The sequence below is a fragment of the Devosia riboflavina genome (genome assembly GCF_000743575.1).
Taxonomy (GTDB): Bacteria; Pseudomonadota; Alphaproteobacteria; order Rhizobiales; family Devosiaceae; genus Devosia; species Devosia riboflavina.
On the sequence record NZ_JQGC01000011.1, the window covers coordinates 1 to 55991 of the forward strand.

Sequence of the window (55991 nt, forward strand, 5' to 3'; positions counted from 1 at the left end):
GACGATCAGGGCAGCCGCCAGCGCCAGGCCGCTCGCCGCAGTCTTGCGAGCCTGAAGGACCGCCTGCGCGCCGTCAGCGCCGGCCTGCCGCGACCGGCCGACCTCATCGCAACGCAGCGTCAGACCCTCGATATGGCAGGAACCCGGCTCGCGGGTGGCCTCCGCCATTTCGTGCAAGATCGGCGTCTGGCCTTCTCCCGCCTTGCCGGCGCCATCCATCCGCGCCTCGTGCGCCAGCGCCATGCGGAGCTCGCAAGCCGCATCGACAATCTCGATCACCGCGCTTTGGCCGGCCTGCACAAGACCACCGAACGCGCCCGCCTCACCTTCGACCCGCGAGCCATCCGGCTTGCGGGCGCGGTCGGTCAGGCCCTTGAGCGTAAGCGCACCCAGTTCGTGCGCGTCGCCCCCCGCCTCTCGCCCCAGCCGCTACGGGCCGAACTCCGCCAGTTGCAGGGGCAGCTCGCGCCTGTCGCGCAGCGCCTGACGCTGGTGCCCGATCGCATCACTGCCGAACGGCGGCAATCGCTGGCGCAACTGACAAAGCTGCTCGAGACCCTCAGCTATCGCAGCGTTCTCGCGCGTGGTTATGCCCTGGTTCAGGACGAAGCCGGCGACGTGGTCAGCAGCGCAGTCGGTCTCAAACCCGGCGACGCGCTAAAACTCACCTTTGCCGATGGCGAAGTCGGCGCCAATGTTGCCGGCGCCCCGCCGCAAAAGCGCAAAGCACCGCGTTCACCATCAGACGACGGGTCGCAGGAAAGTCTCTTTTGATTGTCCGATTTCCGCTCTATATCGGAATAATTCGGAAGGACACGGACGATGAATATCTTCGATAAGGGGTTTTCGCCCTCCGAAGCGACGGTACGCTACCTTGATGGTGACTATGTCGTGCTCAAGCAGGGGACCTTTGTGCGCTGCGCCATTTCAGGCAAGCCCATTCCTCTCGATGAACTCTTCTATTGGAGCGTCGACCGGCAGGAAGCCTATGCCGATGCCTCGACCGCCCACGAGGCCTTTATCCGCTACGGCCGAGGCAACTGAGCGTGATGGAGGCAGCGACGCGTCAGCGCTACCTCGTCATTTCCAATGGTCATGGGGAAGACGCCATCGGCGCGGCCCTGGTGCGGCAACTCACCACCGATGCCCATGTCGAAGCCTATCCCATGATCGGCAGCGGCAAGTCCTATGAGGGCGCCTGCCGTATTGTCGGCCCCCGCGCCACGCTCGCCTCGGAAGGCTGGCGCAACGTAAAAGGTTCGCTACGCCGCGACGTCGTCAGCGGCGGGTTACTCACGGTTCCGCCAGCTTTGCGCTTCCTGCGCTCGGTGCGCGGGCATTATGACAAGATCATCGTCATCGGCGACATGGTCGGCATTTTGGCCGCCCTCCCCACGGGCCTCCGCGATCTCATTTATCTCGATGTCTACAAGACCGGGGCTGCCCGCCTCTATTCGGCTGCCGAGGTCTGGGCCATCAAGCAGACCTGCCGCACTGTCTTCTGCCGCAGCGACAGCCTCAGCGACAAGCTGCGTGCCGCCGGAGTCGATGCGCGCTGTGTCGGCAATATCATGATGGATGCCATTCCCCACGGCGACTATGACGCCAGGGCCCGTCGCCGCGCGCCGCTTGCCGTCACCCTGCTGCCCGGCAGCCGAGCCCTCACGGCAGAAAGCTTCGCGCTGCAGATCGCCGCGCTGCGCCTGATCCCGGAAGAGGAGCGCCCTGACGTGTTCCTGGCCGTGGCCGGCAGCGTCAATGTCGAGGAACTCGCCAAGGCCGCAAGTCTCCGGCGCACAGCGCTGCTCAGCATCGAATCCGATGATCTCGGTGAATTGAGCGACGGCAATCTCACCGTGCACATGGCCCGCGGCGTCGCCATGGGCAATCTGGTAGAAGCCTCGGACGTGGTCCTCAGCCAAGCCGGCACCGCGACCATCCAGTCGCTCGGCCTCGGCCGTCCCGCCATTACTTTCGTCAATGCACGTGACCGGCGCTCGCGCTTTAGCGACGAGCAGAACCTTTTCGGAGAAGCGCGCACCGTCACCGAAGCCAGGGCGGCCGATGTGTCGGCAGCCCTTCATGGTCTTCTTACAAATATGTCCGAGCGCATGCGCCTTGCCGAAATCGGCCGCAACCGGATCGGTGGCCCCGGCGCCATGGAAGCGATCGTGGCCGAGATCACAGCCTCGGCCACGGCAGAAAATTAGGCGCCGGTCGCTTCCGGATCCAGCAGACGATGCAGGTGGACAATAAAGTAGCGCGTCTGCGCGCTATCGACGGTCAATTGCGCCTTCTGTCGCCAGGCAACGAGGGCCGAAGCATAGTTGGGATAGAGGCCAACGATATCGACCTTGTCGAGATCGGCGAAGGTGACATGCTCGATGCTCGAGAGCTCGCCGCCGATCACCAGGTGAAGAAGTTGCTTGTCAGTCTTGCTGTCAGCCATCGCTCAAGGGTCCACTGAGTTGGGAGGAGGAGGAAATCTCGGCCTCTGCCAAGGGCTCGGCCGGACAGCCATAGACCTTGATCAGTGCCGCATGGACGAGAGGTTTTAGGCTCATGTCGGAAAGCGCCGCAAGCGCCCCATGGCGCACATCTCGTCTGTTAAATTGTGGGAAGCCGGTGCAGACATCGGCAAGATCGAGCCCGGCTTCGCTGAGGATCACCGCCGCCGCCGCGATATCCCAATCCTGGCTGCCGCGCCGCGCCACGGCCGCGTCGAGTTTGCCGGTCGCCACCTGCAAGAGCCGATAGGCGAGCGAAGGATACATCGGCCCGCGCGTATAATGGAGGCCGCCTTCCTGCAATTCCTGATGCACCGCGCCCGGCGCTGGGATCAACGGCGGCGAACCGGCCCGGCGATGGCGCACCAAAGGCTCGCCATTAAGGCGCGCGCCGCCGCCCAGTGAAGCCTCATACATTTCATTGCGCGCCGGCGCGTAAACGACCCCGGCCACCGGCACACCCTTTTCGACGACCGCCAGACAGACCGTCCAGCAATCCTCGCCCTGGAGAAAGGCGCGGGTGCCGTCGATGGGGTCAACGATAAACACACGATCGCAATCGAGGCGGCTCGGATTATCCGCCGTTTCTTCGCTGAGCCAACCATAGGCCGGGCGCGCGGTAAGGAGACTCGCGGCAAGATAACGGTCGACAACGATATCGGCTTCGCTGACCGGGGAAGCATTACCCTTGGTCCAGCTCTTTATGTCGCGACGAAAATAGCCCGAGGCGATGATTCCCGCGGCCACGGCAGTGGCGCGAAGCAGTTCGAGATCGTCCTCATATGGCGGTGCAAAGGCTGGCATGGGCGGCTTTTATGCCTCGTACGACTTTTGGACAAGGCCCGCCCGGCGATGGCCCATTCTCGAACGGCGAAGTCCCCAAATATGGCAGGGTAAACGAGGTCACACCCGATTGGGTAAACTGCTCGTTGCACTGTGCAACACCCCGCTAACCACCCTCTGAAGACAAGATAAACTTAACCGAACCCATTAAGGCCCCAGGTAAGGGGACGCGCTAGATTGCCCTCACAAACGGAGCGCAAAAAACAGCTCTCGAAGTTACAGGAAGGCTAGAAAATGGTTCATGGCGTAGCGATGGAAGGGTCGTCAGTCGTCCTTGCTTTCGGTAAGCCCGCACTGGCGGAACGCCGCTTTGTTGCGGCGAACGACAATGGGCCGCGCGATCCGGTAAAGACCGTGACAGTGCGCAAGCAGCTCGAACAGAGCGGCGTTGCCATCAAGATCAAGGTACCGGTCACCGAATTCATCGGCGTGGCCGTTGCCACCCGCATTTCCGAAGAAGGCGTGCTCACAAGCGCCATCGAACTCGTCCATCCCGATGGCGAGCTCACCTACAAGGTCTTCGAGGAAGAGGGTAACCAGAACGTCGTGGCCGAATGGCAGAACTGGGGCAAAAAGCTCCGCCTGCCGCTCTTCATCAAGGCCGGCGACGGCTCCTATCTCCCCTATAGCCAGCAGGTTGATGGCGTGATGGTCGGCCAGACCGCACCCCGCCGCAAACTCGCTGCCGACGCAGCCCGCCGCCCCCGCTTCCTCAATCGACGGAAGCCCGGCGAGGCCGAAGTCAACTAAGAACCCCCCTCCAAGGGCACGTCGATGGGATCAGCTGGTGGTGCGGCTGGTCCCTTTGGCGTATTTGCAGTCATAGCATTTTTGCTATATATTGGGGCAATGGGCTGGACAGTTGAGTTTCTCGATGAGGACGTGCGCGCTGAATTGTACGCCATGCCAGCAGACATCCGAGCTAGCTTTTCGCGGATAGCGCAACTGATCAGCAATACCGGACTTTCGCGCGTTCACGAGCCCTATGTGAAGCACCTCGAAGGCTCCCTCTGGGAAATGCGCATGAAGGGAAAGGATGGCATAGCGCGAGCCGTCTATGTGACGGCGCACGCTCAACGGGTTGTCGTCGTGCACGTCTTCCAAAAGAAGACGCAAAAAACGCCTAGGCGCGAAATCGAGTTGGCACGCCAGCGTGCGAAGGAAGTGAAATGACCAAGAAGTTCATCCCCGTTGAGGCGGCCATCAATGACTGGATGAAAGATCCAGAATTTCGCGCCGCCTACGACGCCCTTGAGGAAGAGTTTTCCGTTGCAGAGGCAATCATCAAGGCGCGCGCAGAAGCAGATATGACGCAGGAAGAGGTCGCCGCAGCTATGGGCACGACGCAAACCGCAGTGGCCCGGATGGAAGGCGGACATTTGCCTTCGACCCGAACCTTGCAGCGGTTTGCCGATGCCACCGGAACGCGTCTGCGGATCAGCTTCGAACCCGTGCGTCGAAAGGCCTCTCGGTAATTACCAGGCCCACTCAGCCAGTAGCGCCAGCGTCAGCGCAATCCCCACATAGTGATTGTTCTTGAACCGCACCAAGGGGTTCTCGAAAATCTCGACATCGAGCGTATAAACCTGCCAGGCGAGCAGTGCCGCCGGCACCAGCATCAGCGCAACGGCAATGAAACTGCCGCCAGCCGCCAGCACCGCCATTAGCCAGAAAATCACCGCGCCGACATAAAGCGCCGAGACGGCCGGCTTCACATTGGTGCCGAAGAGTCGCGCCGTCGATTTAACGCCGACCAGCGCATCGTCCTCGATATCTTGCAGCGCATAGATCGTGTCGTAGCCGATCACCCACATGATCGTGCCGATATAGAGCAGGATCGGCGGCCAGGAGAGGCCACCGGTCTCAGCCGTCCAGCCGACCAGCGCGCCATAGGAAAATGCGAGGCCAAGGAAGAACTGCGGCCACCAGGTGATCCGCTTCATGAACGGATAGATCGCCACCAGCGCCAGCGAAGCGACGCCCGCCCAGACGGTAAAGCGATTAAACTGAAAGAGAATGATCGCCCCCAGCAATGCCTGCGCGATCAGAAAGGCCAGCGCCTGCTGCGAGGTCACCTGGCCCGAAGGGATCGGCCGTAGCCGCGTGCGCGCCACCTTCATGTCGATGTCCCGATCGACGATGTCGTTAAAGGTGCAACCTGCGCCGCGCATCAACACCGCGCCGATAAACATTAGAATGACGGCGATCCAACCAAAGCCGCGCTCGGGAATTTCCACCGCAGCCAGTGCCAGACCCCAGGCGCAGGGCCAGAACAGTAGCCAGAAGCCAATCGGCCGGTCCCAGCGCGCCAGTCGCGCATAGGGTTTCAGCCAATCGGGCGCATGGCGATCGACCCAATTGTCCCTCTGGGCGTCAGCAACGGGTGCGGAATGAATATCGGACATGATGCCATGACCTCGCGGTTCGACTCACCAGAGGTCTACTCCAATCGCTCAAGACAAAGTAGACCTGATCCCGAGCCCGTCGAAGAAGGAGGGCGCGGCACGCTGCCGCGTCCTAAGAAATATGCCTCGTAGCCATGCCAGCCTGCCTCGCCTTTTCGTTGATGCCGACCTCGCCAAAGGCGGCGAAGTCGCTCTCAACAAGGATCAGTCGCTTTATCTCGCCGCCGTGCTGCGCAAGAGCGTGGGCGATGAAGTGGTGCTCTTCAACGGCCGCGATGGCGCCTGGCTCTGCCGGCTCACGAGCGATTCGAAAAAATCCGTCACGCTGGCCGTCGCCGAAGAAGTCGCCGCTCAAACGGAAAAATCCGACCTCTGGTATGGCTTTGCCCCGCTCAAGAACGACCGTCTCGACTATGTGATCCAGAAGGCCGTGGAGATGGGCGCCGGCACCATCCAGCCGGTCATGACCCAATACACCCAGGTCCACCGCCTCAAGACCGAGCGCCTACACGCCAATGCCATCGAGGCCGCCGAGCAGTGCGAAGTGCTCTCGGTCCCGACAATTGCCGATGAAATCACCCTCGAACGCCTGCTATCCGACTGGCCAAATGAGCACGCGGATCGAAAACTGATCTTCGCCGACGAAGGCGAAGCCTCATCTTCTCCCGTCGAAGCGCTTTCCGCCCTCAAGGGCCAAAAAATTGGCCTCCTCATCGGCCCCGAGGGCGGCTTTTCGGATGCCGAGCGCGAAAAGCTGCGCTCCCTGCCCTTCGTCGTTCCCATCAGCCTCGGCCCACGGATCCTCCGTGCCGACACCGCGGCTGTCGCCGCAATGGCCGTCATTCAAGCAATCATCGGTGATTGGCGATAAAAGCCGATTGCATTCCGGCTTGCGCTCGCTATGGTGCCGGCCCAATTTAGACCTCATTGTTTAGACGAGGATCACATGGCCGGCGCCGACACTGCTTCGCCTCTGATTGAATCGCGCGCAGACCTGATCGAAGCAATGGAACGAGGCTCAAAGCCCGCTTCCGAATGGCGAATCGGCACCGAGCACGAGAAGCACGTCTTCCACACCAATCCGCTGCGCCCCGTTACCTATGAGGGTGAGAACGGCGTTCGCGCCCTCCTCGATGGCATCGAGAAGGAAACCGGTTGGCATCCGTTCTACGATGGCGAAAACCCCATTGGCCTCCGCAATAACGAAGTCGCCGGCGGCATTTCGCTTGAGCCCGGTGGTCAGTTCGAGCTGTCCGGCGCGCCCATGGAAACGCTCCATGGCACGGCCGATGAAATGGCCGAGCACATGCGCGTCGCCAAGAAAGTCGCCGCCCCGCTCGATATCCATTTCCTCGGTCTCGGCGTGACCCCGCTCTGGGCCGTCAAGGACATCCCGGCCATGCCCAAGTCGCGGTATGGCATCATGACGCCCTATATGGACAAGGTCGGCACCCTCGGCACCTCGATGATGTACCGCTCGTGCACGGTGCAGACCAATCTCGATTTCTCCAGCGAGGCCGACATGGTCAAGAAGCTGCGCGTCTCACTGGCGCTGCAGCCGATCGCCACGGCGCTCTTTGCCAATTCGCCCTTCGCCGATGGCCGTGACACCGGCTATCTCAGCTTCCGCAGCCATATCTGGCTCAATACCGACAATGCGCGCACCGGCATGCTGCCCTTCGCCTTCGAAGAAGGCTTTGGCTTCGAGCAATATGCCGACCACGCCCTCGACGTGCCGATGTATTTTGTCATCCGCAACGGCAAATACGTAAACGTCGCCGGCGAAAGTTTTCGCGCGTTCCTGAAGGGCGAGCTTCCCCAATTGCCCGGCGAAAAGCCCACGGTGAAAGATTGGGAAGATCACCTTTCCACCCTGTTCCCGGAAGTGCGCCTAAAACAGTTCCTCGAAATGCGCGGCGCCGATATGGGCGACGAAGCCCATGTCACCGGTCTTTCCGCCTTCTGGACCGGCCTTCTCTATGATGAAGTCTCGCTCGAAGCCGCGTGGGAATTGACGCGCAACTGGACGCAGGAAGATCGCGACTATCTTCGCCGCGAAGTCCCGCGCCTCGGCCTCACCACGCCCTTTGATCGCTCCAGCATCTTTGACGCTGCAGCCCAGGCCGTCGGCATTGCCGAAGCCGGCCTCGTGCGCCGCAATCGCCTCAATGCCAAGGGCCAGGACGAAACCATCCACCTCGCCTGCCTCGAAGAGACGGTGCGCACCGGCAAATCCCAGGCCGGCCGCTGGCTCGACAAGTTCCGCAATGAGTGGAACGGCGACGTGACGCCGATCTTCAAAGAAGCCGAGATGTAAGCTTCGCCCGCCAGCTTTCCCTTGCCCTTCCCTTCACTCTCGTGCATCACGCCCGCAACACGGCATGGAGGCACGAGATGCGGGTTCTGGTCATCGGTTCTGGTGGGCGCGAGCATGCCCTCGCGTGGAAAATCGCCCAGTCGCCAAAGCTGACCAAGCTCTTCGTCATGCCCGGCAACGGCGGCACCGAAGCCATTGCCGAAAACCTACCGGTCGACATCACTGACCACGCCGCTGTCATCGCAGCCGCCAAAGCGCAGAACATCGACTTCGTCGTCGTCGGCCCCGATGCGCAGGTCGTTGCCGGCCTCGGCGATGACGTCAGAGCTGCCGGCTTCACCTGCTTCTGCCCCTCCAAGGAAGCCGGCCAACTCGAAGGCTCGAAGAGTTTTACCAAAGCCCTCTGCGACGAATTCGATATCCCCACCGCCGGCTATGCCCGCTTCGAGGATGAAGCTTCGGCGCTCGGCTATATCTACACCCAGGGCGCGCCCATCGTGATCAAGGCCGATGGCCTTGCTGCCGGCAAGGGCGTCACCGTCGCCATGAGCGTCGAGGAAGCCGAAGAAGCAATCATCGACTGCTTCTCCGGTGCGTTTGGCGAATCCGGCGCCGCCGTCGTCATCGAAGAATTCATGGAAGGCGAGGAAGTCAGCCTTTTCGTCCTCTGCGATGGCGAAACCCTGCTTCCCCTCACCACCGCGCAAGACCACAAGCGGGCCTTCGACGGCGATACCGGCCCCAATACCGGCGGCATGGGCGCCTATTCCCCCGCCCCGGTCATGACAAGCGAACAGTACGAATTCGCGATGCAGCACATCGTCGAGCCCACCGCTCGCGGTCTCGCTAAGCGCGGCACGCCCTATCAGGGCGTTCTCTATGCCGGCCTCATGCTCACCGACCAGGGCCCAAAGCTCGTCGAGTACAATGCGCGCTTCGGCGATCCGGAAACGCAGGTGATGATGATGCGCATGGAAAGCGACCTGCTTCCTCTCCTCCACGCCACCGCCACTGGCACTCTCAAAGGTCACGATGTAATCTGGAAAGACGCCTATGCGTTGACAGTTATCATGGCGACCAAGGGCTATCCCGGCGACTATGGCAAAGGCAGCGAGATCAACGGCGCCGAAGGCCTCGATACGGATGATCTGACCGTGTTTCACGCCGGAACGAAGCGCGACGGGAGCCGTTTACTCGCCAATGGTGGGCGCGTGCTCAATGTCACGGCGCTTGGTAATTCGGTGAGAGAGGCACAGGACCGTGCTTATCGAGGCGTTGACGCAGTGGATTGGCCAGAAGGCTTCTCCCGAAGAGATATCGGCTGGCGTGAAATCGCCCGCGAGCGGACCTGAACCTTTCCTCAATCTTGCGGGCCTACACTCCCGGCGTACCGTCTTCGACGAGACGCCGCCGGAACGCAAGCTGACCCCGCTGCAAATGCGCGGCAAGGTGCTGGTCGACCGGTTGCGCTCCAAGGGAAGGGAGCGAAGCGGAATGAGCATTGCATCTGGTCCCAGGATCGGCGTTGCCCTCGGCGGCGGGTCCGCCCGTGGCCTCACCCATATCCCCTATATCGAGGCGATGGACGAGCTTGGCATCAAGCCCTCCGTGATCTCCGGCACTTCAATTGGTGCACTGATCGGCTCCGGCTGGGCGGCTGGCATGACCGGCAAGGAATTGCGCGAGCATTCCTTCGAGGTGCTCGGCACCCTGCGCACCATCGCCACCAAACTCTGGTCGACCCAGATCAAGGGCCTCGGCGGCCTGTTGCGCAACGGTATTTCCATGCAGCTCGACGCCATGCACATCGTCGATGCCTTCACCCCGCCGAGCTTCCCCAACAATTTCAGCGACCTGAAGATCCCGCTCTATGTGGTGGCGACCGATTTCCAGTCCTGGCATCAGGTCGTGTTCAATTCGGGGCCTCTCCGCCCGGCCATTGCTGGCTCCATCTCCATGCCGAGCATTTTCAAGCCGATCGTCCACAACAACCACATCCTCGTGGACGGTGCCGTGGTCAATCCGCTCCCCCTCGACCAGGCCGATATCGGCACCGACTTTCTCATCGGCATCGACGTCAATGGCGACCCCTCGGTCGGCATCAACAAGACCGATCACCGCCCGCTCGATATCTGGTTCGGCTCGGCGCAGATCATGATGCACTCATTGATCGCGCATTCCATGGCCGCCTATCCCCCGGACATCTACATCCGGCCCCATGTCGCCAATTTCGGCGCCATGGAATTCTGGCGGGTGCGCGAAATCATCACGCATGTGGAATCGGAAAAAGACCGCTTCAAGCACATCCTGACGCGCAAGATCGAAGACTATATCCAGAACAAGGTCGAGCCGATCGCGAGCAATCCGCGCTAGGGTTTTCTGGCGACCATGACATTGAGCCCGGTCCGCACGCGATATCCGAGCGACTCGTAAAGCCGCATCGCCCCCTGATTGGTCTCATAGCAGTGTAGGTACGGTTGCTCACCGCGCGCTTGAAGATCGGCCGTCACCCGCGTCGAAAGCACCCGCGCCAATCCCTTGCCTCGCTGATCGGGATGTACGCAGACCGCGCTCATTTCCGCCCAGCCGGGCTGACGCAACCGCTCGCCCGCCATGGCGACCAACCGCCCCTCTTCAAAAACGCCCCAGAACGTGCCCATGCGCATGGTGTTGCGCGCAAAGGGACCGGGCTTGGTGAGGGTTGCCAGCGCATGCGCTTCCTCGTCATTGGCCTCAGTCAAAGGCACGAGGCGGTCGTCGGCATCAACTGAAAGATCCTCGGTACCTACCATCTGCACGACGCGCGCTTCGGAAACGATCTCCAACTCGGCCGGCACGACAATCGGCGCACTCCGCACCATCACGATCGCCTCGCCTGGCGCCACCAGATCCGCAAGGCTCCGCAAAGTCGCGGGATCGTTGTTCTCGACTGCAGCAAAAGGACTGATCAACGGATCGTAGCGCCAGGCACCGCCGCCACCACGCGCAAAGTTCGCATGACTCGTGGTCAACGCAGCCAATATCGGCCGATCCAGAATGTGGTCCGTCATGATCTATCCTTAACCGGTCAGCCGATCGATCCGAAATCCCGATCAGCCGCAAGCGCCTTCTATTATGCCAATCGGCCTAGCCCCGCAGCTTCTTGAAAAAATCCACCAGCATGGCCTCGGCGCGCGAAGCAGACACCCCGCCGATCACCTCGGGCTTGTGGTGGCAAGTCGGCTGCTCGAAGAGCCGCACGCCATTTTCGACGGCCCCGGCCTTGGTGTCCTCAGCCGCAAAATAGACCCGGCGTAGCCGGGCATGGGCAATGGCCCCAGCACACATGGCGCAGGGTTCCAGCGTCACATAGAGATCGCAGCCATCGAGCCGCCCGGTGCCCCGCACCCTCAGCGCCTCGCGAATGGCCAGCATTTCGGCATGCGCTGTCGGATCGCCCAGCGCCTGCATCTGGTTGCGCATGGCCGAGAGCACGCGATCGCCCTCCACCACCACCGCGCCCACGGGGGCCTCTCCAAGCGCCGCCGCTTCTTCGGCAAGGCGCAGCGCAAGGTCCATGGGGGCGAGGGATTGGGTCATGCGCCGGATTTAGCGCGTGGCGTCGCGCGCGGCAAGAAAGCCGCGCTCATCGCTTTGGCGCAATACCGTCGAGCAGGAAATCGAGACCCCGACGAAAAGTGCCGTCCCAGTCGTCATCGAGCAGCAGGCGCGAGCGCCCGAGGAAGGGATAAAGCGACCCCAGTTCCGCCAGCCGCTCCTGCGAAACAGCACGGTCCGCGTCCGAAGGGCCAAAGCTCGCCCGCGTCACCGTCGCGCCCATCACATAGTTCCATAGCGACCAGATGGCGGCATTGACGTCGGCCTCCGCCACGCCGCCCGCCGAGAGACATGTACTCAAGCGTTCGAGACGAACGAGAATATTGGGACCAAGCACCCGCCGCGGCAGCAGCAGGGCCGACCAGGGATGGCGCAACATGGTGGCGCGCCAGTCATCGAGCACATGCACGATATCGCCACGCCAATCCTGCAAAGATGTGGGGGCGCTATATTCGAGCACGGTATCGAGCGCCAGATCGAACACCGCTTCCTTGTTCTCTACGTGCCAGTAAAGGCTCATCACCCCCGAGCCCATGGCCTCGGCCAGCCCCCGCATGGTCAGCCCATCGAGCCCTTTGGCATCGAGCATATTGACAGCCGTCGCCGCAATCCGCTCGCGCGTCAACGTCGGCTCATTCGGCTGCGCATCCTGCCCCTGCGGGCGCCTGCCGCGCTGACCACCTGCCTTGTCTGCCATCCCGTCCTCACTAGCGTTCAAGTTTGACCGCCGGAACCCCGTCTGTCCATCCCGGCAATTGACTCGTACAACGTACGATGCGATGAATTCGTACGTCGTACGAGTCTTGCCTAGAGACATCTGCAGTAAAGTTCAATCGTGTCGGAAACCGGCGACGCCGCGATCCGCCAAACGACGAGAGCACCATGCCAAACGCCATCACGCGTCTCATCACTGGAGGAACCATCATCATGACCGCAGCATTCGCAGCGCCAGCCAATGCAGCCGAGAACAAGCTGACCATCGTCAACCCGCCCAATCTCGGCGACCCCGCGCCCAATGGCTACAGCACGGCCGTGATCGTGCCGCCCAATGCCCGCATCGCCTACATTTCCGGCCTGGGCGGTCAGGACAGCACCGGCGGCCTCTCGCCCGATTTCGCCACCCAGGTGAAACAGGCCTATGCCAATCTCGGCACCGCGCTTGAAGGGATCGGCGCCCGCCCCGATCAGGTCGCCAAACTCACCGTCTATGTTGTCGATCACGACATGTCCAAGCTCGGCGTTCTAACCCAGAACGTTGTCGAAATGTTCGGCGCCAACCTGCCGGCGCAGACCCTGGTGCCTGTACCGAAGCTCGCCATCGACCCCATGCTGTTCGAGGTCGAAGCCGTGGTCGTCCTCGACTAGGTCGAGCAGTCTGGGCACAAATGCCATTCCGGGTCGGAAAGCGGCGCGCCCTCCCCTATATTGTGGGCAAGGAGAATCGCCTTGCCCATTCGCCAGCTACCCGAAGACCTGATCAACCGCATCGCCGCCGGCGAAGTGGTCGAGCGCCCCGCCAGCGTCGTCAAGGAACTGGTCGAAAATTCCATCGACGCCGGCGCGCGCCGCATCACCATCGCTACGGCCAATGGCGGCATGGATCTCATTCGCATCACCGATGACGGCCACGGCATGGACCGGGACGATCTGATGCTCTCGGTCGAGCGCCACGCCACCTCAAAGCTCAGCGAAGACGATCTCGACGATATCCGCACCCTCGGCTTTCGCGGCGAAGCTCTCGCTTCCATCGGCTCGGTCTCGCGCCTCTCGGTCGCCTCGCGACCCGCCGATGCCGAAACCGGCCTCGCCGTCGTCGTCGACAATGGCCGCCGTACCGGCCCCGTGCCGCAGGCGATGAACCGCGGCACCGTGATCGAGATGCGCGATCTCTTCGCGCAGGTCCCCGCCCGCCGCAAATTCCTAAAGAGCGCCCGCTCGGAAACAGCCGCGATCACGGATGTGGTCAAGCGCCTCGCCATGGCCAACCCGGAAATCCACTTCATCCTCGAAGGCTCGGACCGGATGATGTCGAACTGGCCGGCAATCACCGGCGAAGGCGCGCTCGCTGCCCGCCTCGGCCAGGTCATGGGCGCCGATTTCGTCGAAAACTCAGTCCCCCTCGCCATGGCGCGCCACGGCGTCGTCGTCGCGGGCATGGCTGGCCTCCCCACCTATACCCGCGCCAATTCCCTCAGCCAGTTCTACTTCGTCAACGGCCGCTCGGTGCGCGACAAGGTGCTGGTCGGTGCCATCCGCGCCGCTTATGCGGACTATGTCTTCCGCGATCGTTTCCCCGTCGTCGCCCTCTATATCGCCATCGATCCCGCCGAGGTCGACGTCAACGTCCACCCGGCCAAGGCCGAACTGCGCTTCCAGGATCAGGGCGCCATTCGCGGTGCCGTCATCCGCGCCATCGGCGTCGCCCTCGCCGCTGCCGGCTTCAAGGCCTCTAACAGCGTCGCCGAAGACATTCTCGGCGCCTTCACCGCCCCCGAAATGGCCCCAGCGCCAGAGCCGATCGGCTATACGCCCGCCTTGGCCCCGCCGCGCTCGATAAGCTACGGCTACGCGCCAAGCACAGCCCCGCTCAATCTCGACCGCTCTCCCGGCCGTTTCAGTGGCTTCACCGAGCCCAGCGCCCGCGTCGAAGTTCTGGAAACGCCCGAGATCGTCGACTATCCCCTCGGCACCGCCCGCGCCCAGATGTTCGACAACTACATCATCGCCCAGAGCGACAAGGGCCTGCTGCTGGTCGATCAGCACGCTGCCCATGAGCGTCTGGTCTACGAGCGCTTCAAGGCCCAGCTCGCCTCCGGCCCGGTCGCGAGCCAAGCCCAGCTCATCCCGATCATTGTCGAGCTGCCCGAGGAAGACTGCACCCTCCTTGAAGAGGCGGCGCCGGAACTCGAAAAATTCGGTCTCTATCTCGACCGCTTCGGCCCCCGCGCCGTCGCCGTGCGCGAAACCCCCGCAATCCTTGGCAATAGCGACGTCCACGGCCTCGTCCGCGATCTCGCCGATGGGCTCGCCGAATGGGAAAGTGCCGCCGCGCTGACCGACCGCATGGAGGCCATTATCGGCCGCATGGCCTGCCACGGCTCCGTCCGCTCCGGAAGGCGCCTGCGCGTCGACGAAATGAACGCCCTCCTCCGCGACATGGAATCGACCCCCCATTCCGGCCAGTGCATCCACGGCCGCCCCACCTATGTGGAATTGAAAAAGGGCGACATCGAGCGTCTTTTCGGGAGAAGCCGATGACCTCCGGCATCCACCACGTCACCCTCATCACCGGCGACGTGCAGGCCAATGTCGATTTCTATGTCGGCTTCCTCGGCCTGCGCCTCGTCAAGCGCACCGGCGGCTATGAAGACGCGCGCCAGCTTCATCTCTTCTATGGCGACTACGCCGCCAGCCCCGGCTCGCTCATCACCTTCCTCGTCTGGCAAGGCGGCTCATCGGGCCAGGCCGGCGCCGGCCAGGTCAGCGAACTCTCGCTCGCCATTCCCCAGGGCTCGATCGGCTACTGGCTCGAACGCGCCCTGACCCATCAGGTCAAGGTCGAGGGTACCGCCCAAGAATTCGGCGAAACCGTCCTCCGCCTCCGCGATCCCGATGGCGTGGTCCTGAAACTCGTCAGCGCCAACCTGCCCGCGCTGACCATGCCCGAAACCGACATTCCCGCTGAACACGCCATCCGGCGCATTCGCGGCGTTACCCTGCTCTCGGAAGTGCAGGAAGAAACCACCGCCTTCCTCACCCGCAATTTCGGCTTCCGCGCTGGCCCCGTCGAAGGCCCAATCCAGCGCCTCGTTTCCGACGTCGGCGACGTCCTCGACATCCGCGATGCCGCCGGCTTCTGGCCCGGCGTGCCCGGCACGGGCACGGCCGACCACGTCGCCGTCCGTGCCGCAAATGAAGCCGAGGTGGAAGCCGTCGAGCGCGAATTGCGAAAACTCAATTCGAGCCTGACCAATCTCCACGACCGCCAATATTTCACCTCGCTCTATGTGCGCGAACCCGGCAATGTTCTTATCGAGATGGCGAGCGACGGCCCCGGTTTCACCCTCGACGAGGCGGTGGAAAAGCTCGGCCACACCCTGTTCATGCCGCCCGATACGCCCGATCCCAAGGCCGTCAAGGTCATGCTGCCCCAGTTTGGCCTCCCCGGCGAAGAGCGCGTCGTCTATCGCGACCTCATCTACAAGCACCGCTTCTTCACGCCCGAAAGCCCCGACGGCACGACCATCGCCCTCCTCCACGGCACCGGCGGCAATGAAACCGACCTGATGCCGCTGGCCCACCGCGCCGCGCCAAACGCGACGCTCCTCGGCATGCGCGGCCGCAGCACCGAGAGCGGTGTGCAGCGCTGGTTCCGCAGTTTTGGCCCTTCGATCTTCGACCAAAAGGATATCCGCTTCGAATCCGGCGCCCTCGAAGCCTTCTTCGGCGAGATCGGCACCGCCTATCGCCCGGACCCGGAAAAGCTCGTCGCCCTCGGCTATTCCAACGGCGCCAATCTCCTCGCCGCCGCCATGCTCCTGCATCCCGGCTTCGTCCGCCGTGCCGTCCTGCTGCGCCCTGCCATGGTGCTCGACGAAGTGCCGCAAACCGACCTTTCCGGCACCAGCGTCCTCATCCTCCTGGGCGAAACCGACGCCTTCCGCAAGCAAGGCGAGGTTCTGGCCGACGCCCTCCGCAGCCGCGGCGCCGAGGTTTCGGTTGAAGTGCTCAATGCCGGTCACGGCCTCGGAGAAGGCGATGCGCCGACCATAGCTGCGTGGCTGGCCAGCGCATAGGTCAAAAGGTCAGGCGTTCCGCCCGGCCCATTCGATGGCATAGTCCGCCACCTCTTCCCAACCCGGTTCGTTGGCGAGGTAGTGCGAACGACCTGCGAACTCATGGAAATCGGTCCGAGCCTTCGAGCCCTTCTGGCGATTATAGGCCTGCCGGGCCAGGTTCGGCGTCACCGTCCTGTCCTTTTCGCCCACGACGATCAAGAGCGGCTGGGTGCGTTTCTTCGGGCTCACCCAGGTGCCGATATTGAGCGCGGCCTGGTAGAAGATGCGGCCGGGCGAGGGCACGACATATTGGCCATATTCCGCCTCGCGCTGTGGTGCGGGAGCGGTATTGGCAAAGCCCTTGTCAAAGGCGGCGCGGGTCAAAACGAAGGGCTTGTTCCAGCCATTCCAGCGCAGCACCACCGGCAGGGCCGCCATCAGCGGCACCGGTCCGGGAATAAGCCCGCCAATCGGAGCAGGGTCCAGCGCCACGCCAGCCGTGCCGAGGCCGCGATCGAGCAGGATCTGCGCAATCAGCCCTCCGAAAGAATGCCCAAGGATCAGCGGCTTTTCCGGCAAGGCCCGGATGATCGCCTCATAATGGTCGGCGATGGCACCCACGCTCAGCGCACCGAATTTCGGATCGGGATTGCGATTGAGCTCTTCAACCGGGCGGTCCATCAGCGGCCATGTCGGCGCGATGACGGTATAGCCGGCGGCTTCAAACCGGCTCTTGAAGCGATCCCAGCTTGCCGGAACCTGCCAGGCACCATGGATCAGAACAACTGTCTTGGTCATTTCAGTCTCCCATTGCTTGGTGCACGGCCCTTGGCCCCTCAGCACCGTCGATGGCAATTACATCGCATGCGATTAGATCGTATTAAAGTGCAAAATTTGCATGGCTGACGTGAAATTCGCCTCTTGCGATTCCATCGCATACGACTATATCAGCTTTTTTGACGTGGAGACGGATTATGAGCGTGAACAGTCTCAGCCCGGAAGAAATCGCCGAGCAGATGACGCTCGACCACATGATCTGCTTTGCTGCCTATTCGGCCAGCCAAGCCATGAACCGCTTCTATCGTCCCATTCTCGATGAAATGGGCCTCACCTATCCGCAGTTCATCGTCATGATGGTGCTGTGGGAGGAAGGCCAGACGACCATGAAGGCGCTCTCGGATCGGTTGATCCTCGAATCCAACACGCTGACGCCGTTGGTGAAAAAGCTCGAAGCCGCCGGTCTCGTCACCCGCGCCCGCAACAGGCAAGACGAACGCCTGCTCGACATCGCCGCAACCGAAAAGGGCATGGCGCTAAAGCGTCGCGGCTGCATGGCCCCGGTGGAACTGGCCGCCGCGACCGGCGAGACGCTGGAGGGTGTCATCGAACTCCAGCAGCGCCTCGCCAATCTGCGCAACAAGTTGAACGCGAAGGCGGGCTAAGCCGCCTTGGGCCCCACATAGCGCGATTGCGGGCGGATGAGCCGCCCGTTCGCCACCTGCTCATGGGCATGGGCGAGCCAACCGCCGACGCGGCCCGCGGCAAAGACGCCGGTAAAGGCATCGCGCGGAAAACCGAGCGCTTCGAGCAGCAATGCGGTGAAAAACTCGACATTGGTGTCGAGCGCCCGATCCGGCTTTTTGAGCCGCAGCAGCGCCAGGGCTTCGCGCTCCACCACTTCGGCCAGTTTCACCCGATCCGCATCCATGTCGCCCGCCGCACCCAGCCGCGTCAGCGCACCCTTCAGCGCATCCGCCCGCGGGTCGCGCACGCGATAGATGCGGTGTCCAAAGCCCATCAACCGTTCCCCGCGCGCCAGTTCGCCCGTGAGCCAGGAATTCGCCCGCTCCGGCGTGCCCACCGCATCGAGCATATCGAGCACCGGCCCCGGCGCCCCGCCATGCAGCGGTCCCTTCAGCGCGCCCAGCGCTGCCAAAACCGCCGAGGTGTATCCCGCCCGCGTCGACGCCACGACGCGCGCCGCAAAAGTCGAAGCGTTGAGCCCATGGTCGCTCACCGTCACGAGATAGATATCGAGCGCCTCAACCTCCGCCTTGCTCGGCGCCTTGCCCTTGAGCATGGCCAGCATATCGGCAGCATGGCCCAGCGCCGGATCGGGCGCAATCGCCGCCTGCCCCGCCTTGCGCCGCGCCAATGCTGGCACGAACACGGCCGGCGCCGCCACCAGCAACAGCGCCGTATCGGCATCCTCGCCATCCGGGAGCCGCGCCATCAGCGCCCGCAGCCCTTCGGTGATTGAGAGCGCCAGAATGGCCTCGTCGAGCCAGGCAACCTCGGCAAAGGCCCGCAGCCGCGCCATGCCCAGCCGCGTCTTGAGCGCCGCGCCGCGTGGCAGCACCTCGCCTGCGAGAAGCGCCAGAACCTCCTCATAGGATTTGGAGCCGGCCAGTTCGTCGAGCCGGTATCCGCAGATCACCAGCCGCCCATTGGCGCCGTCGACTTCGGACAGCATGGTTTCCGCGGCAATGACATCATCCAGTCCAGACATGTTGCGTCTCCTTCGTCTTTACCGCTAGATTGGCCACATCAAGATTGACGTCAATCTTGATGCAATTGATCAATGTGAGACGCCATGAGCTGGATATCCGCGGAAGCTGCCCTAGCCCTTCTCGGCACCAAGCCGCAGACGCTCTATGCCAATGTCAGCCGCGGCCGCATCGCCGCGCGCCCCGACCCGGAAGACCCCCGCCGCAGCCTCTATCGGCAAGACGATGTCGAGCGCCTCGCCGCCCGCCAGAAGGGCCGCCGCCCGGCGACGACAGTGGCAGCCGAAAGCATCGCCTGGGGCGAACCGGTTCTCTCCACCGCCATTTCCACCGTCGCCAATGGTCATTTCTACATCCGCGGCCAGGACGCAGCGGAGCTGGCTAAAACGGCGACACTTGAAGACATGGCCATGCTGCTCTGGAACACATCGGCCCCAGCCGATTTCGGCACCATGACGACCACAGGCGCCGATACCGGCCTCATCGCGGCCTATCGGCAGGTGGCCGAACTCGCCGCCACCCAGATGCCGCCCTCCGGCCGCGCCCGCAGCGTCCTCATCAAGGACTCTACCCTGGTCGTGTCGCTGGTCGCGTCAGCCATCACGGGGGCAAGAACCGGCCCCGTCCACGAGCGGCTCGCCGCGCATTGGCAACGCCCCGAAGCAGCCAACGCCCTGCGCTGCGCCCTCGTCCTCCTCGCCGAACACGAACTGAATGCCTCGACCTTCGCCGCTCGCGTCACCGCCTCAACCGGCGCCCCGCTCGCAGCAGCCGTGCTCGCGGGCCTTGCCGCGCTATCCGGTCCGCTCCATGGCACAGCCAGCCTCAGCATCGGCGCGCTGGTACGCGATGCGAAGCGTTACGGCGTCGAAACAGCTATTTCGGGTCTATTGCGCCAGGGCCGCCCCCTGCCCTGTTTCGGACACCGGCTCTATCCCGACCACGACGTGCGCGCGCCGGCCCTGATGGCGACGTTCACCGTCCCGGCGCTTTTTGCGGAATTGGCTGAAACCGGCGAAAAACTCAGCGGCGAAAAGCCCAATATCGACTTCGCGCTCTCTGCCCTTGTCGCCGCGCATGACCTGCCCGACGACGCGCCCTTGCAGATTTTCGCCCTCGCCCGCTGCGTCGGCTGGCTGGCGCATGCGCTTGAGCAGATCGAAACGGGCGCGCTGATCAGGCCACGGGCGCGGTATGTGGGAGAGTTGCCGGCCTAGCAACTGCCCACCCCCCTATCGTCATTGCCGGGCCTGTCCCGGCAATCCATCTCGCCACGAGCAATGGACCACCGGGACAAGCCCGGTGGTGACGACGGTGAGGAGCGTTGAGGCAGTTAGTTAAAAACGCTCGCCCCGCGATCCGCAACGCCCACGAGGCTCCTGAACCCGGCAAAGAGTTCGCGGCCCATGCCATGGTGCGACGGACGCAGATCTTCCGTGGCTGGCGTGCGCGAGAAGAATTCCTTCTCGTCGCCGAGGAAGGTCAGCGTGCCTTCATTGGCATCGAGCCGGATCATGTCGCCATCGCGGATCTTGCTGATCGGACCGCCATCATTGGCTTCCGGCGTCATATGGATCGCCGCCGGAACCTTGCCCGAAGCGCCCGACATGCGGCCGTCCGTAAGCAGCGCCACCTTGAAGCCGCGATCCTGCATGATGCCGAGCGAGGGCGTCAGCTTGTGCAGTTCCGGCATGCCGATGGCCTTGGGGCCGGAGAAGCGCACCACCGCGATGAAATCGCCGGTCAATTCGCCCGCCTTGAACGCCGCCTGCAACCCATCCTGGCTATGGAACACGCGCGCCGGCGCCTCCACCACCCGGTGCTCGGGCTTCACTGCCGAAACCTTTATGACCGACCGGCCGAGATTGCCCGTCAGCAGCTTCAACCCACCCGTCGTCTGGAACGGCGCCTTGGTGCTGGTCAGCACCTTGGGCAGCGCGCTTTCGGCCGGCGCCGGCTCGAAGGCCAGCTTGTCTTCGATCAGCTTGGCCTCAACCGTGTAATTATGAAGCCCATGCCCCCAGACGGTCTTCACATCGTCGTGGAGATAGCCATCGTCGAGCAGTTCGCGCATGAGGAAACCCATGCCGCCCGCCGCGTGGAAATGGTTCACATCGGCCACACCATTGGGATAGACGCGCGCCAGAAGCGGGGTCGCGTCCGAAAGATCGCTCATATCGTCCCAAGTCACCTGCAGGCCGGCAGCAGCGGCCATGGCGATCAGGTGCATGGTGTGATTGGTCGAGCCGCCCGTGGCGTGCAGGCCCACAAGCCCGTTCACGAAAGCCTTCTCGTCCATGATGTGGCCGATGGGCGTATAGTCATTGCCCTGCGCCGTCAGCGAGAGCGCGCGCTTGGTCGCTTCGCGGGTCAGGGCATCGCGCAGCGGCGTGCCGGGATTGACGAAGCTGGCGCCCGGCAGGTGCAGGCCCATGATTTCCATGAGCATCTGGTTGGAATTGGCCGTGCCGTAGAAGGTGCAGGTACCAGCCGAATGATAGGACTTGCTCTCGGCTTCAAGCAGTTCCGCGCGACCCACCTTGCCTTCGGCATAGAGTTGGCGAACCTTGCTCTTTTCGTCATTGGGCAGGCCCGAAGGCATCGGCCCTGCCGGAATGAACACCGCCGGAAGATGGCCAAAGCTCAGCGCACCGATGACGAGGCCGGGCACGATCTTGTCGCAAATCCCCAGAAACACCGCCGCGTCGAACATATTGTGCGACAGCGCAATAGCCGTCGCCATGGCGATCACATCGCGGGAGAACAGGGAAAGGTCCATGCCCGGCATGCCCTGGGTCACGCCATCGCACATAGCCGGCACGCCGCCCGCCACCTGGGCCGTCGCGCCGATTTCGCGCGCCGCTTCCTTGATGATGTCGGGATAGAATTGATACGGCTGATGGGCGCTCAGCATATCGTTATAGCTGGTGACGATGCCCAGATTGAGCGTCTTGTTGCCGGCCAAAGCCGCCTTTTCGGACGGCGTACAGGCGGCAAAGCCGTGGGCGAGATTGCCGCAGGAGAGGGTCGATCGATAGACGCCGGCCTCGCGGGCGGCATCAAGGCGGTTGAGATAGTCGCGGCGCGTGTCGCGGCTGCGGGCCGCAATGCGGTCGGTCACGTCCTGGATAGCCTGGCGGACGGTCATGGTTCTACGCTCCTATAGGGCAAGGACGCGCCAAAGGGGGGCCGCTGGCACGGTATTCCTTGCATCGATGACTGGTAGCGTTCAACGGCCGGAGCGGTCGATTGGGGACCGCTCCAGGGGTTTTACGGGCACCAGTAAATAGCTAGCGGCGCATTCGAGCGCAGCACGGCGCGAATGGGCATGTCGTCCACCGGACCATCGCCCAGCGCCTTGTCCAGCACCGCGGCCTTTTCGTCGCCTTCGATGTGGAGATAGAGGCCGTCGGTTTCGAGCAGACGCGGCAGCGTAAAGGTGATGCGCGGCTCGCCGGCGCCCGGGGCATGGATGGCGAGGGTCGGCCCCGGCGCCTTCAGCGCCTCATCGAGCGTATCGCCACCGGGGAAGAACGAGGCCGTGTGCCCGTCATTGCCCATGCCCAGGATCACCGCCGCAAAAGGCTTTGGCAGCGTTGAGACCAGCGCATTGGTCTTGGCCACCTGTTCCGCATTCGGTTCATCGCCGCCCGAATAGAGCGGGAAGAAGCGCGCCACGGCGGCCGGGCCTTGCAGCATCTTTTCATTGACCAGCAGCGCATTGGAGCGGTCGCTGGTTTCGTCGACCCAGCGCTCGTCGACAAGCGTGACAACGACCTTGGTCCAGTCGATATCCCGCATCTTGCCGAGCGCCGCAAAAAACTTGCCAGGCGTCGAACCGCCGCTCACCGCGATCGCCGCCTCGCCGCGTTCCGCAATGGCATTGCGGATGCGGTCGGCAATAGCCTCGGCCAATTCCTTGGCGAGGGTCGGCTTATCGGCAAAGCTGCGGCGATCGATGCTCACGAGAGGGGCCCCTCATACCAGGAGCGACCATCGCGCTCGATCAGGGCCACGGCGCCGCTCGGCCCCCAGGTGCCTGCAGTATAGCTCTGCGGCGGTTCGCTCGAACGGTCCCAGGCTTCGCGGATCGGATCGACCCAAGCCCATGCCGCTTCCAGCTCGTCGCGGCGCATGAACAGAGTCTGCTGGCCGCGGATCACGTCCATCAGCAGGCGTTCATAGGCTTCCGGCGTGCGCTCGGAGAAAGTCTCGGCAAAGGAGAGGTTGAGCGGCACTTCGCGCAGGCGCATGCCGCCCGGACCCGGGTCCTTGATCATCATCATGAGCTTGACGCCCTCATTGGGCTGCAGGCGCATGATCAGCTTGTTGGGGCGCGGCGCGCCTTCGGCATGGTCGAAGATCGAGTGCGGAATGGGCTTGAACTGGATGCAGATTTCCGAGACGCGCTCGGCCATGCGCTTGCCGGTGCGCAGGTAGAACGGCACGCCGGCCCAGCGCCAGTTGTCGATATTGGCCTTCATGGCCACAAAGGTCTCGGTGCGGCTGCCCTTCTTGTCCTCGGGCAGCTCGTCCTGATAGCCGGCCACCGAAACGGTTTCCGATTTCACGCCGCGATACTGGCCGCGCACCGTGTTCTTGGCCACTTCGCCATTGGTGATCGGACGCAAAGCGCGCAAAACCTTGAGCTTTTCGTCGCGCAGCGCGTTGGCTTCGTCCGATGCCGGCGGTTCCATGGCCACAAGGCAGAGGAGCTGCAGCATGTGGTTCTGGATCATGTCGCGCAGCGCGCCGGATTCGTCATAGTAGCCACGCGTACCGGCACCGACGCTTTCGGCCACGGTCAATTGCACGTGGTCGATATGGGCCGAGTTCCAGACGGGCTCGAAGAGCGTATTGGCAAAGCGCAGGGCGAGCAGATTCTGCACCGTCTCTTTGCCGAGATAATGGTCGATGCGATAGACCTGATCTTCCTGGAAGATCTTCGAGACGCCGTCATTGATCTCCTTGGACGATTCCAGATCGTGTCCAAGCGGCTTCTCGATCACGACGCGCGCGTCGCGGCGATAGAGTTTTTTGGAATGGAGATATTCGGCGATGGGCTCGAAGAGATCGGGGGCCACGGCGAGGTAGAAGGCGCGCACCACCTTGGGATCGTCGCGCAAGGCCGCGCCGAGATCGCCCGATTCATCGGGCTTGCTGGCATCAACCGGCACATAGGTGAATATCCCGATGAAGCGGTCGATCACCGCCTGATCCTGATATTCCTTCTCGACGAACTGTTCGATCGCCTCGCGCGCGGTCTTGCGGAAATCGGCTTCGCTGAGCTTGGAGCGCGAAGCGCCGATGATGCGGCTATTCTCGTCGAACTGGCCGTCCTTGAAGCGGTGATAGAGCGCGGGAATAAGCTTGCGCTTGGTCAGGTCGCCGGTGGCGCCGAACACCACATAGTCGAAAGGCTGGACAGGAATGATACGGCTGGACACTGGGCGTAGTCCCTAGTTTGAGGCGAAGTTTTGCTTGGCGAGGATGACAGCGCCATGCAGGGGTTCGAATTGCGGCAGCGCAACGAAATCACCGTAGCGCTCGGTCAACCGCGGAAAGAGCCGCTGGCCGAGACCGCCGACAATGGCCATCACCTCGGCGCCATGGCTTTTGAACCAGCGCACATAGGTGTCGATATAGCCCATCTGCACGTCGAGCAGTTTTAGGGCCACCGGGTCGTTCTGTTCGAGATAGTCGAACCAGAGCGGCATAAGCTTGCCATATTCGCCCGGCGCCCGGCCGATCAGCGCATCGTCGCACCCTTCGGTGCCGTCGTCGCTGAGCAGTTTCAGATCCATGGCCGTCGCAAAGGACCAGGTCATGATGCCCTGGTTGTCGCCACCGAGCGCTGCCGCCACCGCCTTGGTCAGCGGCGAGCTCTCGGCAAGGCCGTCTTCGGCCTCGACCGTGTAGCGCGCCAGTTCGCGACCGAGGATCGCGCCCGACATCTGGTCGCCGATATGAAAACCCCAGCCGCCAGCCTGATAGCGCGTCCCATTGACGATCGACATGGCCGCCGAACCGGTGCCGATGATGACAACGCCACCCTCACCGCCACCCAGGGCGCCGGCATGGGCAATGTCGATATCGTCGTAGACTTTCACGCCCGCAAAGGGCCAGGGCCGCGCAGCAAATTCGGCGCGCGCCGTATCCATGCGGCCGCCCGCCATGCCGAAGCAGGCATAGGTATTGGCGGTCTCAGCATAATCGACACCGGCAGCCTTGAACACGTCACGCGTGCCGTCACTGATCGCCTTATAGGCGGGATCGCCGGCATCGATCTGCAAGTTGGAACGGCCGTTTTTCACTTCGGCCAGCGTCACCAGATTCTCGTCGGCCAAACGTACGCGGCAATTGGTGCCACCGCCGTCGACGCCAAGATAATATCGGGGCACGCAGTCTCTCCATAAGGGGGATGGGCTCAGCACATCGTCGGGATGGACATTGCCCTACCCGACGCAGAGCCACACCCTAAGGTGTCATTTCGGCGCGGACCATAATGCGAAAGACGCTAAGACGAAAGTAGCATATCGGACAAAAACGACCAGCCAAGAGCAGGTTTCGCATAGCTGCTTTCCGCCCCAGTGCAATCGATATGGGAACGCCTGACCCCTCAACCGGGTTTTACGAGGCTTGCAGCACTCGCCAAGGAGCAAATCCCATGCGCCACACACTGGTTCTGGGCGGCGCCCGATCGGGCAAGACGGCCTTTGCCGAACGCCTGGCGTTGCGCACCGGCAGGCACCCGCTCTATCTTGCGACCGCGGAAGCCCTCGACCCGGAAATGCGCGACCGTGTCGCTGGAGACGCCGCACGCTTTGCCACCCGCGAGGAGCCGACGCAGCTTTCCCATGCGATCCTCGAGGAAGGCCGGGAAAGCGACGTGATTCTGGTCGATTCCATCACCCTCTGGATCACCAATCTGCTCCTGACCGGCAAGGACGTGTCGCAGGCCGTCGGCGAGCTCTGCGCCACGCTTGTCGAATTCCAGACCACAAAGGTCATCCTCGTCACCCATGAAGTCGGCCTCGGCATCGTGCCCGAAAACGCCATGGCCCGCACGTTTCGCGATCTCGCGGGATCAACCCACCAGCGCCTCGCCGAGGTCTGCGACGATGTCTATTTCGTCGCTGCAGGGCTGCCATTCACCCTGAAGGGCGCCCCGCCCATGGCCGATGCCTGAGAGAAGAGCCTGTGCAATCAAGGGCTTGCCCGGGCCAGGCGCAGATACGAATGCTTCTGAAAATCACTCGCAAATACAACGACTTGCGAGACTCCGCCTTTGAAGCTATGGCGGGTGACAATCCCTAAAGGAGTCCCCCCATGGCCGCCACAGACCGCACGCTCGCCATTGCCGCCGTCAGTCTCGCCATCGGGCTCACTGTCCTCGCGCTCAAATTCTTCGCCTGGTATCTCACCGGCTCGATCGCGCTCTATTCCGACGCGCTAGAATCCATCGTCAACGTCGTCACCGCCATTGCCGCGCTGATCGCCGTCCGCCTCGCCCAGCGCCCGGCCGACGAGTCCCTGCCCTATGGCTATCACAAGGCCGAATATTTCTCGGCCGTGCTCGTCGGCGTCATGATCATCGTCGCCGCCATCCTGATCCTGCGCGAAGCCTATTTTGGTTTCCTGGAACCGCAATTGCCGGAGGCGCCGGTCGAAGGCCTCGCAGTCAGCGTGGGCGCCACGCTGATCAACGTATTCTGGGCTCTTTATCTCAGGCGCTATGGCCGCCGCGTGCGTTCGCCCGCCCTCGTTGCCGATGCCAAGCACCTGATGACCGACGTCATCTCCACCCTTGGCGTCATTGTCGGCCTCGTCCTTGTCTACGCAACCGGCATAGCCGCGCTCGACTCGATATTGGCCGCGCTCGTCGCGCTCAACATCCTCTGGTCCGGCTGGGGCGTCATCCGCGAAAGCGTCGGCGGCCTGATGGATGTCGCCGTACCGCCCGAAACCCAGAAAACCATCCGCGAAGTCATCGCGCAGAACGCCGATGGCGCCATTGAGGCCCATGACATCCGCACCCGCCAGGCGGGCAAACTGACCTTTATCGATTTCCACCTCGTCGTCCCCGGCGCCATGAGCGTCGAAGCCGCCCACACCATTTGCGACGGCATCGAAGCCAAGCTGCGCGAAACGGTCAGCGACCTGCAGATCACCATCCATGTCGAGCCGGAAAACAAGGCCAAACATGCCGGGATCGTGGTGGTTTAGGTCGTTAGTTTCACCGGCCCCCACCCTTTTAGAGACCTCATGGTGAGGCGCGGAGCGCAGCGAAGCCTCGAACCACGAGGTCGAGTGGGTGGAGCCATCGCGCCAGGCCCTCGTGGTTCGAGGCTTTGCTCTGCAAAGCACCTCACCATGAAGGCCACTGGAAGGACCGCCGCGGGGAACAACGCCCTTGCCGCCTGCCCGCGACGCAGGCAGTCTCAGCCCATGCGCTTCGCCCTCGCCCTTTTCGCCACCCTCATTCTCGCCCTGCCTGCCTTCGCCCAGGCAGCCTGGGGCTATTATGCCAATGCTCGCTACGGCTACGAACTCGACGTTCCGCCCGGCTTCGAAGGCCAGGGCGAAAGTGCAAACGGCGATGGCCAGGTCTTCCTCTTTGACGGCCGCGTCGGAAAACTCACCGCCTGGGGCGGCTATTTCGTTGCCGAGCCGGATTTCGAATCCGAAGCCAATGCCCTTTTCGCCTCGGACACTGAAGCCGGCTGGGGTGTCATGGCGCAATCGGCCACGCCAAGCTGGGCCACCTGGTCTGCAACCAAATCCGGCCGCGTGCTGCAGCAGCACATGATCCAGCTCTGCGACGGCGCGGGCTATGCCGCCATCCGGCTCGAATATGCCCAGGTGGATCGCCCCAAACTCGACGACCTCGTCCAGCCGCTCATCGTCTCGCTCAAACCGACCTGCTGAGCGCCCGGGCTGCAGCATGCGCTATCACCCGCTGCGCCGCGTCTTCGGCGGGCAGATCGGTCGTGTCGAGATCGAGCCGATTGGCGTGCTCGACAGCCAGAAGCGGCCTTGACCGCCGGACCAATTCGGCGCCCGCGGCATCGGTCATCTTGAGCCGTGCTTCGCGATCGGCCGAAGGAATGCGTTCGGCATGCGCCGCATCGGAAGCCGACAGGAACACCGGCACGAAAGTGCTGCCCCGCCGTTCCGCCGTCGCCACCACTTCGTCATAGGCCGGGCGATCGAGCGGATCGCCCTCCATCAGCGCATTGGTCAGCACGAAACTCGCCTGCGCCGCGGCGATTTCCGCCATGGCCGTCAAAGCCTGGCGCCGGATCGTCATGATCAGGTCCCATGCCGCATCGGGGATTTTCGACCCACCATCCTCGCGGATCAGCGAGAAAATGACATTATTGGCCAGGTGATTGTCGAAAAGCCGGGCGCCGGTCGCGGCAGTGATCCGGTTTGCGATCGTGAGCTTGCCCACGCCATAGTGGCCGATGAGATAGATGATCGTGTTGTGCATGTCGCTCCCGCCTCAATATTCCGGCTGGGGCAATTCCTCCGGCCATGGATAGCCGAGATTGATCGACTGCACGCGCACATCGAGCGTTTCCAGCAGCGGCTCGGACGACGGCACCGTCACCTCGCCCGATACCGGCGTGACATCCACGCTTTCGGGATATTCATCCTTGGGCGCAAAGCGAATCCAGAAGCCGCAGCCGGTCTCGGGATTGGCCAGCGCGCCCTTTTCGAACATGGCCCCACCGCCATAATCCCACCAAAAGCCGCCAATGGTGAAAGGCGCGCCATTGATGGCTTCCACCTCGGCAACGCTCATGCCGATCTTGACGCCGGCCGGGGTCTCCTGGCTCGGCGCCAGTTCCACGGAGCTGAGATATTCAAGCTCTTCCTCGTCCCACCAGCTAAACTGCATCACCCGCTCTGGATCATCGGGATAGACCGTCGTCGCCTCCAATTCGATGCCCTCGACGCCATAGACGGTGCCGGTCTCGACATTCTCGTCGCCAAACGTCTCCCGCACCAGCGCATCCGAGCTTTTCGGCCCAAAAACGCCGTCACAGGAAATGGCCTGCGGCGCGGTTTTCACCTTGTCATTGGCCATAGCCGGCGCGACAGCGAGGGCCAGGCTCAGGGCAAGCAGCGAAATGCGGGCGATCATGGAATGTCCTCCTCAAGCGGCGCCATTCTGGCCGAGCTTGTGCGTGCCGACAATTGGCGACTCGCGCTATGAACCGGAGCTGAAGGAGTTTTCCATGAAGCCGATCAAGTTCGACCGCGAAGAAACCAAAGCCATCGTTGGCGAAATCCAGGACTATTTTCGCGAGGAACTCGACCAATCCATCGGCGCCATTCCGGCCGAAATGCTGATGCAGTTCTTCGCCGACAAGATGGGGGCCTATTATTACAATCGCGGCCTCTATGACGCGCAGGCGCTGATCCGCAAACAGATTGAAAATCTCACCGACGAGATCTTTGCGCTCGAGCAGCCCACCAAGCACCTGCGCTGAGGCCGCTTGCCAAGTCCGCGCCGCCAGCGGAGAAGTCCGCCAGCGTCCCGAAGGGGCCGATTCGCGCCATTGGTGACCACTATGGGAATGAACCTGCCCACCCTCGCCCCCATCGGGCTCCTGATCGCCTCGAACGTCTTCATGACCTTCGCCTGGTATTGGCACCTCAAATATCACGGCATGGTGCTCTGGGCCGTGGTGCTGATCAGTTGGGGCGTCGCCTTCTTCGAATATTGGCTGGCCATTCCCGCCAATCGCATCGGCAGCGCCGTCTATTCGGCGGCCGAGCTGAAGACCATCCAGGAGGTCATCTCCCTCTCGGTCTTCGCGCTCTTTGCCGTCTTCTATCTCGGCGAAAAGCTCACCTGGAACCACGCCATCGGTTTTGGATTCATCGCCCTCGGCGCCCTCTTCATCTTCAAGGGTCCGATAAAATAGTCAGGACCAGGCCGGAAACGGATCGGGCAGCCGCGCCCAGGCGTCCGGCGTCATGGTTCGCGCCGGCACCAGACAGGCATCGAGCCGTCGCCTGATCTCGGCCTCGCTCATTGGGTCCGCCCCAATAAACACCAGCTCCTGCCGCCGGTCGCCCCAGATGGCGTCGAGATAGGGCGCCATGGCATCGCGCCATTCCTTATTGTCCGGCCAGCGTTGCGCCGGCACGGCGGCCCACCAATGACCCCGCCGCTGCGTGCGCACCAGTGCGCCGGCCTGACTCAATTCCCCAACGAAGTGCGGCCGCGTCGCCAGCCAGAAAAAGCCTTTTGCTCTAATGACACCCGGCCAGGCCTCTTTCAGAAACCGGTCAAGCAGCAGCGGATTGAACGGCTGGCGCGCGCGATAGACGAATGAGCGCACGCCATATTCCTCGGTCTCGGGCACATGGTCCCTATAACCGTTGAGCTCCTTGAACCAGAGCGGATTGGTCTCTGCCACTTCAAGATTGAAGAGCCCTGTATCGAGCACATCATCGAGCGCCACGACGCCAAAATCCGTTTCGACAATCCGCGCCATGGGATTGAGTGCCTTGATAATCGTCCGCGCCGCGCGCCGATCACCCTCGGAGGCCGTCGAAATCTTGTTGAGCACGACCACATCGGCAAATTCGATCTGCTCCACCAGAAGATCAACCAGCGCCCGCTCGTCGCCCTCCCCGGCCGTTTCGCCCCGATCACGCAAAAAGTCCGACGAGGCATAGTCCTTGAGGAGGTTCGCGCAATCGACCACGGTCACCATGGTATCGAGCCGTGTCAGGTCGGACAGCGAAAAGCCGCGCTCGTCGCGAAAATCGAAGGTCGTCGCCACCGGCAGCGGCTCGGAAATGCCGCTCGATTCAATCAGCAGATAATCAAACCGCCCCTCGCCCGCGAGCCGCGTCACCTCGGCGAGCAGATCATCGCGCAGGGTGCAGCAGATGCAGCCATTGCTCATCTCGACCAGCGTTTCCTCGGTGCGGCTGAGATCAGCGCCGCCATCGCGCACGAGCGCGGCGTCGATATTGACCTCGCTCATGTCGTTGACGATGACCGCGACCTTGCGACCCTCGCGATTGTTGAGAATGTGATTGAGCAGCGTCGTCTTGCCGGCGCCGAGAAAGCCGGACAGCACGGTGACGGGAAGTTTCTTGGGGGCCATGAGTTCTATCCAAAAAAAGAAAATGCCCTGCCGCCGGGGGCGGCGGCAGGGCTCGCGGTCAGTGCTGGATGCCCGAGCCGCCAACGGCGACGATATTGTAGGGCGCGCCCTCGACCGCGATCTCACCCGCAAGGGCGAAATCAGCCACATCCACCAGATGCACCACGCTCTTCAGCGGATCGGTCACGGCGACCTTGTCACCCACCACCGCAATACGCGGCCGCGGCAGGCTAAATTCGCCATCCATGGAATAGGGTTCGGTCACCTTCACCGACTGGGTCAGTTCGCCCGACACCACATCGAGCTGCCGCAGGAACCCGTCCTCGGTGAAGATGTAAGCAAATTTCGGCCGCACGGAATCGGTGACAAAATGTACGCGCCGCGTCGGCAGATCGACCAGACGATAGGGTGCAGCCTCGGCGGGATCGATGATGACCACCTTGTCAGCCCCATAATTGCCGAGGAAGTACTGCATCCCCTGCCCGCCGATCAGCGTCGTGGTCTTGCCCTCCGGCAGGCCCGAATAATCAAGCTTGGTCACCTGCGGCTCGCCGGAACCCGAAACAATCAACACTCCATCGCCGCAACCGACGATGAGCAAATTGCCCGAAGCAGCTTCTCCATGGAGGTCCGGGCAAGCATGGGTTTCACCCACAAGCTTCCCTGAGGCATCAACCACATTGAGCCCAATCCGCGGCTTCTTCTCGTCCTCGGCATTGGCCGTCGAGACGAGCGTGAAATCACCCCACGGCACGGCCAGTCCATGATGCGGCGTGCCGCTATCGAGTTGGCTTTCAGTGATCTTTCCGTCGTCAGCCCATTCGTGCGGGCTAAAGAGATCGACCTTGCCCGACCCATCGAAGAACAGCGCCACCTTGCCGTCATGCTCAACGAAATGCGCCGGCTTTTCGCCCGAGATTACCGCCTCGACCAGCGCCGGCTCCGAGACTTCGATATCGCCGTGATCACCATGGTCATCAATGGCGATGCCCGAGCGGATGGCCGAAACCTGCCCAGCCGCACCCTGCACGGCAAACACCGCCTCGCCCGATTCACCGGCAACGAGCGAAGCCGGGCTTTTCAGCGCAAATGCACCCAGGGTATCGCCGCTGATCGCATCCACCGCCGTAACCTTGCCCTCGGCGTGATCGGCGACAAACAACCGCCAGGCAATGACATCATCAGCCAAAATCGGCGCCGTCAGCGCCGTAGCGAGCAGAAGGGAAGTAAAGATATGACGCATATTCTTGCTCCGATATGTTAGAACGTTACATTCTTGTATTGAGAATGGCGCGTGCGACATCACCCCACCCTCATTCCCTCCCCATCAAGGGGAGGGAGGCGCAGGCCACTCGTTCTCGGTTCCATCGTCTCCCTCCCCCTTGTGGGGAGGGATCAAGGGTGGGGGTGTTTAATCAGGTGGGGGCGCTTTACCCCAGGCAATCCACCAGCCCCGCCGCAATCCCTCGCAGCAGGTCGCCATAAAGCCCCGGCCCTTCCGCCAGCGCGCTCCCCTCGGGATCGAGCACGCCCGCCTTGGCCTCGGTCCCTTCCACGATCGTGCTGACAATGGCCGGCTCGAAGTTCGGCTCGGCAAACACACAGGTGGCGCCCAGTTCGCTCACCTTCTTCCGCAGCTCATCCACCCGCGCCGCGCCCGGCATGGCCTCGGGCGAAACGGTGATGGTCCCGGCAACTTCAAGCCCAAAACGGTTCTCGAAATACTGGTAAGCATCGTGGAAGACGATAAACGGCTTGTCCTTGACCCCGTCCAGCGTCGCCGCAATCTCGGTTTCGAGTGCTCCAAGCGCCGCAATCTCTGTCTCGGCGTTGGCCCCATAGGCCGCGGCATTGTCAGGATCAGCCGCGCTCAGCACCCGCGCGATCTCGGTCACCATCAGCTTGGCATTTTCCGGATCGAGCCAGAAATGCATGTCACCTTCTTCGTGCTCATGGTCGTGGTCATGCGCCGCTTCCTCATGCCCATGATCCTCATCGCCATGCGAATGCGGCTCGAATGTCCCGCCTTCACGCATCGGCAGGAGCTCGATCCCCGGCGATTCCGCCAGCTCAACCGTCTGCGCCTTGGTCGACAGCGTTTCCAGCGCATCGGCCAGGAACAGTTCCATGCCGTGCCCGGTCCAGAACACGATATCGGCATTTTCAAGCGCCGCGGCATCCGAGGGCCGCAGCGAATAGGTGTGCGGCGAAGCCGCGCCCTTGACGATCAGCCCGGGCTCACCAACCCCCGCCATCACCGCCGCAACCAGCGAATGCACAGGTTTTGTCGAAGCCACGACATTGGGCGCCGCCATGGCCGTGCCGGTCAGCAGCAGGCTTGCAAAGGCAGCGATCGGGATCAACCGGTTCATGAAAGGCACCTCTTGTCTGCTCCATATCGCGAACGATATGTTATGTTATTACGCTTGCGGCAGTGTTATGCTATAACGTAAATGACAGCGTCAAGTGCACTTGTGGAAACATTCATGGACATGCGCATGAAGGGCGAAACGCTCATCACGCTCACCAATGCCGGTGTGAAAAGTGGCGGCCGCGTCCTGGTGGAAGGCGTCGACCTCTCCATCGCGCGCGGCGAAATCGTCACGCTGATCGGCCCCAATGGCTCAGGCAAATCGACCACCGCCAAAATGGCGACGGGCGTTTTGAAACCGTCTACGGGCACGGTAACCCGCAAGGCGGGTCTCAAGATCGGCTATGTGCCGCAAAAGCTCAGCATAGACTGGACGCTCCCGCTGACGGTCGAGCGCCTGATGACCCTGACCGGCCACTTTTCCCGACCCGAAATTGAATCCGCCCTAGCCGCTGTCGGCGCCGGCCGCCTCCTTCATGCCGCCGTGCAGGAGCTGTCCGGCGGCGAATTCCAGCGCGTGCTCTTCGCCCGCGCCATGATCCGCAAGCCCGATCTCCTGGTTCTCGACGAGCCGGTGCAGGGCGTCGATTTCTCCGGCGAAGTGGCGCTTTACGAACTTGTTCGCCAGATCCGCGACACGACCCAGGCCGGCATCCTGATGATCAGCCATGACCTCCACGTCGTCATGGCCGAGACCGACACGGTCATCTGCCTCAACGGCCATGTCTGCTGCCGCGGCACCCCTGCTGCCGTGAAGCGCAGCCCGGAATATCTCGCCCTGTTCGGCGCCCGCGCCGCCGATACCCTGGCCATTTACGAGCATCATCACGACCACGAACACCACGACGACGGCTGCCTCGTCGGCAAGCATGGCGAGCACGAGCATCCGCACGGCCATGTCCACCACGATCACTCGGAGCATGACCATGCTCGGTGACTTTGGGTGTTCCGTAGTCAGCCGCCCCCCCTCCCCATCCCTCCCCGCAAGGGGGAGTGTGCCGGGTCAGGGGCTTTGGCAGAATACCGCCCCAAACTCGATGCAGCACCTCCCCCTTGACGGGGGAGGTTGGGTGGGGGTGCCGGCAAGCACAAGGTCAGGGAAGGGGGACCAATATGCTCGGTGATTTCTTCTCCCGCGCCCTCGTCGCCGGCGTCGGCCTTGCCGCCGTCACCGGGCCGCTGGGCTGCTTCGTCGTCTGGCGTCGCATGGCCTATTTTGGTGACACCATGGCCCATTCGGCCCTGCTCGGCGTCGCCATTTCCATCCTGCTGTCGATCAACATGACGCTCGGCGTCTTCGCCGTCGCCGCCCTCGTCGCCGGTGCACTCCTGCTGCTGCAGCGCCAGAACACGCTCTCCACCGACGCCCTCCTCGGCATCCTCAGCCACTCCTCCCTCGCCGTAGGCCTCGTGCTCGTCGGCTTCCTTACTCAGGTCCGTATCGACCTCATGGGCTTCCTCTTCGGCGACATCCTCGCTGTCTCGATGGAAGATATTTACATCATTTATGGCGGCGGCATCGCCATCCTCGCCATCCTCGCGCTCAACTGGCGCCCGCTCCTCGCCGCCACGGTCAGCCCCGAACTGGCTGAAGCCGAAGGGCTAAAACCCGAGGTCAGCCGCATTCTTCTCATGCTGCTCATGGCCTCCGTGATAGCCATCGCCATGAAACTCGTCGGCGTTCTGCTGATCACCTCGCTGTTGATCATCCCCGCCGCCACCGCCCGCCGCCTCAGCGCTACGCCCGAGTTCATGGCGCTGGTTGCAGCAGTTCTCGGTGCAGCATCGGTCGTCGCCGGCTTGTACGGTTCGCTCACCTGGGATACCGCTTCGGGACCGTCCATTGTCGTCGCGGCGCTGCTGATATTCCTCGTTTCGCTGACGGTACCGACCGCAAGATTGTTCGGCAGGAGAGAAAGCCATGGCGCATAGTCACGACATTCCGACTGATCTCACCCGCAATCAGGAACTGGTGCTGGGCACGTTGACGGCCTCGATGGGCCCGCTCAGCGCCTACGACATTCTCGACAAGCTACGCAGCGACGGCCTCCGCGCTCCCCTGCAGGTCTATCGCGCGCTCGACAAGCTCGTGGACCGGGGCCTCGCCCACCGGCTGGAATCGCTCAACGCCTTCGTCGCTTGCGCCGACATGCATTGCCACCGCAAGGGCCTCATCGCCTTCGCCATTTGCGAAAGCTGCGGCAAGGTCGATGAATTTGCTGATGAAGTGATCGAAGAGCGCCTGGGCACCTGGGCCCGCAATGACGGCTTCAAGGTGGAACGCACCACCATGGAAATCCGCGGCCGTTGCGCGGATTGCCTCAAAAAGGCGGCCTGAGAACTAGGCCGCATCTCCAAACGTCAGGAACCGTACGGCGGCAGCGCCATATTCGCGCTCATCGTCGAGTTCAAAACCTGCCGGCACCGTCACCGGCACATCGACACTTTCTTCCCAGACCAGTGTCGCGCCGGGCTTGAGCCAGCCATTGCCGGCCAGTTCTGCGAGCGCCTTTTCTCCAAGACCCTGCCCATAGGGCGGATCGAGAAACACCAGATCGAACTGCCCAAAAGTGCCCGGCGTGCCGAGCCCCGTCGCATCGCGACGCAGCAGTTTTGTAATCCCCGCCACACCAAAGGCCTGGATATGATCGCGGATCAGCCCGCGCGATTCCGCCCCCACGTCGACAAAGGTAACGTGGGAAGCCCCCCGCGACAGCGCTTCGAGCCCCAGCGCCCCGGTGCCGGCAAAAAGGTCAAGCACCCGCTTGCCCTCCAGCACCGGCCCCAGCCGTGACCCCAGAATATTGAACATGCTTTCGCGCACGCGATCCGCCGTCGGGCGAATGGAATCGTCCGACGGGGAATTGAGCTGCTTGCCGCGAAATTTACCGGCAACAATCCGCATCATTTAGCCGCGCGGCTTGCGCGGGCCAGTGGGACGGCCGCCCTCCGGGCGTCCACCGCCGCCCGGCTTGCCACCAAACGGCTTGCCGCCGGTGGGTCGACCGCCCGTCGGGCGTGCGCCACCGGGGCGTCCGCCTTCAGGGCGTCCGCCGGGACGGCCACCCTCGGGGCGCCCGCCAGTCGGACGGCCCGCGCCGGGGCGGCCACCTTCGGGACGTGCACCACGCGGCTTGTCGCCAAAGGCCGGCCTACCGCCCTGCGGACGGCCCTGGCCCGGACGATCGTCGCGACGCGGCGGCCGGCTGTCGTCAAATCCGCGCTGCGGACGATCCGAGCGTGGGCCACGCGAGGGCTTGTCACCGAAGGGACGAGACGGACGATCGCCACGATCCGGGCGATCACCAAAACTGCGGCCTGGCTTGTCGCCAAAAGGACGCGCCGGACGATCGCCACCACCACGGGCGGGACGATCCCCAAAGCTGCGACCAGGCTTATCGGCAAACGGACGTGCCGGACGGTCGCCGCCGCGAGCGGGGCGATCGCCAAAACCACGACCCGGCTTGTCGCCGAACGGACGATCGCCAAAGCTACGCGCTGGCTTGTCGCCAAAGCCGCGCTGCGGGCGCTCGCCGCCGCCACGACGGTCATCATCACGACGCTGAGGACGATCGCTGAAGCTGCGGGCCGGACGCTCATCGCCATCCGGACGACGGCCGCGCTGCGGCCGGTCGCCAAACGACTTGTCGCCATAGGGCTTGCGATCGCCATAAGGTTTCTTGTCGCCGAACGACTTCTTGTCACCAAACGACTTGCGGTCACCGGCCGGGCGATCGCCACGCTCCGGCTTGGGCGCGCGGATCGGCGCACGGCCATAATTGCTTGCCGGCTGGTCATCGGGATCGACGCGCCCACGGCCGGGACGTGACGGGCCCTTGGGCTCATATTCTTCAGGCGCGCGACCATCGTCATCAAAATGAATGCGACGCGGACGAACCGGGCGCTCTTCATCGCGGAACGAGCCACCGCGCGCATCCGGACGTCCACCAGCGCGCGACCCACGACCCCGCGGCGATTCGCTCATGGCGCGCGGCGGCGGGAACAGGCCTTCGGGCATTTCGCTGTCGAAATCGACGCCGGCTGCCTCGGCCAGCTTCTTGCCGAGCTGGTCCTTGAGCATCTTGGCCTTCACCACCTCGATCTGGCCTTCCGCCAGATCGCCGAGCTGGAACGGGCCATAGGAGACGCGGATCAGGCGGTTGACCTCGAGACCCAATGCACCGAGCACATTCTTGACTTCGCGGTTCTTGCCTTCGCGCAGACCCACGACGATCCAGACATTGTGCCCCTGCTCGCGCTCGAGCGTGGCTTCGATGGGGCCGTAGTTGATGCCTTCCACCGTGATGCCGTCCTTGAGCGCATCGAGTTGCGCCTGCGTCACAAAACCATAGGCGCGGACGCGATAGCGGCGCAGCCAGCCCGTGGACGGCAATTCCAGCACGCGCTTCAGCCCACCATCATTGGTGAGCAGCAGCAGGCCTTCGGTATTGATATCGAGACGACCAACGGTAACGACGCGCGGCAGGCCCTGCTCTTCGAGAGCCTCGAAAATGGTCGGACGACCTTCCGGGTCCTTCTCGGTGACCACGAGCCCGGCAGGCTTGTGATAGAGCCAGATGCGGGTGCCCTGGCGCTCCGCAAGGGGCTTGCCATCGACAGTGATCTTGTCGCGGCTCGTCACGTTGAAGGCGGGGGTGATGACCTTCTTGCCATTGACCATGACGCGGCCGGCGGCAATCCAGCCTTCGGCGTCACGGCGGGAGCAGAGGCCGGCGCGAGCCATGACCTTGGCGAGACGATCGGCAGTTTCGGGTTTTGGTGTGTCGCTCATGCGAACAGGACTTCCATGTCATGCGGGACCCATTTTGGGCGGCGCGGAGAAAGCGAAAGGCGGCCGGATCATCCGGCCGCCGGAAAAACGTGGTTCAGGCCAGAAGCGTTGCTAGAGTTTTACGTCCGAGGCCTTCAGGGTCACATCGGGGCCGCCGCCCAACACACCGCTGCTGCTGGGCCCTTCGGTCCGCAGCGCGCGGCGAACTTCTTCCGGGCAACGCCGATCGCTGAGAGGAACCAGTTCGCCGGCTGGCGTGCGGCAGATTAGATCGGCACTGCCCACTCGGGTAAAATATTCATCCGGCGGCAAATAGAGCGGACGGCTAGCCGTGCCGGTCACCTGCATGCCTGCCGCGCTCATGCGCGCCGTCAAGGCGCGCGCTTCTTCCGGCGTCAGCGGACGACCAGACAGCGAGCGCAGGTCGACGACCTTGGCATTGCGCAGACGCTGGAGGTCCGCTTCGCTCAGGTTCGAGGTATCGATCTGCACGGTATTGCTATCGGCGGGAAGCTGCGCGGAGGCAACTTGCGTGCTCGGCGCCGGCAGATTGTTGCCCGACCGCGGCAGCACCAGCGGCGCGCGGGCAGCAGTGATATCTTCCTTCGGCGGATCGCCCGGGATGAGACCGACGCCGCGCGCGGTCGTGTTCAACACGTCGCGTTCAAAGGTGCCGAAATCGGTCAGCGCATTGGTGCCTTCGACCGTGGTGCAGGCGCCAAGAGCCAGCGTAGCTGCCAAGGCCAGCCCTGCCAGCACTGCACGCGCCGCGGCCGAAATACGGCCATTGTGGCCGGTCAATCCAATACGCATGAAACGTCCCTTACGATAATGGCGGCGCTTATAGCGCATTTGAGGCCCTAAGGCCAGATTTGGGCAGCACAATGGTATGCGAGCCTTAATCGGCCGGCTTTGCCCTGCTCTTGCCCAGACCCACGAGGTCAACCAGCAAGAGGATCACCCCCAGCGTGATCGCCATATCGGCAATGTTGAAGATGTAGAATGACCAGCTTCCCCAATGAAAATGGAAGAAGTCGGCCACCGCCCCGAAAATCAGCCGGTCGAGCGCATTGGACAGCGCCCCGCCAATCGCAAAGGCGAGGCCCAGCCGCACCAGCGGCGCATCGGTCCGCCACCACCAGACCGAAAGCCCCAGGATCGCCACCAGCATGATCGCGCCCAGCGTCCACACCGGCAGGCCATCAAGCAGCCCATAGGAAATGCCGGTATTCCACACCAGCACATAGTCGAAGAACGGCGTCACCGGCACGATCTCCCCACCTCGCCAGCCGGTCATCGAAAACGGCAGGTAGTTGGTGAAGATATCGACGCACGCCGCCTGCCCGATCGCATAGCAATCGGCGGCGATGTGATAGCCCTTTTGCGCGCGGTCGAGCCCAAAGGCGAGCACGGCCGCGACAAGCGACATGTAGACGGCGGGCGACGCAGCCTTGGCAGCGGCCACCGGGCTAGAGCCCTGCCGCCGCACGCTCACGCAGTGCCTGGGCATCGCGCAAGGTCACATCAGGATATTCGGCATCGGTCCCGACCTCGGGAAGAATCTTCCACGAGCGCGCACAACGCTGGCCTTCAGCCGCCGCAAACACCACGGTAACGCCCGGCACTTCCGGCAGGGTGAAGCCACCGACGGGCGCCGCATGGCCATTGGCCAACGAGATCGACGAGGTGATCGCCACTTCCGCGAGATCGATATCGGCCACGGCCGCAGCAAGCGCCGCGTCAGCGATAAAGACCTGCGGCGCCGCTTCGAGCGAGGAACCGATGACCTTTTCACGGCGACGGATTTCGAGTTCGCCGGTGATCACGCGGCGTACCGCTTTGATCTTGTCCCATTTGGCTTCGAGCCCGTCATCGAGCCATTCCGCCGGAAGGTCGGGGAAGAGCCGCAGATGCACCGACTCGTTCTCACCCGGATGACGTTCCAGCCAGCACTCTTCCATGGTGAAGACCAGGATAGGCGCCAGCCAAGCCGTCAGCGCATTGAACAGGTGATCGAGCACGGTCAGCGCCGAACGACGCTTTACGCTCGAGATCGGATCGCAATAGAGCGTGTCCTTGCGGATGTCGAAATAGAACGCCGAAAGCTCGATGTTCATGAAGTTCGACAAGAGCGAGACGACCTTGCGATAGTCGTATTCCTTATAGGCCGAACGCACACCAGCATCGAGCTGCACCAGGCGATGCAGCATCAACCGTTCAAGCTCAGGCATATCGCGGAAATCGACGACATCGTCGGCCTTGAAGTGCGCGAGGTTGCCGAGCAGCCAGCGCAGCGTATTGCGCAGCTTGCGGTAAGCATCCACGGTCGTCTGGATGATCTCCTTGCCGAGCCGCAGGTCTTCCGAATAGTCGGACGAAGCCACCCAAAGTCGCAAAATATCGGCGCCGTACTGCTTGATGATGTCCTGCGGGGCGACGGTGTTGCCGAGCGACTTGGACATCTTCTTGCCTTCGCCATCCATGGTGAAACCATGGGTGAGAACGCTGTCATAGGGCGCATAGCCATTGGTCGCGCAGCTTTCGAGCAGCGACGAATGGAACCAGCCGCGATGCTGGTCCGAGCCTTCGAGATACATCGAGGCCGGGAATTTCAGATGCGGCCATTTCTGCTTGTTGCGCAGCACGAAGGCATGGGTCGAGCCGGAATCGAACCAGACGTCGAGCACGTCGGTCACCATCTCATAGTCCTCAACCTTATAGGCCGAGCCGAGATAGCGCTCTGCGGCGCCGGGCTTGTACCAGGCGTCCGCGCCCTCTTCCTCAAAGCTCTGGGCGATGCGGTGATTGACCGTTTCATCCCTAAGGATTTCGGAAGTTTCCTTGTGCACGAACACGGTGATCGGCACGCCCCAGGCGCGCTGACGGCTCAGCACCCAATCCGGGCGATCGGCGATCATGGCGCGCAACCGGTTCTGTCCGGCAGCAGGATAGAATTTCGTCTTGTCGATCGCATTGAGCGCGCGCACGCGCAGCGTGTCGCCTTCGGCGCCTTCGATGGCCTTGTCCATGTAGACAAACCACTGCGGCGTATTGCGATAGATCACCGGCTTCTTCGAGCGCCAGGAATGCGGATACTGATGCTTCACGCGGCCACGGGCAATGATATTGCCGTGTTCGGCAAGCGCGGTGATGACGCGCTGATTGGCATCACCCTTCTTGCCATTGTCGTCGATGACGCGTGCGCCATCAAAGCCCGGTGCTTCCTTGGTGTAAAAACCGTCGTCTCCCACCGGGAACGGGATGGACGGATCGATCCCGCGGTCCTGCAGCAGGCGGGTGGAGGTCATCCAGATATCGAAGTCGTCGAGACCGTGGCTGGGCGCGGTATGCACAAAGCCGGTACCGGCATCGTCGGTGACGTGTTCGCCATCGAGCAGCGGCACGTCGAAATTGTAGCCACCGGAAAAGCCGCGCAGAGGATGGGCCGCCGTGATGGCCTTGAGCTCATCAGCCGAGACCGTGGCGCGCTTTTCAAAGCCCGTCACCTTGGCCTTGGCGAAGACTTCGGCGGCGAGCTTATCGGCCAGGATGTACTTTTCGCCGGTCTTGGCCCAGTTCTCAGCCGGAGCTTCGGTCACTTCATAGACCGAGTAGTCGACCTTGGAGGAGAAGCTGACGGCGCGGTTGGCCGGGATCGTCCACGGGGTCGTGGTCCAGATGACGACAGAGGCACCCAGATGCGGCCCCTTGGTCACCGGGAATTTCACCCAGATCGTATCGCTCTCATAGTCCTGATATTCGATCTCGGCCTCAGCCAGCGCCGTGCGCTCGACCACCGACCACATCACGGGCTTGGACCCACGATAAAGCTGCCCACTCATGGACACCTTCATCAGCTCGCGCGCGATCTGCGCTTCGGCGTCAAAGCTCATGGTGAGATAGGGATTGTCCCACTCGCCCAGGATGCCGAGGCGCTTGAATTCCTCGCGCTGGATATCGACCCAGCTTTCGGCGAACGAACGGCATTCCTGACGGAATTCCACCACGGGCACTTCGTTCTTGTCCTTGCCCTTGGCGCGGTACTGCTCTTCGATCTTCCATTCGATGGGCAGGCCGTGACAATCCCAGCCGGGGATATAGGCAGCGTTGTGGCCAAGCATCTGCATGGACCGGGAAACCAGGTCCTTCAGCGTCTTGTTGAGCGCATGGCCGATATGGATATTGCCATTGGCATAGGGCGGGCCGTCATGCAGCGTAAACAGCGGCCGATCCTTGGCCTGCTCGCGCTGACGCTCGTAAATATCCATGTCCTGCCAGCGCTTGAGCCAGATCGGCTCGCGATCGGGCAGGCCCGCGCGCATCGGAAACTCGGTTTCGGGCAGGAAGAGCGTGGCCGAATAGTCTTTTTCGGTCGCGCTTGCAGCGGTATCGGTCATGGAACGGCAATCGGTTTTGGAAGATTGGGCCGCCTTTTAGCAAGTGAGGGCAAAGGGGGCAAAGGTTGATTTTGCTACCCCGTCACAGGCAGGACGCGTGCCCGCGCCGTGGCAGGCACTCAGGCCTGTTGCAGAAGCGGCAGGATCCGCGCCCGCGCCATGGCGCCGGCATCGCCGAAAAGGCTCGCACGCAGCTTTTCCGCCGCTGCCACCTCGCCGCCACCGATCTCATAGGCTTCCATGATCGTCGCGCTGATCTCGTCCGCGTCCGCAGCCGCCGGATTGACGATACGCACCGGGGCCATGTCGCCGGCGCGCCGCGCATGGAAGAGATGTTCGAGATGCTGGGGAAAGGCAACCTGCCCGATCCCCATGCCCAGTCCCATGCAGAGCGTGCCGTGCTGGCCGGAATGGAGCAGCAGCCGCGATCGCCGATTGATCGCTTCGAAGGAAACCGGCCGCGCCTCCACCGTCACGCCGGCCTCGGCGAAAAGCTCCCGCACTTCGGCCGTGGCGCCGGGCAGGAAGGCGCGCATCGGCAGGTCGAGGCCGATCAGTGCATCGACAAGCGCATGGTTTTCGGTCTCGTCGCCCGGAAAATAGAAGAAAATCTCGTTGCCGCTGCCATCGGGACGCGGCAATTTTTCGCTGAGCGGCGGCAGGGGTAGCGCCTCGCGCATGTTCCGATAGGGGTCGAGACCGGCAATGGTGCGCGGCATGGCCGTGCTGCCGGCATAGATATCGGACAGTCTCGTCAGTGGCTTCACGCCATAGTGGACCAGCGCCATATTGACCGCCCGCAGCAACTCGTCCTCCGCAAAGACCAGTTCGGCATATTCGGGCAGGAGAACGGGAAACCTATCGAGACCAGCAGGCGGCACCGAATAGCCCGTGCCCACCGCGACAGATGGAATTCCGGCAATATGTGCCGCCAATTGCGCACAGGGCGCGAAGTCGGCGATAACCAGCCGGCTCTTCCGCGCCTTGATCGTCTCCAGCCACCACTTGATCTGGGCGATCAGAAATTGCGGGTTCCAGAAATTGAGATCGCCGAGAAAATCTCCCCAGGTTGCCACCTGCGGATTGCCCGCCGCCTCGCGCCGCGCCCGATTGGTCGAGAGCCGAGCGCCCTGAAAAACGCTGTCGCAATAGGGCACTAGCTCGGCCGCGTGCTCCACGCGGCAGAGCGCGGCGTCACAGATTGCATCGGCGCCAAGCGCTTCGGCAATATCCCTTAGCGTCACCACATGACCGCGCCCGGCCCCACCCTCCCAGGCTAGCAGAATACGCGTCCGGTTGGCCTCAAATGCCATGGCACGCGTCCCGCACCAGGCCAATCAAGAAGCGCCGTCGTCGTCGAAGTAAGCGGGCGGCAATGCGAAACGGCATAGAGAATTCCCCTGCCCGAAGTCCGCGTCGCTCAAAAAAGTGATCGAGACGACCCCAAACCTCTGGATTGACCGGAATTTTTTAGTGGCTCATGCTAAAGGCAACATCGAACACTTGTTCGATGGGGGCACGCGCTCCGCGCGCGATGTGGGCAGGCGATGGGACGGTTCGAGGATATCCTCGGTACGATCCAGCAGGCGGCAGAGGACGAGGCGTCCTGGCCGGACATGTTGGCGCGCCTCGCCGATTACCTGGGCAGTGTCGAAGCGACCCTTGGCGGGGGCGCCCCCGGCTCGTTGCCGCAAATGCTGTCGCCCCGGACCAATCCCGCCGAAATCGAGCGCTATTTCACCACGTTCCATGACCGCAACACGCTGATGCGCGACATGATGGGCCATGCCCCCGGTGTCGTCGTCGTCGACGAGTCCTTGTCGCAATTCGCCGATTTTCAGCGCGATACCTTCTACAATGAATGGTGCGTGCCCCAGCGCTATAACCGTGCCTTCGGGGTCAGGCTGGCGACCAGCACCGGCTGGCATGGTGCCCTGATGATCAACCTGCCCGGCGCCGTCGAAACGGAACAGGTCGCCCGCTTCGAAGCCATTCTTCCAACGCTCACCCGTGCGCTCGAGATCAACAAGCTCATCGGCCAGTTCAGCGGGCTCGCGCGCTCCAGCCTCGATGTGCTGGAACTTGCGGGCCAGGCCGCCATACTGCTCGACGCGCGCGGCATGCTGCTCGATTGCAATGACAGTGGCACGCAGCTCTTCGAGGACGGACGTCTGCGCCAGCGCCACGGCCGCATTTCCTGCGAAGACTCGACGACAAACCGGCACCTGGCGCGGCTGATCGCCCTCTGCCTGCAAGCGCCCGACCACACCTCCGGCGGCCGCATGCAGATCCCAACACCCCAGGGGACCCTGGGCGTGCATTGCGCGCCCTATCCCGGCGGCCTGCTCTACCCTGCCGGGCGCCGTCCCGCCGTTATCATCATCATTTCCGACCCGCAGAACCGCCTGCGCCGCCGGCTCGCCCGGTTGCAGCAGCGCTATAGCCTAACGGCAGCCGAGCTGGCCCTGGCTCTGGCGCTCGTCGAAACCGGCAGCCGCAAAGCCGCCGCCGAGCGACGCGGCGTCTCGGACGCCACCGCCCGCGCCCAGTTGACCAGCATTTTCGACAAGACCGGCGTGCGCAAACAGACCGATCTCATGCGTCTCTTGCTGGCCGAGGACTAACCGAAAAAGCCGAGCTTCTCGTCGAGGACACCAATCGGTCGCGCGTCTGCGATCATCGCCCGCGCCTTGCGGCTGTCGCGATCCATGGCGGCGATGAGATCGTCGAGCCCCTTGAACACTTCCTGCCCGCGGATATGGCCGATCAGCGCCACCGAAATGGTCTGGCCATAAATATCCGCGTCGAAATCGAAGAGATGCGTCTCGAAGGGGGGCCGCTGATTGTCGAACATGGGCTTGCCGTAGGCAGCGACGCCATCGAGCAGTTTTCCGCCCACCTTGGCCCGCACCGCATAAACGCCCTGCGCCAGTTGGAACCCGGTCTGGGTCATCGTATTGGCCGTGGGATAGCCCAGTTCGCGCCCGCGCTGGTCGCCCTTGACCACGCAGCCTTCAAAGAACCAGTGATAACCGAGGAGCCGGTTGGCCGCCGCCACAGCGCCCTCGGAGAGCGCCGCGCGAATGCGCGAGGAGGAAATGACCTCGTCGCCCTCATCGACCAGATCGAGCGTATCCACCGCAAAACCGAGCTCGGCGCCTTTTTCGCGCAAAAAGCTCGGCGTGCCGCGCCGCTGCCGGCCGAAATGAAAGTCGGACCCGATGATGACGCCCTTCACACCCAGCGCGCCCACCAGGAAATCGGCGACAAAAAGCTCCGCCTCGGTCTGCGAAAACGCCGTGTCGAAAGGCAGGACGATGATGCCATCGAGCCCCAACGCCTCGGCCAGAGCCGCCTTGGCGTCGCCCAGCGTCAGCCGGAACATGAAGGGGCTTGGCGCGAAAACGTCGCGCGGATGCGGCTCGAAAGTCAGAATCAGCGCCGGCACACCCGCGGCCCGCGCCCGCTCGCGCAAAGCCGCAATAACGCGCTGATGGCCGCGATGCATGCCATCGAAATTGCCGATGGCGACATAGGCTCCCTTGAGCGCTGCGGGGAGTTCGGCAAAGCCGGAAAGACGAACGAAATCGCTCAATTCAAGACGCCCAGGCAAGACGCGGAAGGAAGCCGGCGACATGCGCCCGGCTCGGCGCGATCAGGTCGGCAATCGCCTGCGGATCGGGCTTGCCGAAAGCATCGAGCTCAGCCGCATGGATCGAACCGGTGATGAACAGGAGGTCGATGCCGAACTGCGCCGCGCCGGTCGCGTCGGTGCGCACGCTGTCGCCGATGGCCAGGACCCGGCTCTTGTCGAGCGCCTTGCCCGCCGCCAGCTCGCCGAGGCGGAACGCCTCTTCATAGATCGGCTGATAGGGCTTGCCCGCCATCAGCACCATGCCGCCCATGGCCGCATAGAGATCGCCCAGTGCCCCGCCGCAATAGATGATCTGGTGCCCATGCTCCACCACGCGATCGGGATTGGCGCAGATCATCGGCAGCTTTCGCTGGAGCCAGTATTTTGCGCGCTCGCGATACATTTCGGGCGTATCGTCATCGGTATCGAGATCGGTCACCACAACCACTTCGGCCTCTTCCGGCCCGGTGCGCCTCAAATCAAAACCTTCGTAAAGCGCATCGTCCTCGGTCGCCGGCCCGACGTGGTGGATAGCCTTCCCGCGATATTTCGAAATCATCGTCCGCGTCGCATCGCCGGAGGAAACGATGGCATCATAGGCCTCGCGCGGCACATTGAGCCGATCGAGCATGGCGACGATCGGCGGGGATGGCCGCGGCGCATTGGTAATGAGAACCACCTTGCCGCCAGCACGGCGATATTGAACCAGCGCATCCACCGCCTCGGGAAAGGCCGAGACGCCATTGTGGATGACGCCCCAGACATCGCTCAGCACCGCATCATAGCGCCCCGCGAGATCGGCAAGGCCGGAAATGATGGGCAGGGGCGCGGCTGCGGACATGGGTCAGTTCCCGTCTAAAAATGTCTCAGGCTGCTATGTGGCAGTTCGGTCCGGGCGATCAAGCCCGAAACCGATGGAACTGCCGATTTCAGAGCTCGGCGCGACGGCGCGCAGCCTCGGGACGCTGCGGAGCCGGCGGCGCCACGGTGCGGGTCGGCTCGAGCAGCAGGTCGGGACGCACAGGGCCCGGCGGGGCGATGTGATTGCCCTGCACCAGCGTGATTTCATTGTCGAGCAGCTCGACGATCTGCCGCTCGTCGGTCACCCCGGTCGCGAGCAGGGTGATGTCGAAGCGCCCCACATAGCTGGCAATGTCGGACAGGTGGAAGTCGGTATAGACTTCCGAGGAATTGATCAGCTGGCCGGCATTGACGCGGATGGTGCGCACGCCGAGCTCGGAGAGATCGGCAAAATTGAGCCGCAGCGAGGACGCATCGGACAGCGAGAAGCCGGCGCCGCGACGCTGGATCGCCTGCAGCGCCGTGCGCGCCGTCTGCATCAGCTCCTGGAATTCCACTTCGCCGATGGTGAAGATCAGGCCCGTGGCAATGACGCGGTTGGCATCGAGAATGGCCAGCAATTGCTCAACAGCCGCGCTGTCGCGCAGCGTGGCGCTCGAGAGCGGAATATAGAGCGAAATCGCCTGCCCGCCGGTGCGGGCGCGGCGGGCAATCGCCACAGCCTCGTTGAGCGCGGTGCCATCGATGCGCTGCAAGACGTCCTCGCCGCCATGGTGCGGCAGGAAATCGACCGGCTCGGCCATGTCGCCGTCTTCGAGCAGCAGGCGCGGCACGAGGTCATAACCGGCCGGACGCCGCTGCGGCAGGCGCGCGACGGGCTGGATATGATAGACAAGGCGCTGGTTGCCCAGCGCCTGACGCACCATTTCAAGGGGAATGATCGGCTCGATATCGCCATGCCGCGGCGCTGCCGCCACGGGGCGCGGCGCATCGCTCAGAAATCGATCGCCGGCCGGAACGGCTGCCGGTGCGGCTCCCTTCTCCTCGATTTCGGCAACCGCCTCAGCCACCTGGCGGATCACCGTACCGAGGACGGAAATATCGGCCTCGATGGTTTCGAGGCGCTGGCCGGGATTGAGTTCGGAGAGCGCATTAATGCGGCGGCCGAGCACGGAACCGGCCTGGGCATCGGTCGCCAACAGACGCGAAAGATCCTCGATGCCGCGTTCGAGGCGCTTTTCCGCACGCAGCCGCAAACGGCGTTCGGAAATCAGGGTAGCAATGCAAACAACGACCAGCGCAACCAGGATCGCTTCGGCAAGCGTAAACGACAAGGCGAAGTAGGATGTTGCGCCAATCGCAAAACCCGCAAGCGCGATAAAGAGATAGACCAGAGCCTGCATGGCATCCCAGGTTCAGATTGTGGCTAGATTCGACGCACCTGTCATACCATTGCCAATGTGACGGAAAAAGCACTTAGACCCGATCCTACAGGTAAAGAACGGATTATTTACCCTGTTCGTCAACAATCCCAGCACCCGCCATGGCTGTCCGGCACCGGCCAGGCGCAAGGCGTAACACTAGGATTTTGGCGTAATGGCAATGAATTCAGGCCTCGACAACGTGCTGAGCGGCCGGCTTCTGCTGATCGACAGCGACGCGGAAGCGGCCTTCCAGATTGGCGAATCGTTGAGCCAGGCCCTGCTCTGCACGCCCGCCGTTACCCTGGCAAAATCCGGCCGCGAGGCCCTCGACATGCTGCGCGCCAACCGATTCGACATCATCCTGGCCGACATGCCGAGCCTCAACGACATCGCCGAGCGCGACGATGAAGGCATGGGCCGCGTCGTGCGCCACGCCGAAGGCGCGCTCGTCGTCGCCATGGCCGGCGGCGCCTCGGTCACCGCTGCGGTCAGCGCCATGCGCTCCGGCGCGCATGACTATGTGACCAAGCCCATTGCCGGTCCGACCCTCGCCACCCGCATCGGCGAACTGGCCCAGCGCCATGGCCGCCCGCGTTCGCTCGGCCTCGACACCAGCCTGCCACAAGCCGTGCCGGATTTCGCCGGCTTTGTCGGCGCGTCCAACGCCATGCAGTTCATCTATGAGCAGATCGGCCGCGTCGCGACCTCGTCCGCCCCAGTCTTCATCACCGGCGAAAGCGGCACCGGCAAGGATGTCTGCGCCGAAGCGCTTCACAGCCAGGGCCCGCGTTCGGGAAAACGTTTCGTCGCCATCAACTGCGCCGCCATTCCGCGCGACCTGATGGAAAGCGAACTGTTCGGCGTCGCCCGCGGCGCCTTTACCGGCGCCCATGAAGATCGCAAGGGCGCGGCAGAACTCGCCGATGGCGGTACGCTCTTCCTCGACGAAATCGGGGAAATGGACCTTTCCCTGCAGTCAAAACTGCTGCGCTTCCTCCAGACCGGAACCATTTCCCGTGTCGGCGAAGCCAGCATGCGAAAAGTCGATGTGCGCGTCATCTGCGCCACCAATCGCAATCCCCTGCAGATGATCACCGAGCGGAAATTCCGTGAGGACCTGTTCTATCGCCTGCACGTCCTGCCGATCCATCTGCCCCCGCTGCGCCAGCGCCCGACCGACATCATGGTGCTCGCCCGCCACTTCCTCGAGCGCTATGCGCGCGAAGAGCACAAGGCGTTTGGCGGCTTCTCCAATGAAGCCTCCCAGCAACTGACCGCCGCCGATTGGCCAGGCAATGTCCGCCAATTGCAGAACCTCGTGCGTCGCATCGTCGTTATGTTCGATGGCGGCGAGATCGATATCGGCATGCTCAATGCCGCCGACATCGAATCCCAGGCTTTTGCGCCGGTGGAAGCCCCTGCCCCGCGCGCCGAAACCCGCCGCGCCATCCTGCCCATGTGGCAGCAGGAACAAAAAATCATCGAAGACGCCATTGCCGCCTTCTCCGGCAATATTTCCATGGCCGCCGCAGCGCTGGAAATCAGCCCGTCCACCATCTACCGCAAGCGCCAGAGCTGGGCGGAGATGCAGAAGGCCGGTTAAGGCCGGCCACAACGCGCCCCTCCACACCCACGGTGTCATTCCCGCGAAAGCGGGAATCTCCGTTTCAGCGCACCGGATTCTCGCTTTCGCGGGAATAACACAGCGGGCGTTAGGCGAACTTCCGCGCTTTCCTAATCGCGCACAGCGGGCCGGCGGTAGCTGCGCAGGCCTGCAACATCCAGCGCGAGCTCGCAGAACATGGCATTGGCCCATGAGAACCATGGTCGCGTGAACTTTGTGGGATCATCGACGTGGAAGGACTCGTGCATGAGCCCCGTTCCCCCGTCCGTGGCCAGCAAAAGGGCCAGCAAGTCGCGCTTTTCGGTGGGGTCATCGCTGGTCAGTCCCTGCACTGCCAGGGCAATCGGCCAGACATGGTCCGGCGGCGTATGCGGACTGCCGATACCCGAAGCTGCCGTCCCGGCATAGAAATAGGGGTTGGCTTTGCTGAGAACGCGGGAACGCGTCGCCTGATAGATCGGGTCCGCTGCCGTGCACCAGCCCAGCATGGGCAGCGAAAGAAGGCTCGGCACATTGGCGTCGTCGGCGAACAAGCTATTGCCCAGCCCATCGACCTCATAGGCGTAGACCGGGTCTTGGCCATCGACCTCAATCAGCCCGAAGCGCTCGATACCCTGCTCAATATCCTCGCGCAGGCGACCGGCGTCCTGAGCAAGGCCATGGTCGCCAAAAACCTCGACCGCCAGTTCGGCGATGTATTTTAGCGCCACCGCAGCAAAGGCGTTGCCGGGAATATTGTAGCCATAGACGCAGGCATCATCGCTGGGCCGAAACCCCGCCCAGGTCATACCGGTAGGGCCAGTGATCGACCCCAGTCCCTCGCGCGTCAGCGTGTCGCTCGGAGGACAATCCAGACGGTCAAACCGATAAGTCGAATTGCGCTCGTGGTCCTGCTCGGTCCGCCAGGTTCGGATGACGACCTTAGCCACGTCCACAAAACTTTGCAGATGGTCGGTTCGGCGGGTTGTTGCCCACAGGTCATAGGCCAGTTGGATCGTATAGGCGAGCGAGTCGATCTCGTATTTGCGTTCCCACACCCAGGCAGATTGCGGAAAAACATCCTTGTGTCCTGCTCCATTGCCGCTGGCGTTGAAGGCATTGGCATAGGGATCGAGCAGCACATAGTCGAGCTGGCGCCGGGACACCGCCGCGATCAAATCGGCCAAGCCGGAATCCTCGTGCGCAAGGTGCAGGAACGGCGCAAGTTGTGCGGTCGAATCGCGGAGCCACATTGCCGGAATGTCGCCCGTTATGACGAATGCCGTTCCATCGGGTAGGTAAGTGACTGTTCTCGTCAGCATGTCCATAAGGCAGCGCTCGACGGTCTCGGCGACTAGCGCGCCCAGCTTCTCGGCGACCTGGCTCGAGATTTTCTGAACGATCGGGTAAAATGACTCTCCAGTCACCGCCATCTCCATCTATAGGCGCTAGTAGGGAACGTCCCCTTATTGCATAGCCGCGGATTCGGCGCCTAGGGCCGAACTGAAGCCATAAGGTATTCGCCCCCTCCTGCCATCCCCTGACACGCCGCGCCCCTAAATCTCCTCGATCCACAGGAGAGCCCGATGCCATCGGCCCATGTCTTCATCGCCACCAGTCTCGACGGTTTTATCGCCCGCCGGGATGACGACATCGACTGGCTGACGAGCTTTTCCGCGCTTGGCGAAGACCACGGCTACAATACGCATATCGCAAAGATGGACGGCATCATCATGGGCCGCGGCACCTATGAAAAGGTGCTGACCTTCGACCAGTGGTACTACGAAAAACCAGTCCTGGTCCTCAGCAGCAGCCTCGACCCGGACTCAGTTCCTGACCGCCTCGAGGGCAAGGTGGAAATCGTCAGCGCCACACCTGGAGCCGCCATGGATCTCGCCGCCGCCCGCGGCTGGAACCGCATCTATGCCGATGGCGGAAAACTCATCCAGTCCTTCCTGCGCGCCGGCTTTGTCGAAGACATGATCATCAGCCGCATCCCGATCCTCCTCGGCGACGGCATTCCGCTCTTCGGGCCATTGGAACGGGATATCGGGCTCGAACACATCGAGACCAAATCCTTTCCCTCCGGCCTCGTGCAGTCGCACTATCGCGTCAAACGCTAGGGCGTGTTGGCTTCCTTGGACTTGACCCGATCAAGGCCAAGCCTGTGCTCTCGTAAAATGACGGCGATGCCCGATCCGATGATGATCAGCGCCCCAAGGATCATGGTCAGCGTCGGCACATCGGCGAAAATGAAATAGCCCAGCACGATGGTCAGGATCAGCGACACATATTCGAAGGGCGCGATCACCGACATATCGGCATGCCGATAGGACGAGGTCATCAGCAATTGCCCGATGCCGCCGAAGAACCCGGCCCCGACAAGCAGCGCCGCCTGCTCCGGCGTCGGCCAGATCCAGCCGAAGGGCAGCGTCAACAACGACAGCACGCTGGCGCTGACGAAGAAATAGGTAACGATCGCCTCGGTGCGCTCGGTATGGACGAGATTGCGCACCGCCATCATGGCAAAGGCCGAGAGCACAGCCGCGAGGAACGCGGCCAGCGCGCCCACCGCCTCGGCATCGCCAAGCGCAGCGCCGCCCGAAAACACCGTCAGGCGCGGCCAGAGAATGATGACGACTCCCACGAGCCCGAAAACCACCGCCGTCCAGCGATAGAAATGCACGCGCTCATTGAGCAGCACGGCCGAGAAAATGACGATCAGCAGCGGGGCGGCATAGGAAATCGCCGTCGCCTCGGGCAAAGGCAGGCGCGTCAGCGCGAAGAACCCGAGGCTCATCGAGGCAACGCCGACGAGGCCGCGCAAGATATGGCCAACCGGCCGCTTGGTCGAAAAGGCATTGCCCAGCCGTCCCTTCCAGCCCAGATAGGCCAGAACCGGCAAAAGCGCGAAGAAGGAGCGGAAGAATACCATCTGTCCCGATGGTACCGTCTGGGTCGCCTTGAGCATGGTGGCCATGCCGACGAAGAAGAAGACCGACACCACCTTGAGCATGATGCCGCGCATGGGATTGGTCGCACGCGCGGGAGAAGCCTGGGCAGCAATTTTGTCGGGGGCGGACATGGGACACTATCCGGGCCGGATGACCGGCCTATTTGGACTGGTTTTTTTCCAGCTTCTCTTTGGCGATCCGCGCGGTGGCGAAGGCCTTGTGCTCGGGGCCCACGGCGCTGCCGGTCTTGACGACCTTGCCGTCGGCATCATGGATTTCCCAGTGCCAGTTGGCGTTGGGACCGCTGCCGCCCTTGAGGCGCAGCTTGATCTGGTATGGAGATTGTTCGCTCATGCCCGCCTTATGCAGCACCTCGGCCCACGAAGAAAGCGGAAAGTGGGGCAGCAACAGCACCCCATTCTCCTAATCCGCCCCGCGTTAGTCTCGATGCTAACACTCTGCTAACGACTAGACGTCGGAAACGCTGACTTTGACCCGCTCGCCGCCGAAGGTGATGAGGTCGCGGATCGGCCCATAGGCACCGTCGGCATAAGGATAATACCAGGCTTCATCAGGCCCGTCGGCGGTCAGCGTCTTGATCGTATAATAGTGCGCCTCGCCCTTTCCCGGCTCCTTTTTCCGCGTTTCCGACAGCTCCAGGATACCGGGATGCACAGCCTCGATCGGCACGAAAACCTGCGGTTTCCGCCCGGGCTCTTCGAGCCGCAAAGCCTTGAGCGTGCTCGCGATTTCGCCGTCATCGAAATAGATATGCACGCGTCCGGCAATCGGGCTCACAATGGAAGTCGTCTCGTCGGCGGCCACAACAGCCTCCTTTGTCAGAGGTTCATCTTCCGATGTTAACGCACAAACAAAATCTCCGTTCACCCAACCTTGACTCTCTTAGCGCCGCATCCCTATATCCCCATCACCTTGCTAGCACTCAGCCACTTCGAGTGCTAACAGGCCCGAAATTGCATTCAGAAATGATGCCAAGAGGAAAAAATCATGGGCTTCCGTCCCCTGCATGACCGCGTGGTCGTCCGTCGCGTCGACAGTGAAGAAAAGACCAAGGGCGGGATCATCATCCCCGATACCGCCAAGGAAAAGCCCTCCGAGGGCATCATCGTTTCCGTTGGCCCTGGCGCTCGCGACGAGAACGGCAAGATCAATGCCCTCGACGTCAAGGCCGGCGATCGCGTGCTCTTCGGCAAGTGGAGCGGCACCGAGGTAAAGCTCAACGGCGAAGACCTGATCATCATGAAGGAAAGCGACATCATGGGTATCGTCGAGGCCTAATAGCTTCGGTTTCCCAGTCGTTTAACCCATTCTAAGGAGCGCCTCACATGGCCGCTAAAGAAGTAAAGTTCTCGACCGACGCCCGCGAAAAGATGCTGCGCGGCGTCAATATCCTCGCCAATGCGGTGAAGGTTACACTCGGCCCCAAGGGTCGTAACGTCGTCATCGAAAAGTCCTTCGGCGCTCCGCGCATCACCAAGGACGGCGTCTCGGTTGCCAAGGAAATCGAACTCGAAGACAAGTTCGAAAACCTCGGCGCGCAGCTGCTGCGGTCGGTCGCTTCCAAGACCAATGACATTGCCGGTGACGGCACCACCACTGCGACCGTTCTCGGCCAGGCCATCGTCGTCGAAGGCGTCAAGGCCGTCGCCGCCGGCTTCAACCCGATGGATCTGAAGCGCGGTATTGACCTCGCCGTTGCCGAAGTCGTCGGTTCGCTCAAGGCCTCGGCCAAGAAGATCACCTCCACCTCGGAAATCTCCCAGGTCGGCACGATCTCTGCCAATGGCGAAACTGCCATCGGCGAAATGATCTCCGAAGCCATGCAGAAGGTCGGCAACGAAGGTGTCATCACCGTCGAAGAAGCCAAGACCGCTGAAACCGAACTCGATGTCGTCGAAGGCATGCAGTTCGACCGCGGCTACCTCTCGCCCTATTTCGTCACCAATGCCGAGAAGATGACCGCCGTCCTCGAGGACCCGGTGATCCTGCTGCACGAAAAGAAGCTTTCCAACCTGCAGGCCATCCTGCCGATCCTGGAATCGGTCGTTCAGTCGCAGCGCCCGCTGCTGATCATTGCTGAAGACATCGAAGGCGAAGCTCTTGCTACCCTCGTCGTCAACCGCCTCCGCGGTGGCCTCAAGGTTGCTGCCGTCAAGGCCCCGGGCTTTGGCGACCGCCGCAAGGCCATGCTCGAAGACATCGCCATCCTGACCGGTGGCCAGGTGATCTCCGAAGATCTCGGCATCAAGCTCGAGAACGTGACCATCGACATGCTCGGCACTGCCAAGCGCGTTGAAATCACCAAGGAAAACACCACGATCGTCGACGGTGCCGGTTCGCAGGAAGACATCCAGGGCCGCGTTGGCCAGATCAAGGCACAGATCGAGGAAACCACCTCGGACTACGACCGCGAGAAGCTGCAGGAACGCCTTGCTAAGCTCGCCGGTGGCGTTGCCGTGATCAAGGTCGGTGGTTCGACCGAAGTGGAAGTCAAGGAACGCAAGGACCGTGTTGACGACGCTCTGAACGCGACCCGCGCTGCCGTTGAAGAAGGCATCGTGCCGGGTGGTGGCGTTGCCCTCCTCCGCGCCGCTGCTGCCATCACCGTCAAGGGTGCAAACGCTGACCAGGAAGCCGGTATCTCGATCGTTCGCCGCGCTCTTCAGGAACCGGTCCGTACCATTGCAAACAATGCTGGTGCCGAAGGCTCCGTCGTTGTCGGCAAGATCCTCGAGAACTCTTCGGCTTCGTTCGGCTACAACGCCGCGACCGGTGAATATGGCGACCTCGTTGCCCTGGGCGTCATCGACCCGGTCAAGGTCGTCCGCACCGCTCTCGAAGACGCTGCCTCGGTTGCATCGCTCCTGATCACCACCGAAGCGACCATCGTCGAAGCCCCCAAGGAC

Annotated in this window: 58 protein-coding genes (1 of these 58 running past the window's edge); 28 read left to right on the top strand and 30 right to left on the bottom strand. The window is 62.7% G+C overall.

Features of this window, described 5'->3' with window-relative positions:
• The 3 genes from JP75_RS12685 to JP75_RS12695 form a co-directional block, all read left to right on the top strand.
• Window positions 1–774, top strand: a 774-nt coding sequence (locus tag JP75_RS12685; RefSeq protein ID WP_035083508.1) for an exodeoxyribonuclease VII large subunit, incomplete at its 5' end; no start/stop codon positions are given.
• A 48-nt stretch (window positions 775–822) separates the two neighbouring features.
• Window positions 823–1044: a DUF2093 domain-containing protein gene (locus tag JP75_RS12690; protein ID WP_035083511.1), complete on the top strand. Its 222-nt coding sequence runs from the start codon at window positions 823–825 to the stop codon at window positions 1042–1044.
• A 2-nt stretch (window positions 1045–1046) separates the two neighbouring features.
• Window positions 1047–2210, top strand: coding sequence for a glycosyltransferase family protein (locus JP75_RS12695; protein WP_152565831.1), 1164 nt, complete (start codon window positions 1047–1049; stop codon window positions 2208–2210).
• On the opposite strand, the gene JP75_RS12700 is transcribed toward JP75_RS12695, so the two are convergent.
• Together JP75_RS12700 and JP75_RS12705 are read right to left on the bottom strand one after the other, a co-directional pair.
• Window positions 2207–2449: a DUF4170 domain-containing protein gene (locus JP75_RS12700; RefSeq protein ID WP_035083517.1), complete on the bottom strand. Its 243-nt coding sequence runs from the start codon at window positions 2447–2449 to the stop codon at window positions 2207–2209. The genes JP75_RS12695 and JP75_RS12700 overlap by 4 nt on opposite strands.
• Window positions 2442–3311, bottom strand: a complete 870-nt coding sequence (locus JP75_RS12705) for a 3'(2'),5'-bisphosphate nucleotidase CysQ (protein WP_084587655.1) — start codon at window positions 3309–3311, stop codon at window positions 2442–2444. The genes JP75_RS12700 and JP75_RS12705 overlap by 8 nt, the downstream gene beginning before the upstream one ends.
• Before the next feature lie 273 nt (window positions 3312–3584).
• Here JP75_RS12705 and JP75_RS12710 point away from each other — a divergent pair, with 273 nt between their 5' ends.
• The 3 genes from JP75_RS12710 to JP75_RS12720 are packed head-to-tail and all read left to right on the top strand — an operon-like array spanning window position 3585 to window position 4825.
• Entirely contained in the window at window positions 3585–4100 is a 516-nt protein-coding gene (locus JP75_RS12710) for a DUF6101 family protein (RefSeq protein WP_152565832.1), read from the top strand.
• Between the two features lie 24 nt (window positions 4101–4124).
• Window positions 4125–4523: a type II toxin-antitoxin system RelE/ParE family toxin gene (locus JP75_RS12715; protein ID WP_341872281.1), complete on the top strand. Its 399-nt coding sequence runs from the start codon at window positions 4125–4127 to the stop codon at window positions 4521–4523.
• Window positions 4520–4825 (top strand): helix-turn-helix domain-containing protein, encoded by a 306-nt coding sequence (locus JP75_RS12720; RefSeq protein ID WP_051960669.1) that lies wholly within the window; start codon window positions 4520–4522, stop codon window positions 4823–4825. Before JP75_RS12715 ends, JP75_RS12720 begins: the two co-directional genes overlap by 4 nt.
• Here the strand turns inward: JP75_RS12720 and ubiA are convergent, their stop codons facing one another.
• Window positions 4826–5755, bottom strand: a complete 930-nt coding sequence (gene ubiA, locus JP75_RS12725) for a 4-hydroxybenzoate octaprenyltransferase (protein WP_035083525.1) — start codon at window positions 5753–5755, stop codon at window positions 4826–4828. It lies immediately after the preceding gene.
• A gap of 121 nt (window positions 5756–5876) precedes the next feature.
• On the opposite strand from ubiA, the gene JP75_RS12730 reads away from it, so the two are divergent.
• The 4 genes from JP75_RS12730 to JP75_RS12745 all read left to right on the top strand — a co-directional run bounded on the left by JP75_RS12730 (window position 5877) and on the right by JP75_RS12745 (window position 10445).
• Entirely contained in the window at window positions 5877–6626 is a 750-nt protein-coding gene (locus JP75_RS12730; RefSeq protein WP_035083528.1) for a 16S rRNA (uracil(1498)-N(3))-methyltransferase, read from the top strand.
• 75 nt (window positions 6627–6701) lie between these two features.
• The gene (locus tag JP75_RS12735; RefSeq protein ID WP_035083532.1) at window positions 6702–8072 is read left to right on the top strand and encodes a glutamate--cysteine ligase; all 1371 of its coding nucleotides are present in this window, start codon (window positions 6702–6704) and stop codon (window positions 8070–8072) included.
• Between the two features lie 77 nt (window positions 8073–8149).
• A complete protein-coding gene (gene purD / locus JP75_RS12740) occupies window positions 8150–9424 on the top strand; it encodes a phosphoribosylamine--glycine ligase (protein WP_035083534.1) in 1275 nt (424 codons plus the stop codon).
• A gap of 142 nt (window positions 9425–9566) precedes the next feature.
• Window positions 9567–10445, top strand: a complete 879-nt coding sequence (locus JP75_RS12745; RefSeq protein WP_160194688.1) for a patatin-like phospholipase family protein — start codon at window positions 9567–9569, stop codon at window positions 10443–10445.
• Here JP75_RS12745 and JP75_RS12750 read toward each other — a convergent pair.
• The 3 genes from JP75_RS12750 to JP75_RS12760 form a co-directional block, all read right to left on the bottom strand.
• Window positions 10442–11122, bottom strand: a complete 681-nt coding sequence (locus JP75_RS12750) for a GNAT family N-acetyltransferase (RefSeq protein ID WP_035083536.1) — start codon at window positions 11120–11122, stop codon at window positions 10442–10444. The two genes, JP75_RS12745 and JP75_RS12750, sit on opposite strands and share 4 nt — an antisense overlap.
• A gap of 76 nt (window positions 11123–11198) precedes the next feature.
• Window positions 11199–11651 (bottom strand): nucleoside deaminase, encoded by a 453-nt coding sequence (locus JP75_RS12755; RefSeq protein ID WP_035083538.1) that lies wholly within the window; start codon window positions 11649–11651, stop codon window positions 11199–11201.
• Between the two features lie 46 nt (window positions 11652–11697).
• Window positions 11698–12387 (bottom strand): TetR/AcrR family transcriptional regulator, encoded by a 690-nt coding sequence (locus JP75_RS12760; protein WP_425277284.1) that lies wholly within the window; start codon window positions 12385–12387, stop codon window positions 11698–11700.
• Window positions 12388–12551: 164 nt separating this feature from the next.
• On the opposite strand from JP75_RS12760, the gene JP75_RS12765 reads away from it, so the two are divergent.
• The 3 genes from JP75_RS12765 to JP75_RS12775 all read left to right on the top strand — a co-directional run bounded on the left by JP75_RS12765 (window position 12552) and on the right by JP75_RS12775 (window position 16465).
• Window positions 12552–13034, top strand: a complete 483-nt coding sequence (locus JP75_RS12765) for a RidA family protein (protein WP_035083542.1) — start codon at window positions 12552–12554, stop codon at window positions 13032–13034.
• Window positions 13035–13115: 81 nt separating this feature from the next.
• Window positions 13116–14927 carry a DNA mismatch repair endonuclease MutL gene (gene mutL / locus JP75_RS12770; RefSeq protein WP_035083544.1) on the top strand — a complete coding sequence of 604 codons (1812 nt, stop codon included), beginning with the start codon at window positions 13116–13118 and terminating at the stop codon, window positions 14925–14927.
• Entirely contained in the window at window positions 14924–16465 is a 1542-nt protein-coding gene (locus JP75_RS12775; protein WP_035083546.1) for a VOC family protein, read from the top strand. The genes mutL and JP75_RS12775 overlap by 4 nt, the downstream gene beginning before the upstream one ends.
• A 9-nt stretch (window positions 16466–16474) precedes the next feature.
• On the opposite strand, the gene JP75_RS12780 is transcribed toward JP75_RS12775, so the two are convergent.
• A complete protein-coding gene (locus tag JP75_RS12780) occupies window positions 16475–17245 on the bottom strand; it encodes an alpha/beta hydrolase (protein WP_035083548.1) in 771 nt (256 codons plus the stop codon).
• A 176-nt stretch (window positions 17246–17421) separates the two neighbouring features.
• Between JP75_RS12780 and JP75_RS12785 the strand changes: the two genes are divergently transcribed.
• The gene (locus JP75_RS12785; RefSeq protein WP_035083550.1) at window positions 17422–17889 is read left to right on the top strand and encodes a MarR family winged helix-turn-helix transcriptional regulator; all 468 of its coding nucleotides are present in this window, start codon (window positions 17422–17424) and stop codon (window positions 17887–17889) included.
• Here the strand turns inward: JP75_RS12785 and JP75_RS12790 are convergent.
• The gene (locus tag JP75_RS12790; protein WP_035083553.1) at window positions 17886–18956 is read right to left on the bottom strand and encodes a citrate synthase/methylcitrate synthase; all 1071 of its coding nucleotides are present in this window, start codon (window positions 18954–18956) and stop codon (window positions 17886–17888) included. The genes JP75_RS12785 and JP75_RS12790 overlap by 4 nt on opposite strands.
• Window positions 18957–19040: 84 nt before the next feature.
• Between JP75_RS12790 and JP75_RS12795 the strand changes: the two genes are divergently transcribed.
• A complete protein-coding gene (locus tag JP75_RS12795; RefSeq protein ID WP_035083556.1) occupies window positions 19041–20171 on the top strand; it encodes a citrate synthase in 1131 nt (376 codons plus the stop codon).
• Between the two features lie 116 nt (window positions 20172–20287).
• Here the strand turns inward: JP75_RS12795 and edd are convergent, their stop codons facing one another.
• The 4 genes from edd to JP75_RS25305 form a co-directional block, all read right to left on the bottom strand.
• Window positions 20288–22102 (bottom strand): phosphogluconate dehydratase, encoded by a 1815-nt coding sequence (gene edd, locus JP75_RS12800; RefSeq protein WP_035083559.1) that lies wholly within the window; start codon window positions 22100–22102, stop codon window positions 20288–20290.
• Between the two features lie 122 nt (window positions 22103–22224).
• Window positions 22225–22920: a 6-phosphogluconolactonase gene (gene pgl, locus JP75_RS12805; protein ID WP_035083562.1), complete on the bottom strand. Its 696-nt coding sequence runs from the start codon at window positions 22918–22920 to the stop codon at window positions 22225–22227.
• Window positions 22917–24401: a glucose-6-phosphate dehydrogenase gene (zwf, locus tag JP75_RS12810; RefSeq protein ID WP_035083565.1), complete on the bottom strand. Its 1485-nt coding sequence runs from the start codon at window positions 24399–24401 to the stop codon at window positions 22917–22919. The genes pgl and zwf overlap by 4 nt, the downstream gene beginning before the upstream one ends.
• A 12-nt stretch (window positions 24402–24413) precedes the next feature.
• Window positions 24414–25355 carry a glucosamine kinase nucleotide-binding domain-containing protein gene (locus tag JP75_RS25305; RefSeq protein ID WP_051960671.1) on the bottom strand — a complete coding sequence of 314 codons (942 nt, stop codon included), beginning with the start codon at window positions 25353–25355 and terminating at the stop codon, window positions 24414–24416.
• Window positions 25356–25621: 266 nt separating this feature from the next.
• Here JP75_RS25305 and cobU point away from each other — a divergent pair, with 266 nt between their 5' ends.
• The 3 genes from cobU to JP75_RS12830 all read left to right on the top strand — a co-directional run bounded on the left by cobU (window position 25622) and on the right by JP75_RS12830 (window position 27882).
• Complete coding sequence (gene cobU, locus JP75_RS12820; RefSeq protein ID WP_035083567.1) at window positions 25622–26143, top strand: bifunctional adenosylcobinamide kinase/adenosylcobinamide-phosphate guanylyltransferase; 522 nt, start codon at window positions 25622–25624, stop codon at window positions 26141–26143.
• Between the two features lie 140 nt (window positions 26144–26283).
• Window positions 26284–27180 (top strand): cation diffusion facilitator family transporter, encoded by an 897-nt coding sequence (locus tag JP75_RS12825; RefSeq protein WP_035083570.1) that lies wholly within the window; start codon window positions 26284–26286, stop codon window positions 27178–27180.
• 222 nt (window positions 27181–27402) lie between these two features.
• Entirely contained in the window at window positions 27403–27882 is a 480-nt protein-coding gene (locus JP75_RS12830; RefSeq protein ID WP_035083574.1) for a hypothetical protein, read from the top strand.
• Here JP75_RS12830 and JP75_RS12835 read toward each other — a convergent pair.
• Window positions 27866–28447, bottom strand: coding sequence for an AAA family ATPase (locus tag JP75_RS12835; protein ID WP_035083575.1), 582 nt, complete (start codon window positions 28445–28447; stop codon window positions 27866–27868). The genes JP75_RS12830 and JP75_RS12835 overlap by 17 nt on opposite strands.
• A 12-nt stretch (window positions 28448–28459) precedes the next feature.
• On the bottom strand, window positions 28460–29104 hold the full coding sequence (locus JP75_RS12840) for a hypothetical protein (protein WP_035083578.1): 645 nt from the start codon (window positions 29102–29104) through the stop codon (window positions 28460–28462).
• A gap of 94 nt (window positions 29105–29198) precedes the next feature.
• On the opposite strand from JP75_RS12840, the gene JP75_RS12845 reads away from it, so the two are divergent.
• Complete coding sequence (locus JP75_RS12845) at window positions 29199–29453, top strand: DUF2164 domain-containing protein (RefSeq protein WP_035083669.1); 255 nt, start codon at window positions 29199–29201, stop codon at window positions 29451–29453.
• Window positions 29454–29540: 87 nt separating this feature from the next.
• A complete protein-coding gene (locus JP75_RS12850) occupies window positions 29541–29891 on the top strand; it encodes a DMT family protein (protein WP_035083580.1) in 351 nt (116 codons plus the stop codon).
• Here JP75_RS12850 and JP75_RS12855 read toward each other — a convergent pair whose 3' ends face one another.
• The 3 genes from JP75_RS12855 to JP75_RS12865 all read right to left on the bottom strand — a co-directional run bounded on the left by JP75_RS12855 (window position 29892) and on the right by JP75_RS12865 (window position 33460).
• Window positions 29892–31088 (bottom strand): GTP-binding protein, encoded by a 1197-nt coding sequence (locus JP75_RS12855; RefSeq protein WP_035083582.1) that lies wholly within the window; start codon window positions 31086–31088, stop codon window positions 29892–29894.
• Window positions 31089–31146: 58 nt separating this feature from the next.
• The gene (aztD, locus tag JP75_RS12860) at window positions 31147–32331 is read right to left on the bottom strand and encodes a zinc metallochaperone AztD (RefSeq protein ID WP_035083585.1); all 1185 of its coding nucleotides are present in this window, start codon (window positions 32329–32331) and stop codon (window positions 31147–31149) included.
• 187 nt (window positions 32332–32518) lie between these two features.
• The gene (locus JP75_RS12865; protein ID WP_035083587.1) at window positions 32519–33460 is read right to left on the bottom strand and encodes a zinc ABC transporter substrate-binding protein; all 942 of its coding nucleotides are present in this window, start codon (window positions 33458–33460) and stop codon (window positions 32519–32521) included.
• Window positions 33461–33574: 114 nt separating this feature from the next.
• Between JP75_RS12865 and znuC the strand changes: the two genes are divergently transcribed.
• The 3 genes from znuC to JP75_RS12880 all read left to right on the top strand — a co-directional run bounded on the left by znuC (window position 33575) and on the right by JP75_RS12880 (window position 35797).
• On the top strand, window positions 33575–34396 hold the full coding sequence (znuC, locus tag JP75_RS12870) for a zinc ABC transporter ATP-binding protein ZnuC (protein WP_035083589.1): 822 nt from the start codon (window positions 33575–33577) through the stop codon (window positions 34394–34396).
• Window positions 34397–34572: 176 nt separating this feature from the next.
• A complete protein-coding gene (locus JP75_RS12875) occupies window positions 34573–35391 on the top strand; it encodes a metal ABC transporter permease (RefSeq protein ID WP_035083591.1) in 819 nt (272 codons plus the stop codon).
• Window positions 35381–35797, top strand: a complete 417-nt coding sequence (locus JP75_RS12880) for a Fur family transcriptional regulator (RefSeq protein WP_035083594.1) — start codon at window positions 35381–35383, stop codon at window positions 35795–35797. The genes JP75_RS12875 and JP75_RS12880 overlap by 11 nt, the downstream gene beginning before the upstream one ends.
• Window positions 35798–35800: 3 nt before the next feature.
• Here the strand turns inward: JP75_RS12880 and rsmD are convergent, their stop codons facing one another.
• From rsmD to JP75_RS12910, 6 genes are all read right to left on the bottom strand, one after another.
• Window positions 35801–36364, bottom strand: coding sequence for a 16S rRNA (guanine(966)-N(2))-methyltransferase RsmD (rsmD, locus tag JP75_RS12885; RefSeq protein ID WP_035083671.1), 564 nt, complete (start codon window positions 36362–36364; stop codon window positions 35801–35803).
• Between the two features lie 3 nt (window positions 36365–36367).
• Window positions 36368–38251 (bottom strand): pseudouridine synthase, encoded by a 1884-nt coding sequence (locus JP75_RS12890; RefSeq protein ID WP_051960672.1) that lies wholly within the window; start codon window positions 38249–38251, stop codon window positions 36368–36370.
• A gap of 111 nt (window positions 38252–38362) precedes the next feature.
• Window positions 38363–39064: a hypothetical protein gene (locus JP75_RS12895; protein ID WP_035083596.1), complete on the bottom strand. Its 702-nt coding sequence runs from the start codon at window positions 39062–39064 to the stop codon at window positions 38363–38365.
• An 85-nt stretch (window positions 39065–39149) separates the two neighbouring features.
• Window positions 39150–39716: a signal peptidase II gene (gene lspA, locus JP75_RS12900; RefSeq protein WP_051960673.1), complete on the bottom strand. Its 567-nt coding sequence runs from the start codon at window positions 39714–39716 to the stop codon at window positions 39150–39152.
• A gap of 4 nt (window positions 39717–39720) precedes the next feature.
• Window positions 39721–42648 carry an isoleucine--tRNA ligase gene (ileS, locus tag JP75_RS12905; protein ID WP_035083599.1) on the bottom strand — a complete coding sequence of 976 codons (2928 nt, stop codon included), beginning with the start codon at window positions 42646–42648 and terminating at the stop codon, window positions 39721–39723.
• 119 nt (window positions 42649–42767) lie between these two features.
• On the bottom strand, window positions 42768–43961 hold the full coding sequence (locus JP75_RS12910) for a glycosyltransferase family protein (protein WP_035083602.1): 1194 nt from the start codon (window positions 43959–43961) through the stop codon (window positions 42768–42770).
• Window positions 43962–44195: 234 nt separating this feature from the next.
• Here JP75_RS12910 and JP75_RS12915 point away from each other — a divergent pair, with 234 nt between their 5' ends.
• Window positions 44196–45272 carry a helix-turn-helix transcriptional regulator gene (locus tag JP75_RS12915; protein ID WP_035083605.1) on the top strand — a complete coding sequence of 359 codons (1077 nt, stop codon included), beginning with the start codon at window positions 44196–44198 and terminating at the stop codon, window positions 45270–45272.
• Here JP75_RS12915 and JP75_RS12920 read toward each other — a convergent pair.
• The 3 genes from JP75_RS12920 to JP75_RS12930 all read right to left on the bottom strand — a co-directional run bounded on the left by JP75_RS12920 (window position 45269) and on the right by JP75_RS12930 (window position 48486).
• Complete coding sequence (locus JP75_RS12920) at window positions 45269–46243, bottom strand: bifunctional riboflavin kinase/FAD synthetase (protein ID WP_035083677.1); 975 nt, start codon at window positions 46241–46243, stop codon at window positions 45269–45271. The two genes, JP75_RS12915 and JP75_RS12920, sit on opposite strands and share 4 nt — an antisense overlap.
• 1 nt (window position 46244) lies before the next feature.
• Window positions 46245–47123: a TIGR01459 family HAD-type hydrolase gene (locus JP75_RS12925; protein WP_051960674.1), complete on the bottom strand. Its 879-nt coding sequence runs from the start codon at window positions 47121–47123 to the stop codon at window positions 46245–46247.
• Between the two features lie 88 nt (window positions 47124–47211).
• Entirely contained in the window at window positions 47212–48486 is a 1275-nt protein-coding gene (locus tag JP75_RS12930; RefSeq protein WP_035083608.1) for an EAL domain-containing protein, read from the bottom strand.
• Window positions 48487–48679: 193 nt separating this feature from the next.
• Here JP75_RS12930 and JP75_RS12935 point away from each other — a divergent pair, with 193 nt between their 5' ends.
• The gene (locus JP75_RS12935) at window positions 48680–50110 is read left to right on the top strand and encodes a sigma-54-dependent transcriptional regulator (protein ID WP_244446311.1); all 1431 of its coding nucleotides are present in this window, start codon (window positions 48680–48682) and stop codon (window positions 50108–50110) included.
• 131 nt (window positions 50111–50241) lie between these two features.
• On the opposite strand, the gene JP75_RS12940 is transcribed toward JP75_RS12935, so the two are convergent.
• On the bottom strand, window positions 50242–51537 hold the full coding sequence (locus JP75_RS12940; protein WP_201772938.1) for a glycoside hydrolase family 125 protein: 1296 nt from the start codon (window positions 51535–51537) through the stop codon (window positions 50242–50244).
• 159 nt (window positions 51538–51696) lie between these two features.
• On the opposite strand from JP75_RS12940, the gene JP75_RS12945 reads away from it, so the two are divergent.
• Window positions 51697–52233 (top strand): dihydrofolate reductase family protein, encoded by a 537-nt coding sequence (locus tag JP75_RS12945; RefSeq protein ID WP_035083611.1) that lies wholly within the window; start codon window positions 51697–51699, stop codon window positions 52231–52233.
• On the opposite strand, the gene JP75_RS12950 is transcribed toward JP75_RS12945, so the two are convergent.
• Genes JP75_RS12950 through JP75_RS25310 form a run of 3 tightly spaced genes read right to left on the bottom strand, consistent with a single transcriptional unit; the run spans window position 52230 to window position 53889 of the window.
• Complete coding sequence (locus JP75_RS12950; RefSeq protein WP_035083613.1) at window positions 52230–53195, bottom strand: DMT family transporter; 966 nt, start codon at window positions 53193–53195, stop codon at window positions 52230–52232. The genes JP75_RS12945 and JP75_RS12950 overlap by 4 nt on opposite strands.
• A 28-nt stretch (window positions 53196–53223) precedes the next feature.
• Window positions 53224–53478 (bottom strand): hypothetical protein, encoded by a 255-nt coding sequence (locus JP75_RS12955; RefSeq protein WP_035083615.1) that lies wholly within the window; start codon window positions 53476–53478, stop codon window positions 53224–53226.
• A 54-nt stretch (window positions 53479–53532) separates the two neighbouring features.
• Window positions 53533–53889 (bottom strand): DUF427 domain-containing protein, encoded by a 357-nt coding sequence (locus JP75_RS25310; protein ID WP_051960675.1) that lies wholly within the window; start codon window positions 53887–53889, stop codon window positions 53533–53535.
• A 183-nt stretch (window positions 53890–54072) separates the two neighbouring features.
• Here JP75_RS25310 and JP75_RS12965 point away from each other — a divergent pair, with 183 nt between their 5' ends.
• Together JP75_RS12965 and groL are read left to right on the top strand one after the other, a co-directional pair.
• Window positions 54073–54363 (top strand): co-chaperone GroES, encoded by a 291-nt coding sequence (locus tag JP75_RS12965; RefSeq protein WP_035083617.1) that lies wholly within the window; start codon window positions 54073–54075, stop codon window positions 54361–54363.
• A 47-nt stretch (window positions 54364–54410) separates the two neighbouring features.
• Window positions 54411–55991, top strand: partial view of a chaperonin GroEL gene (groL, locus tag JP75_RS12970; protein ID WP_035083618.1) — the 5' portion only. Its footprint extends 60 nt past the window's final position; the window shows 1581 of its 1641 coding nt (coding positions 1–1581); the start codon lies at window positions 54411–54413; its stop codon lies off the right edge, out of view.

Bases quoted from the DNA above. Each gene is read 5' to 3' on its own strand.
- JP75_RS12690 (WP_035083511.1), top strand. From the start codon at position 823: ATGAATATCTTCGATAAGGGGTTTTCGCCCTCCGAAGCGACGGTACGC.
- JP75_RS12700 (WP_035083517.1), bottom strand. From the start codon at position 2,449: ATGGCTGACAGCAAGACTGACAAGCAACTTCTTCACCTGGTGATCGGC.
- JP75_RS12705 (WP_084587655.1), bottom strand. From the start codon at position 3,311: ATGCCAGCCTTTGCACCGCCATATGAGGACGATCTCGAACTGCTTCGC.
- JP75_RS12710 (WP_152565832.1), top strand. From the start codon at position 3,585: ATGGTTCATGGCGTAGCGATGGAAGGGTCGTCAGTCGTCCTTGCTTTC.
- JP75_RS12715 (WP_341872281.1), top strand. From the start codon at position 4,125: ATGGGATCAGCTGGTGGTGCGGCTGGTCCCTTTGGCGTATTTGCAGTC.
- JP75_RS12720 (WP_051960669.1), top strand. From the start codon at position 4,520: ATGACCAAGAAGTTCATCCCCGTTGAGGCGGCCATCAATGACTGGATG.
- ubiA (WP_035083525.1), bottom strand. From the start codon at position 5,755: ATGTCCGATATTCATTCCGCACCCGTTGCTGACGCCCAGAGGGACAAT.
- JP75_RS12730 (WP_035083528.1), top strand. From the start codon at position 5,877: ATGCCTCGTAGCCATGCCAGCCTGCCTCGCCTTTTCGTTGATGCCGAC.
- JP75_RS12735 (WP_035083532.1), top strand. From the start codon at position 6,702: ATGGCCGGCGCCGACACTGCTTCGCCTCTGATTGAATCGCGCGCAGAC.
- purD (WP_035083534.1), top strand. From the start codon at position 8,150: ATGCGGGTTCTGGTCATCGGTTCTGGTGGGCGCGAGCATGCCCTCGCG.
- JP75_RS12745 (WP_160194688.1), top strand. From the start codon at position 9,567: ATGAGCATTGCATCTGGTCCCAGGATCGGCGTTGCCCTCGGCGGCGGG.
- JP75_RS12750 (WP_035083536.1), bottom strand. From the start codon at position 11,122: ATGACGGACCACATTCTGGATCGGCCGATATTGGCTGCGTTGACCACG.
- JP75_RS12755 (WP_035083538.1), bottom strand. From the start codon at position 11,651: ATGACCCAATCCCTCGCCCCCATGGACCTTGCGCTGCGCCTTGCCGAA.
- JP75_RS12765 (WP_035083542.1), top strand. From the start codon at position 12,552: ATGCCAAACGCCATCACGCGTCTCATCACTGGAGGAACCATCATCATG.
- JP75_RS12775 (WP_035083546.1), top strand. From the start codon at position 14,924: ATGACCTCCGGCATCCACCACGTCACCCTCATCACCGGCGACGTGCAG.
- JP75_RS12780 (WP_035083548.1), bottom strand. From the start codon at position 17,245: ATGACCAAGACAGTTGTTCTGATCCATGGTGCCTGGCAGGTTCCGGCA.
- JP75_RS12785 (WP_035083550.1), top strand. From the start codon at position 17,422: ATGAGCGTGAACAGTCTCAGCCCGGAAGAAATCGCCGAGCAGATGACG.
- JP75_RS12790 (WP_035083553.1), bottom strand. From the start codon at position 18,956: ATGTCTGGACTGGATGATGTCATTGCCGCGGAAACCATGCTGTCCGAA.
- JP75_RS12795 (WP_035083556.1), top strand. From the start codon at position 19,041: ATGAGCTGGATATCCGCGGAAGCTGCCCTAGCCCTTCTCGGCACCAAG.
- edd (WP_035083559.1), bottom strand. From the start codon at position 22,102: ATGACCGTCCGCCAGGCTATCCAGGACGTGACCGACCGCATTGCGGCC.
- cobU (WP_035083567.1), top strand. From the start codon at position 25,622: ATGCGCCACACACTGGTTCTGGGCGGCGCCCGATCGGGCAAGACGGCC.
- JP75_RS12825 (WP_035083570.1), top strand. From the start codon at position 26,284: ATGGCCGCCACAGACCGCACGCTCGCCATTGCCGCCGTCAGTCTCGCC.
- JP75_RS12830 (WP_035083574.1), top strand. From the start codon at position 27,403: ATGCGCTTCGCCCTCGCCCTTTTCGCCACCCTCATTCTCGCCCTGCCT.
- JP75_RS12835 (WP_035083575.1), bottom strand. From the start codon at position 28,447: ATGCACAACACGATCATCTATCTCATCGGCCACTATGGCGTGGGCAAG.
- JP75_RS12840 (WP_035083578.1), bottom strand. From the start codon at position 29,104: ATGATCGCCCGCATTTCGCTGCTTGCCCTGAGCCTGGCCCTCGCTGTC.
- JP75_RS12845 (WP_035083669.1), top strand. From the start codon at position 29,199: ATGAAGCCGATCAAGTTCGACCGCGAAGAAACCAAAGCCATCGTTGGC.
- JP75_RS12850 (WP_035083580.1), top strand. From the start codon at position 29,541: ATGAACCTGCCCACCCTCGCCCCCATCGGGCTCCTGATCGCCTCGAAC.
- JP75_RS12855 (WP_035083582.1), bottom strand. From the start codon at position 31,088: ATGGCCCCCAAGAAACTTCCCGTCACCGTGCTGTCCGGCTTTCTCGGC.
- aztD (WP_035083585.1), bottom strand. From the start codon at position 32,331: ATGCGTCATATCTTTACTTCCCTTCTGCTCGCTACGGCGCTGACGGCG.
- JP75_RS12865 (WP_035083587.1), bottom strand. From the start codon at position 33,460: ATGAACCGGTTGATCCCGATCGCTGCCTTTGCAAGCCTGCTGCTGACC.
- znuC (WP_035083589.1), top strand. From the start codon at position 33,575: ATGGACATGCGCATGAAGGGCGAAACGCTCATCACGCTCACCAATGCC.
- JP75_RS12875 (WP_035083591.1), top strand. From the start codon at position 34,573: ATGCTCGGTGATTTCTTCTCCCGCGCCCTCGTCGCCGGCGTCGGCCTT.
- JP75_RS12880 (WP_035083594.1), top strand. From the start codon at position 35,381: ATGGCGCATAGTCACGACATTCCGACTGATCTCACCCGCAATCAGGAA.
- rsmD (WP_035083671.1), bottom strand. From the start codon at position 36,364: ATGCGGATTGTTGCCGGTAAATTTCGCGGCAAGCAGCTCAATTCCCCG.
- JP75_RS12890 (WP_051960672.1), bottom strand. From the start codon at position 38,251: ATGAGCGACACACCAAAACCCGAAACTGCCGATCGTCTCGCCAAGGTC.
- JP75_RS12895 (WP_035083596.1), bottom strand. From the start codon at position 39,064: ATGCGTATTGGATTGACCGGCCACAATGGCCGTATTTCGGCCGCGGCG.
- ileS (WP_035083599.1), bottom strand. From the start codon at position 42,648: ATGACCGATACCGCTGCAAGCGCGACCGAAAAAGACTATTCGGCCACG.
- JP75_RS12910 (WP_035083602.1), bottom strand. From the start codon at position 43,961: ATGGCATTTGAGGCCAACCGGACGCGTATTCTGCTAGCCTGGGAGGGT.
- JP75_RS12915 (WP_035083605.1), top strand. From the start codon at position 44,196: ATGGGACGGTTCGAGGATATCCTCGGTACGATCCAGCAGGCGGCAGAG.
- JP75_RS12925 (WP_051960674.1), bottom strand. From the start codon at position 47,123: ATGTCCGCAGCCGCGCCCCTGCCCATCATTTCCGGCCTTGCCGATCTC.
- JP75_RS12930 (WP_035083608.1), bottom strand. From the start codon at position 48,486: ATGCAGGCTCTGGTCTATCTCTTTATCGCGCTTGCGGGTTTTGCGATT.
- JP75_RS12935 (WP_244446311.1), top strand. From the start codon at position 48,680: ATGGCAATGAATTCAGGCCTCGACAACGTGCTGAGCGGCCGGCTTCTG.
- JP75_RS12945 (WP_035083611.1), top strand. From the start codon at position 51,697: ATGCCATCGGCCCATGTCTTCATCGCCACCAGTCTCGACGGTTTTATC.
- JP75_RS12950 (WP_035083613.1), bottom strand. From the start codon at position 53,195: ATGTCCGCCCCCGACAAAATTGCTGCCCAGGCTTCTCCCGCGCGTGCG.
- JP75_RS12965 (WP_035083617.1), top strand. From the start codon at position 54,073: ATGGGCTTCCGTCCCCTGCATGACCGCGTGGTCGTCCGTCGCGTCGAC.